Raw genomic sequence first — 56773 nt, forward strand, 5'->3', positions numbered from 1 at the left:
TTGAAATCGCCGATTTCTGCGTCGGTAATACCCAGCTCATCGATCCCCCATTCTCCCCAACCCTCCACATTGAGCCACACGGTCTGGCATCCGATCGCTTTGGAGGGGAGGATATCGCGGTTGTATGAATCGCCCACGGCCACACACTCTTCGGCGGCGTAGCCCAGCCGTTGCACACCCCGCTCGTAGATTGCCGTATCGGAAAGCGACGATTGAGGGGCTGGCTCAACGACGTCGGCGAAATAATTCCGGATGCCGAACTCCGTCAGCATGGCATTGAGGTTACCATAGAAGTTTGACACGAGGACGATCGGAAACGCATTGGAAAGGCTCTCCAAAATGGTTTTGGCTTTACGTAGTGTGCGTTGGGCCAGTTGGTCACATTCTTCGGCAATCTGGGCAACTAGCGTGTAATCCAGTTGGTGGCCGGCCTTGGTGAGAAAGTCGAATTGCTGCGTAATCTGGTGAACCAGTACATCCAAAAAGGTATCATCCGATTGGATGATGTTGCCCGTGGCCAATGCGGCCTCCGCGTGGGCATAGGCTTTGTTGAATGCCGATTTATCCAGGGCAATATGATGTTTACGGAATTTATTCCAGAGGATAGCTCCCCAATGCTGTCCGTTGGTGTCAATGGTTCCTTCGTAGTTCAATAAAATACCTTTTGCTTGCATAGCGATCAGCCTTAAAATCTAAAATAATGGACGATTTGACTATTACATACGATTGGTCAAATGTATAATTTAATTTCGATGATTCACATACCCTTTCGGTTAGACGAGAATAATGACCCATAAATTACAATCGATGCAACATATTTACAACGCTACTGTGCGTTAATCCGTTTTGCGGTAATTCCAAATTGCCCACGCATTCAGCACGACGGCGAAACCCAGTATCGCGCCAAGGTGTGGAAGGATGGCCCGCCAACCGCTTCCTTTAAGTATAATCATCCGCATCACTTCCACCAGGTAACTCACGGGGTTCAAGGCTGATATTACCTGTGCCCACCCGGGCATGCTATCAATGGAAGTGAACAGTCCACCCATAAGGATGAACACCATCATAAAGAAAAACATGATAAACATGGCCTGCTGCTGGGTGTCGGTATAGGTAGAAATCAAGAGGCCAAACCCCAGCACCGCCAATAGGTATACCCAAACGAATCCGTACATGGCCAAAATATTACCTTGTGGAAATATGCCGTAGATAAACCACGAAACCAGCAGGCCGAGGGTAAAGACCACATTGCCCAGTATCCAAAAGGGGATGAGCTTACCTAGGATGAAATGGTGTTTTTTGATCGGCGTAACGTTGATCTGCTCAATGGTTCCCACTTCTTTTTCCTTCACGATGTTCAATGCGGATAGAAAGCCCCCCACCATGGTTAACAGGATGGCAAGGATACCCGGCACCATGAAGAACTGGTAGTTGAGCAGCGGGTTGAAACGGTTGGTGGGCACCACTTCAATGGTGGGTGCGTTGCTGAAGCGTGTGGGTGCTGCGTGCGCTATCCGGATATCGTGGTTATAATCGCGGATAATGCTTCGTAGGTAAGCTCCGCCCAAGCCAGCTTTGGTGCCATTGATGGCGTTGATGGCAATGAATAGCGGTTGTTCACCTTCACGGATCAGGTTTCGTTCGAACCCGGATGGTATTTCCAGCACGAGGTCGGCCCGGCCCTGCTCTACAAATTCGTAAGCCGATTTGAACGATGGATGGTATCCCTGTAGCCTGAAGTAGCCCGAAGCCGTGACTTTCGAAATGAGCTGCCTCGAATAAGGCGAATGGTCGTGGTCCACCACAGAGAGGTTGATGTTTTTGATCTCATAGTCTGCCGCCAACGGCAGGATAATCAGCTGCATAACCGGCATCACCAAAATGAGCATCAGGATGGCTCGGTTCCGGAAAATCTGCCGGAATTCTTTTTGCAAAAGGAATTTGATTGTTCTCATTCCAACCGTATTTTAAAACTTCTTAAACTCACCACGAAAAGAAACACGGTAATGCCGCATAAAACGAGCGTTTCCTTCCATACGCCTTCCAAGCCCACCCCTTTGATCATGATGGATTTGACGATACTGTAAAACCATTTGGCTGGCACCAGGTTTGATAGCCACTGCAGGATCACCGGCATGTTTTCGATGGGAAACATAAAGCCGCTGAACATCACCGTAGGCAGGAGCATCCCCATCAGTGAAACCAGCATCGCCACCTGTTGTGTATTCGTTTTGATGGAAATGAAGATACCCAGTGCCAAACAGGTAACGATGAAAAGGGCACTTTCGGCGAATAGCAGTAGCCAGCTACCCTCCACAGGGATTTTCAGCACGAGTACGCTCATCAGCACAATGGAGAGCACGTTGATCAACGAAAGGAGCAAGTAGGGAATGGCTTTCGACAGGATAACCCATATCGGTTTGAACGGCGACACCAACAGCACTTCCATAGTGCCTGTTTCTTTTTCCCGAACAATAGATATTGCCGTCATCATCACCGATACCAACATCAGCACTAAGGCGATTACGCCCGGCACGAAGTTCGGTGCACCTTTGAGCTGTGGGTTATAAAGCATCCGGATTTGGGGGGTAATCTGGTAGGGAAGGGGTTGCTGTTCGGTGAGTTCCGTTTGGTAATCGCGGACAATGGAAGACACATAGTTGGTGAGGGTGGTAGCGCTGTTCGGATCGGACGCATCGGCAATCACCTGTACCTGTGCATGATTCAAGTGGGCAAGGTCACTTTCGAAGTGAGTTGGGAAAACCAACCCCAGTTTGACTTTGCCCGCTCGGAATGCCGTCTCCATGCGATCCATATCCATTGTGCATTCTTGGACCTTAAAGTAACTGCTTGCCGCTATCCGGTTGATGATGTGCCGGGAAGCGTTATCTTTCGCGTAGTCTACCACGATGATGCGGGCATTTTTTACTTCATTGGTCAGCGCAAAACCGAATATGAGGATTTGGGCGATCGGCATACCGATCAGGATCAGCAACGTACGGCGGTCGCGCAGTACGTGGAAGAATTCCTTTTTTACAAAACTGAAAAACTGCCTCATGTTAATCTCCCCTTTTAGCGCCCCGCGCCAGTTGGTAGAACACCCCGTCCATAGACGGTTCCTTTAATTGCGTTTTCAGCTCCTTGGGCGTGCCTAGAGCCTCGATGTGGCCATCCACCATGATGGAAATGCGGTTGCAGTATTCGGCCTCGTCCATGTAGTGGGTCGTAACGAATATGGTGATGCCGCGGCTCGCCGCCTCATAGATCAGGGCCCAGAATTGCCGACGGGTTACAGGGTCCACGCCTCCGGTGGGTTCATCGAGGAACACGATTTCCGGCTCGTGCAGGATGGAAACCGAAAACGCCAGTTTTTGCTTCCACCCCAATGGCAGCTCGGCGACCAGCTTTTTGGCTTCCGATTGCAACCCCAGCCGGTCAACAAGCGCATTACTTTTGGCACGGAGCTGTTGGTTGTCCAGCCCATATATCCCGCCGAAAAACCGTATATTTTCCAGTACGGTAAGGTCTTCGTACAAGGAGAATTTCTGACTCATATAGCCGATGTGCCGTTTGATTTGCTCGGTTTGGCGGTATACATCGAATCCGGCGACCGTGGCGTTGCCCGACGATGGCCTCGATAAGCCACACAACATCCGCATGGCCGTGGTTTTGCCCGCGCCATTGGCGCCCAAGAAGCCGAATATCTCTCCTTTATCCACCTCAAAAGTAATTTCGTTGGTAGCGACAAAGTCGCCGAACCGTTTGGTCAGTTTATCGGTTTTGATGACGGGGGATGTTGGTGTCATGTCGTCAGCATTTTAATGAAACAATCTTCAATCGTGGGTGTGGTCGGCTTCACTTCGATACCATGTAAACCGGCATCTTTCAGGAAGCCCGTTAGGTCTTCCGTCAGGTCTCGGCTACCCATACCCTCGGTGTCGACGTGGATATACTCACCGAAGATATAGCCCTTAAGTGGTGGGGCATAACTGGACAAGACCTGAATAATACGTGGTAAATCTATGCCTTTTATGGCATACAGTGGAGTAGGGTAGGCGCCTATGAGTCCTCGCGGCGAATCAATGGCTAAGATCTTTCCCTGTTCAATCAGCGCAATGCGGTCGCACAATGCAGCCTCGTCCATATAAGGTGTAGATACCACCACGGTGATGCCCTGCTTTTTCAGTCGCCCCAGCATCTCCCAAAACTCCCTGCGCGATACCGGATCCACGCCAGTCGTCGGTTCGTCGAGGAAAAGAACGGTGGGCTTATGGATGAGCGCGCAGCACAGCGCGAGTTTTTGTTTCATCCCGCCCGAGAGCTTGCCCGCCCGGCGCTTTTTGAAAGGTTCTAGTTGAATATATATGTCTTTGATAAGGTGGTAGTTCTCGTCTACCGAGGTATGGAACACCGTCGCGAAAAACTGGATGTTCTCCTCCACGGTCAGGTCCTGGTATAGCGAGAAGCGACCCGGCATGTAACCGACCTGATTACGGATGTCGCGGTAGTTGGTAACCACGTCGTGGCCGGCAACAGTAGCCGTTCCGCTATTTGGGAGTAAGAGCGTGGTTAATATACGGAAGATCGTGCTTTTGCCGGCACCATCCGGACCGATTAGACCGAATAGCTCCCCTTCAGCAACGGTAAAGGAAACATCGGTCACCGCTTTTACAGACCCCTTATTATAGGTCTTTGTGATATTATTTAGCGTAACCATGATCAATTGTCCATCGTTCCCTCTCAATTAAAACGGACTTCCCCATACATGCCGATTTTCAACAAGCCATCGTTCTGCACCCTGATCTTGGTGGCATAAACGAGGTGCTCGCGCTCGTCCTTGGTCTGGATGGTTTTCGGCGTAAATTCAGCTTTGTCGTTTATCCAGGTGAGGGTTCCCGGGTACTCGCGATAACTACCGTCGGCCCCGTCCACCAGCACCGTTACCTGCTGGTTGAGTTGGAGTCGGGCGAATTGCGGGCCGGTAACATAAGTCCTCAAGACGAGGGAAGAGAGGTCGGCTACCTTGTATAGCGGTTTTCCCACAGTGGTGCTTTCATTGGTCTCCGCGTATTTCACCAACACCGTGCCTCCCACAGGGTTCACAACCCGGCATTTGGCCAATTGGTCTTCCACTTGAGCGATCTGCATTTCCAAAGGCGATGTTTCCAGCGAGAGGCTTGCTGCCGTGGTTCCCAAGGCCGACCGTTGGGCGGTGATTTGTTTCCTGATGACCGCGATGTGGGCGTTCGCGTCATCCAGCTGTTTGGGGGTGGCAGCATCTGCCTCCACCATGTTGGCAATCCGCTTTTGTTCGCGTATGGCCTGGGTCAATTGCTCCTGCAATGCGGCCACCTGCACCGCGATATCTGGTTTTTTGCTTAGTACCGCATCGATCTGTGCCTCCAATTGCCGTTTCTTCAGGTGGAGCTGTGTACTGTCTATATAGCCTACGGTTTGCCCGGCCTTGAGCAACTGCCCCTCTTCGATATCCAGCGCGCGGATGATGCCGTTGGCCTCCGCGGATATGATGGTTTCTACCGCTTCGAAAGTACCTGAAGCATCGTATGGCTGCTCTTGGTTGGTGCATGAGGCCATGAAGAGGCCTGCCAGCAGTACGCGTATCTTTGTATTGTCCATGGTGTTAGTTTTGTGGATTTTTTATATTGCCGAGTGTATGTCGGATATCGTATTGCGCTTTCAGCAATTGGATCTCGTGTTGTATTTTTGATAGACGTGCACTGCTCACCGCATGGGTTTCCCGTACGTAATCGGCCGTGTTGATGACGCCGTTCGCCAGTTGCGCAAGCGCCGCATCCTTCACCGATGTGCGCAGTGCGATGATCGCATCATCGGTAAGCAGCAGTTGCTTGTATTTGGCCGCTTTCGTTTGTTGCTGGTGGCGGGTAAGGTTGGTGTTAAAAACGAACGTTTCCTGTTGCACATCGATGCCAGCTTCTTTTACATCCAGTTGCGCCCTTTCTTTTTTCAATGTATAGAAGCCGCTGAGGGAGATGGATAGGCGTATACCACCGTAGTAGTACGCTTCGAAATCGCTGCTGAGCATGTTCAATGCGGGCCTACCCATGCCGGCTTGCAAAAACAGGCCCAGCTTGGGGCGGGTCTTTGCCCCGAGTAGCCTCCGTTCCACGGCGAGGCTGTTTTTTTGTAGACTATACCAATCCAATTCCGGTCGGGTTATGGCCGAGAGGCTACCCGGGTACACCGGCCTCTCGAACGAGGTGTGTTCGTCAAGTTCGCGACCGATAAATAAACCCAGCATATGCAGGTAGGCCTGGCGACTGGCTTGTAGCTCGGTAGCTTGCTGTTGAGTCGTCAGTTGTTCGGCTTCCAATAGGCTACCTTCGCTTTTCAATGCGGCACCATTGGCAATCGCGGCATTGATTTTTTCCAGGCCGGCTTGGATGTCTTTTTGCAGCAGATCGTTTTGTGCCAATTGTGCATCCAGCAGTAGGATGCCGAAGTACAGTTGGTTGACACGTGCTTTGATCTGGTACAGCTCCACTTCCAGTGCCTGGTGTTTCACATCGGCTTCGGCCTCGATGGCCTCCTTGCCCAGTCGGGTCAGTCCACCGTCATATAGGTTTTGGTTTATCTCGCCATACAATTTGTATTGGTCTTTATTCATTGTAGGGATGTCCATTCCCGGAACATGTATCGGTATTTCCGTTACGGCCGACTGGTAAGTAGCCTGCCCATTAATGTTGATTTGAGGAAGGGAGCGTGTACCGTGCTGATCAACTGCATAAGAGGCGCTTTTCGCAATGAGGTCGCGCTGTTTCACCATGGGGTAGTTTTGGGTGGCCCGCGCCTGGCATTGCGGCAGCGTAAGAGTCGCGGCCTGTGCTCGGGCATTTCCCACCGGGAGGGCCAACGTGCAGATGAGTAGCACGGTTGCAAATGGATTAATCATTTTGTTTATTGTTTTGAATTAATCATTTGATTAATATGTGTCCAAAAAAAATCACGATGCATCCAGCATCGCAACAAACCATGTTCTGATCAGTGTTTTACGGTCATTCATCAGGGCAACCGCTTTGCTCGGTTCGAGTCCGGTGATCAGTTGGATGAGCGGTTTGCCGATGAACGGAAAAATAACGAGCCCCAGCATATTGAAAATGAAATGGAGTGGGTCGATGTCCGGGCGCCGCTCCGCGAGCTGTTTAAAAAATGCCGAATCGGTGATGTTTGTTTTTGTTTTCACCAAGTTGGCGAACTTATCTGGATTATTCCTGATTTCACCCAACACAAACAGGGGGATATCCGGGTTGGCTAGGAGGGTGTCGATGTAATGTTCGGCCACATGCTCCACCTTCTCTTCGATGGAAGTTTTTGCGTCCATCAAGATGGGGCCTACTTTGCCGAATAAGACCTGCATTTTTTCCATGATGACAATCTCGAATAACTTCTCCTTACTCCGGAAATAGTAATTGAGTAGTGCCAGGTTAATGCCTGCTTCCTCGGCGATATCGCGTGTACGCGTAGCAGCGTAACCCTTTTGGGTAAAAACCTTCCGGGCAGCTTCCTTGATTTTCTCCTCCGTACTGAGGTCTGTTTTTTTCTTGGGTTTTGCCATATCTGCTGTCGCTACGCCGCAAATATAGCCGGTCGTTTTGGTTTAACCAAACATTTTAATCAAATGATTAAAATATAATATTGTCCACTTGCATGAGCGTGATCTTATAATTTTTTAATCTTGATGTTACGGAACCAGATTGGGCTCGCATGATCCTGTAGGGCAATGTATCCACTTTTGAATTTGCCATAATCCGGACTGTTCTTCCACTTGTCCGAGTTTTTCTTTTCATACCATGCTTCATCCCAGGGAACAAAAGATAAAATCAGTTTTCCATTCAGCCAGTGTTCCACGCGTTCGGGGGTAAAAACAATTTTCGAGCTGTTCCATTCGCCTGCCGGATGTAACGTCCTGTCGGGGTTGGGCGGATGCATGGCATAATCGGCACCCGTTTGCTGCAAGGGTTTCAGCTCCTCGGGTTTTTCCGTATAACCCAGGCTGGTGTTGTATGCGGTAAGGTCATGTATGTGGGCATAGTTTTCGTCATCAATGAGCTGGTACTCGGGCGCTACGACAGAGGGCGCCCGATATCCTTCTTTTACATGGTAAAAAATGCCGCTGTTTCCCCCTTCAGGGAGCTTCCATTCCAGGTATAGTTCAAAATTATCGAACGCTTCGGCGCCGTAAAGGATGTCTTTCCCTCCTTTGTAATCCTGTTCCAGGCCGAGTTCAGTATCAAATGTCAGTGTGCTGTCTTTGATGGTCCATCCCGGTGGCAGTACCTCTGCATTGTATCCCCGCCAGCCCTCGGTACTGGTACCGTCAAAAAGATAAATCCATCCCGAATCCGGATCGGCCTTCTGCGCATGGGTATTAAAAGAAAAAGCGAGGGTAATAAGCAGCAATAAAGCACCCTTCCTCATCAAGGTTGTCTGATTATTCTTCATTTCTATAGCTATTCATTAGGGTGTAAAGATGGATATTCCAACTAATTAAAACAATTGGATTGTAAAAAAAGTAGGTTAAGTTTTGAAGGAGCCTGTTGGCAGCATGATTTATTTATTATCTTTAGCCAAAACCGTACGAACATGCCCCTGATAAAGGCCACCAGAGAAGACGTACAAGCCAATAGCAAAGCTCGGGACTTCTGCACCGGCAGACAAAAAAAACGATTCTCTGTAAATCCCATTTTCGACCCAGTCCGACTCATTAGCGTCTAATCATAATAGCACTAGCGGGCGTTTAGGCCGCGAGATCGTAAGAAAGTCAAGCTTCTTATAGTCTCATTTGCTATATGACGCTTTCATTTTTTCAAGGTCGATAATAATTCGTCCAATTGCTGGAAGTCTACGGTCATACCTTCTTTAAAGCCCATCGCTATCTCTTTTTCGAGGTCCGCGAGCGAATCGTAGGTTAGTAACATGTCTACCCGGACCTTGTCAGCCACGGGTATAAAGTTGTTCTCCCATACGTTTTGCGGAAAGGCGGGGTTTATCGTGCCGTTTTCGTCGCTGAAACCGCCTTTTGAGGCAAATGATTTTTCCTTTACGATCGAAATGAAATCGGTTCTGGCATAGTGCCTTTCACCTTCGGGACTGACCATGGCGTAGAGCCAATATCCGCCCTCACGGAAATCCATCGTCTTCGTTTCGGCCCTCCAGGGTTGCGGTCCCCACCATTGGTCGAGTAATTCCGGGGCTGTCCACGCTTGCCAGACCAATTCAAGGTTGCCGGCAAATTCACGTGTGATGCGGATGGTTTGGCTATCCTTATCTACGGAAAAATCGAATAGGAGCTGATCGTTCATGGTTGCTGTTTTTTAATCGTTGATAATAACTCGTCCAATTGGTTAAAGCGACTTTCCCAGATTTTCCGGAATTGTTCCAACCAGTGGTCTATTTCTTTCATTTTGTCGATTTCCAGCTGGTAGTAAATTTCACGCCCTTGCTGTTCTGCCTTTACTACTTCGCACTCCTGCAAAATCCGAAGGTGTTTTGATATCGCCTGCCGGGTGGTATCAAAATGCGCGGCAATGGCATTGGGTGTCATTGCCTGAAGGGCAATTAACGCTATAATTCCCCGTCTTGTCGGGTCAGCTATGGCCTGGAATATATCCCGCCTCATGTTGTCTGTTGTTTTATTTTTAGAAACCATTTGGTTGCAAAAATATGCGCAACTTTTCGGTTTCGCAAATTTGTCCAAAAATTTTTTCCAGCCGATGAAATTTTTCTAGCCGTTTCGCTTTGAGAACCGTGGAGCAACTCCTGTTTTATGGAAATGGGTGATCACCTCACCGCTATTTTGTATTTTAGTCCAAAATATCCGGCGATGAGAGTTTCCTATTTAGTGGCTATTGGTGTGGTGGTGTTATTTGCGCTGTTTTTCGTGCTGGACTACGTACATACTTCTGCACCGGAAGGCGAAAAGGCCGATTCCCTGCAAACCCCAGTTTCAATCCAGCCCGACTCACTGGCGCCTATTCACAAAGGCGATATCATCAAGAACGGAAATTCTACACGCGATGTCTTCAAAGCACTAGCGGACGACGATAAGACTGCCCCTGATGATAGGAAACCCTAATTGACAAATTGACAAATGATCGATTCTGAAAAGAGTTTATATATTTGTTTCGTAGGATTACTGCTCCGGCGATTGATTTTCGGACAAAAGGAGTACATGCATGATAACAAAGTTATTGATAGCATTCGCATTGTTTGGTTCCATGCTGACCGGGTTTTGGGGGTATAGCGACCCCGGTTTGGCCAATAAAGAAGACAAAACCTCGATAACAGGTTATTTTGAAGGCACTGAGCCATTTTGGAATATGACGGTCGAAGAAAACCGCATCGTACTGCATTGTGTCAACGACATCGTAAGGGATACCCTGCTGTTATCCCGAAAGCAGACCCATACGGAAACCTACGCGTTTCATGGGCGTGCCATCCATGGCATCGTCAGGAGGTCGGAAACAGGCGGCTGTACGTTGGACATAACCGGAGAGGATAACCCCACACACGATATCTATTTTGCTTATCGAAATGTAACCTATATGGGCTGCGGTAAGCTGTCTATTCGGAGCAAATAGTATATGGCTTATCTTGATTCCCATGAAAAAAATAGTGGTACTTTCCGGAGCGGGCATAAGTGCTGAAAGCGGATTGAAGACCTTTCGCGATTTGGACGGTTTGTGGGAAAACTACAAGATTGAAGAGGTCGCAACGATTGATGCTTGGCATCAAAATCCAACTTTGGTACTTCAATTTTATGATGAGCGCCGTGCAGGGGTGATGGAAGCTCAGCCTAATCTTGCTCACCAGCTTTTAGCTGATTTGCAAGCGCATTTCGATGTACAGATCATCACACAGAATGTCGATGATTTACATGAACGGGCAGGTAGTAAAAAGGTTCTGCATCTGCACGGAGAAATCACCAAAATGCGAAGCGTAAAAAACGAGATGCTTCTTTTTCCGGCCAGCCAACGGATCAAATTAGGTGACCTGGCCGAAGACGGTGGGCAGCTAAGGCCACATATAGTCTGGTTTGGAGAAGATGTCCCGATGATCGCGCACGCCATTCCGCTTATGGCACAGGCAGACTACCTCCTGGTGATTGGCACGTCGTTACAGGTCTATCCAGCCGCAGGGCTCATCGACGAAGCGCCGCAAGATTGCAGGCGCTTTTTGATCGACAGGCAGTTACTTGCACCGTCCAAATCCCTAAATTATGAGATCATTCAAGACGTCGCGACTGCGGGAATGAAAATCTTGTATGAGCGACTCTTTGATCAAGAAAACATCGTTTCGATGGATTAATGTTCAAGCTGTCGTGATTACCCCGTTAAAATGTCGTTTACCTATCCCATCCCGTGCTCCAGCCCACCTTCCCTTACTCTTCCTTCGGGGGCCTATCCCCATATGTCCCGCATATATCTCGGTAAAAAGCCCAAAACGCGGCACTTTAGCGAAGGGTAAGCGGATGCATAGTGGGAGAACCCCACTTTCGGATAGGGAAAGGAGCCATTCCGAAGGCGATCCCGAAGTGGTTCGAATATTGCGGTAATCCAACTACTTGAGGCATTCAAATGTGATAGACGAGAAGTGTCAGCAAGAACAAACTTTAAAGACCATACGACCACGGCTGGGGTCCTCATGACGTTCGGTAATTGCTATGGTGCCTTTTTCACCCAGACAGTTTAATCGATGAAATAGAAAAACATCACCGATTCCAGATAAACCATAAGTATTCCAGATAGTTGTTAATGCTTGGGCAACGATCAATGCCGAGCTTTTAGGTTCACGGGTACATTTTTCCAAAAGAAATGTATCGAAAAACCGATGGTTACCGGTTAAGATATTGTTCGATTTGTCAAAAATGTGAATGGTGGCATGGTCAGCTAGCAACCGTTCCCACAAAGACTCCCAATAAGCCCGATGCTGTGTGTTAAGTTCGTAAAAGTGCTTGGCTACATCGGGTAAGTCGGCGGGGTTCATTAAATATAATGTAGTTGGATTGATTGCCTCTCCGCGGATATTTCTTACATGGACATTATGAAAGTCGGGTTTGAAAATGGATATTTGGATGTTCCGTAGGTAATGAAGCAACCGTGCTGTTGCGATTTTCTCGTTGCCATCTTCGCCAAACCAAAGATAGATCGCCTCATATCGCGGTATATCGATAGATAACTTTTTAATACGGTTGCGGTCTTCCTCTAAAAAATCGATGTGGCTTTCGCTCCCATGTGGCCCGTACACGTTTTTAATCCACCACAACCGCCTGTTTTCGGTCCCCCGGTCGTCATCAACATCGAAAAGTGGTCCTAAGCACAGCGAATCATTCAATACCAGTACATCTTCTGCCTCGGGATTTATCAGTCCACTCTGCAATAAAATGGTGTTGCTGGTGTGCCCAAACACAAGATGAATATTTCTTTTATCCATAACTACGCTAATATAATACCTTTCTATCTAGATTGACGCTCCGTATTGATAATTGTAGCTTGACATAAAGAGGGGATTTCTTCGCCCTTTGTTCGCCCGTTATGCGTGCGGGATGTAAGCTGTATACGTGCTGTATGTTACCTTTTCGCGCATACGCCCCGCATACCGCTTACATCCCGCAGGCATTATGTTGGGAGATAAGACGAAGTTGGTCTTATCCTGAGACGGCGTTCTTAACTGGGTTAAGGGAATGCTGCTACAAAAGTCCGACATTAGCGGTATGACCATGGCATAAGCGAAATGAGTTGCCACCTCTACCCTGTAGAAATGAGGGGATCATAGCCACTAATGTAGGTAATGTAGTCTGGTTCGCTATCCGTCAAACAGACTAAATGGTATTTCGAAGGAACCTGGGACGAAAAGATTCGGCGATAGCGTATAGAGACGGCATCTGCACACCTCTTTTTACAAAGTAAGTTCCCGTTGGATATGGCCGGGGACGGTGATGGAGGGTTGTATCGGCTCCCGCGGCGAATATTCCGCTCAGCGAATCGCTACGCGCCAGCTGCCGCCGTATGAAACGGTTTACCACGAGAGATATGCTGCTCCGGCTGATGATGATTGGGTTGGTTTCGTTTTTCACCTACGGGATAACCTTTACGGCGGCGAAATACGGGCTGTTCAGCGTGATTTGCGCGGGGTACCTAATTCAGTTGATTGTGCACAGAGAAGCGTGTGGGGCTGCCGGTTGCGGCGATTGCATCTAACCATCCGCGCACTGGGTGAAACCAGGTGAAGGTTTTTTTGCCTATTTTAAGCGGTGCTCATGAGTGCACTACATTCGGTTTTCAGTACTTTTGCTTCAGTAAAGCAAAAAAGCATGAGGGACTTCAAAGCTTATTTCATTATTCCCGCCGAACCCGAGGAAGTGTACCTGGCGCTGACCACAGAAATAACCATCAACCTGTGGACCGGCGAGGAAGCCACCATGGTTGCGGAACCGGATACGGAATTCTCCTTGTGGAGTGGTGCCATCGTAGGGAAGAACCTATCTTTCGTAAAGGATAAGGAAATCGTACAGCAGTGGTACTTCGGTGAAGACACGGAATCTATTGCCACCATCCGGCTGCATCCGCATAAGCGCGGTACGTCCATGGAGGTGCGGCAATCGGGTATCCCCGATGAGGCGTATGACGACATTGCCGACGGCTGGAACAACACTTACGCCGCGGCGCTGATTGATTTCTACCGCGAATAAACCGCTTGGCTCGCCAACATGCCCAACCATACGAGTGCGATACCCAGCACTACACTCAACACTGTATAGCCGATGGCCATAATTAGCTGCTGGTTTTCAATGAGCACCATGTTTTCGCTCGCAAAGGTGGAAAAGGTAGTATAACCGCCGCAAAAACCGGTAATGAGCAGAAATCGCATGGTGTTGTCGCTGTACGGTGGCTGTGCGAAGATACCGGCCAAGATACCGATCAGGAAACAGCCCGAAAGGTTAACCACCAGGGTAGGCAAGGGGAAGCCACCTTGTACGAATCTACTCGTAGCCACCGATACCAGAAACCGGAGCATACTGCCGATGCCGCCACCGATACCTACCAATAAAAGTTGTTTAATCATCACTGTTTTTTATAACCATCTGCCCAAGGGATCGGCTGCCATCTGCTAGCAACGCAAAGGTAATTAAAATAGTGGGCTTCAAAATGCAATTGGCAAAATACACTATTTTAGGTATTGTGTATCAGTGGGATACGTGCTAGCTTTGGATAAGCAAAACCAAAAGACGACCGCGTTGTTTGTACTAACGATAAGGAATAGGTAAGTTTGTCTAAGAGACTGAATGATATGGACACCAAGACCAAAGAAATATTGGAAGATGTGAAATACCGGCTCCAAGAAGCCAACGACAATGCGAATATTGCCAATTCGGAGCGGTTGTTGTCCGTGGCAGCGGGCGCTTTTGTGTTATACACGGGCATTACGCGCATGTTCAGGACACCACTTTCCTCGTTGGCAGAAGTAGCTGTTGGCGGCGCATTGATACTACGTGGCGCCACGGGCTATTGCCCGGTGAAGGATTCGGTGTGTTGCAATCGGCGCGCCGAGGGGGTGGAGCATATTGTAGCAGAGTAACTGCTCGTTTTGGCCGGCCGGCATTTTTTTCGATATTGGTTGGCTGAATATGGACTCCAATAGCTCAGCACTGCCTGAAGGCACAACGGACCAATTGAGCGGTACTAAGCGTGTGTTTTCTGGATCCCTGTGGGGGGTGTTGGCCAAAATAGTCGACGCGCTCGCCAAATTCGTTACCATTCCGCTGCTGGTCGGTTTTTATGGGAAAGCCGACTACGGATTAATTGCACTCGCTTTTTCGCTTAATGCTTACCTGCGCTTGATGGACTTGGGGTTCAACGTGGGAGCCGTGCGGTTTTTTTCGATGTGGACGGCGGACAGCAATTGGGAAAAAATAAGCCGGGTATCCCGTTCCAGTATTGTTTTTTATGGTGCCATAGGACTTATCAACGCCGTTATATTTCTGGTGATGTCTGTTCACGGGCAGCAGCTGTTCAACCTTGCCGATACGCAGTTGCCATTGTACCGGCAGATGATGTACGTGTTGGCACTTTCAACGGTGCTGAGCTGGCTTTCGGGCGTGGCGGTCCAGTTGTTGAGCGCCAAGGAAGAACTGGGTTTCGTAAACCGGATTACCGCTGTTAGCAGCGTCGTGAATTTCGTGGTCGCTTTGTTAGCCATCCAGTTGCACGTTACCTTGATTACCTATTTTATCGGCTATACGCTCGCTACCCTCATGCCCATCCCGTTTTATTTCTGGCGGTTAAAGGTCTTTCCAGTACCGCGGAATTCGCTATTGGCCCCCCGCTGGGATGGGGCTGCATTCCGAGAAATATTGATGTATAGCCTAGCGATTTTCGCGATGGGATTGTTTCAGCTGACGGCAAATAACCTCCGGCCGCTGCTGCTCGGCAAGTTTGCCGGCGGCATCGAAGTGCTTACCGATTACCGTGTTATCCAAACCATTGCGATGTTGATTGTGGCGTTCGGGGGTGTTTTTATGCAGGTGCTGCTACCGTCGGCATCAAAAGCCTACGCCACCGGCGACCATCAACGGATGGAACGTATGGTATTTAAAGCGACCGCGTACATCTCCATTTTTTTAAGCTTCATGGTATTCGTGTTGATCTTGAATGCAGATGAAATTTTGCTACTGTATATGGGTAACGCGTATAGCGGCCTGACGTTTTGGTTGTCCATATGGTTGCTCACGGTGTTGCTTTCCATGCACAACACCCCGGTGGCCAGCCTTGTCCTTTCCACGGGTAAAACACGTGCCCTTGTTTATTCGTCGGCCGTGGCCTGTATCGTTTCACTGCCCATCACGGTCATCTTTGCACCCCGCCTCCAGGTAGGTGCGGCGGTGTTGGGGTACTTGGTTTATATGGTGCTCCAAATAGGCTTCTTTTACCTCTATTACATCCCTAAGGTGCTCCATTTGGATGGGTTCCGTTTATTTAGCCGAGCCTTCCTACCGGCGGCAATTGGGGGTGTGGTCGCACTGGCGGCTGGGCATTATGCATCGGGGTGGCTACCCCAACGCGGCGTATATGGCACGGTTATCGTCAGTACGGCTATCTTTGGGTTGGTTTATGGTACGTATCTACGGTTATTTGTGCTCAAATCCGTAGCGATTCGTGAACTGAAGGAAACACTCATCGGGAAAGGAAAAAGGGATGCCTGAATTTTCGATTTGTATACCGGCATACAAAAGCCGTTTTCTAGCGGAGTGCATAGCGAGCATTCTGCGACAGTCGTATGTAGATTTCGAGGTGATTGTACTCAACGATTGTTCACCCGAGCCGGTGGAAGAAATTGTGCGCTCCTTTTCAGATACCCGTATCCGGTACTATGAGAATGAAAGCAACGTGGGGCCATTGCGCCTCACGGACAACTGGAATAGGTGCGTGGCACTCGCAGAGGGAGCGTATGTGGTAATCATGGGCGACGACGACCGGTTGGAGCGCGATTATCTCGAAGAGTTTATGACCTTGATGACTCATTATCCCGGCCTAGACGTGTATCATTGCCGGAGCCTCATTATCGACGACAGCGGTGATGCCATCCGGCTAACGCCTGCCGGTCCGTCATTCGAGCGGGTTTGCGACCATATTTGGCACCGATTGAACCAATGGCGGTCGCAGTACATTTCCGATTTCGTTTACCGAAGGGAAGCGCTTAGCAGGGAAGGGGGGTGCTATGCATTGCCCCTGGCGTGGGGGTCTGACGACATCACGGCCTACAAGGCATGCGCCGGAAAAGGCATGGCCCATACCAACAGGCCGGTATTCAATTATCGCCACCATAACCTTTCAATCACGTCGACCGGCAATGATCTCGAAAAGATGCGAGCCAATGTGTTATATGCGGTGTGGTTGCGTGGCTTTTTGGCAGACCACATCCCCCACGAAGCCGAAGAGGTGGTTTACCGTAATTTGCTTGAACAACAAGATAGGCTTATGCAGCAACGGAAGCAATTTACCATGGCCCTTTCCATGCGCCGCCACCGTGCGCGTCGGTTTTGGATGTGGTACAAACACCGGAAAGAATTTGGTCTCCGGCTCCATGACATTATCCTAGCGGCTGTAAAAGCACAGGGGCTTGCGAAACGAATGTAGCACTGAAGGATCATGGATATTATTTTCAATCCCCCCGCTAATGAAGAAAACCGGTACATCCAGCTATTGGTAAACGAACTGCGGGCCAAGGGGTACCGCATACATCCCCTAGATACCATTTTTTCCAGTCGGAAGCATTTCCGGTCCATCAAATTGGTACACCTCAACTGGTTTGAAAACATCGATGATCGTGGTTTTTTCGTTGCGTTGCGCAGTTTCCTGCGGAAGCTGACCGTGCTTGCCGTCATCCGGTTGAGTGGGAAACCCTTGATTTGGACCCTCCACAACCGCGTGTCGCACGAAAAAGGCGCTGCGTTTTTCAGCCATACCCTTATCCGCCTGCTGGTACGCTGGTCGGACCGCATCATCATCCATTCGGGCCAGTCGGAGGCCGTGCTGGCAACGTATGGGGCACAAGTATCTGAACGGGTAATCCATCTGCCACACCCACATTTCATTGGTGCATATGGGGATACCGTTTCGGCCACCACACGCCAAGGCGATAACTTGGACCTCCTGTTTATCGGCATGGTGAAGCCCTATAAAAACCTGGAGCTGCTTATCGATGTGGTACGCAAATTCGGCCCGCACGTACGGCTTACCATCGCCGGCAAAGCCATCGACGAAAGCTACCAGCAAACGCTTGCGAGCCGAGCAGAAAATACCGGGAATGTGACGTTATTGCCCTACTTTATACCCGATGGTGAAATAGCCGGAATGCTTGGTGAGGCGGATGCGGTTGTATCGCCATATGATTTGGCGAGCAGCCTCAATTCGGGCACCGTTATCTTGGCGTTTTCGTATAAGAAAACGGTCATATGCCCGGAAATCGGCACGATTTCGGGTCTAGGTAGCCGTATGGTGGATACCTTTTGTTATCGGTACGGTACCGATGAAGAACACCGAATGGCATTGACACAGCAAATTGAACAGGCGTTGGTGCGAAAGCGGGATGATCCGGCGGCGTTGGACCAAATGGGCGAGCGTCTATATAAACACGTGGCGGCGGCACACGATCCGCACCGCATCGGGGATGAGTTGGATCGGATATATCATTATTTCGTCGATAAGGATAATCCCAAAAGAGTGGACGGATGAAGATTTTATATATCCATGCGCTTTATGCGCCATACATAGCGGGGGGGGCGGAAATCTCACTGAAACTGTTGGTGGAGGGCATGCAGGCTATAGGGCATGAGGTTTCTGTATTGAGCCTGGTACCCAGTAAGGGACTGGGCAGCGATGTGGTGGACGGCGTAAAGGTATATCGCGCGGGGCTCAAAAACAACTATTGGCCGTTTACCAAAGAGCGCCCCGGCAAATTCCGCAGGTTGCGTTGGCACTTTCGCGATCGATACAACCGGGCCATGACCACCTACGTGCGCGAAGTGCTTGCTGCCGAGCAGCCTACGGTCGTGTCGTGCCACAACCTCGTGGGGTGGTCCATTGCCGTATGGGATGAGGTGCACCGTGCCGGTATCCCCATCGTGCAGGTGTTGCACGATATGTATCTACTCAGCCCGAACAGCACCCTTTTCAAGCAGGGATATACCCATGCCCGCCAAGATACAATCAGCCGGTTGCTGCGGCGAAGACACCGTTGGGCGTCTGCCCGATTGTCTGCCGTGGTGGGTATCAGCCGCAGTATAATGGACCGGTTTACCGAATACGGTTATTTTGAAAATGTACCCTGCTACGTGGTGCATAATGCACGCGACATCCCAGCGGCCGGACCGCCGCGCCATCGTAGCTCCGGCGACGGACTGACGGTTGGCTACATCGGTACGATATCTGCTACGAAGGGTGTGGAGTGGCTTATCAGCCAGTTTAAGGCAGCCCGTATCGACGGTCAGTTGCGTATTGCCGGAAAGGGGAAAGCGGAAGATATGCAGCGCGTTAAACAGCTGGCGGGTGCCGACAGCCGCATTGATTTCGTAGGCTACGTAGCTTCGGCAGATTTTTGCAAAACCGTCGACGTACTGGTTGTCCCTTCGCTTTGGGAAGAACCGCTGGGCATGGTGGCGGTAGAGGGCTTGGCAAACCATTTGCCGGTTGTGGTGAGCAACCGGGGCGGATTGAGGGAGACGGTTGTCGACGGCGAAAATGGTATGCATTGTGACCCCGATAAACCCGAGTCGCTCGGCCAAGCGCTGGTTACGCTATGGAAAGAAGTAGACGTCTATAACCGGATGGCCGCTGTGGCGCGGGACTCCGTCAGCGAATACCTCAGCGTGGAGCGTATGGTAAATGAATATGAACATATACTAGGTACAGCGCTAGCAGATCATGCAGGTACTTAAGAAAATAGCGAGGGGGCGGCCCATGCTGTGCGAGCTTTTGTTTTGTGTCGCGCTGCTGTCCGTTTTCCTACCGGTGAAGATCTATCCGCTGGTGTTTCTGGTGGCCACCCTCTTTTTTGCGCTTGCTACGCAGGTTTGGCTGCAGCATCGATGGTCGATGGCCCTTGCGGTATTTGCGGGGTACGCCATTGCGGTATTCCTCATGGGCCTGCCCGCCGAGCGGTGGCAGTTAACCAATTTCGCTAAATTGGTGGTCAACTTCACGTTTATGTATGTGGCCGTGGCATGGTTGGCACAACGGCAGAACGAACGCTTAGTGGGATGGGTAGATATCACCCTGCACATCGCGCTGGCACTGACGCTGTTGCAATTGCTGGCCTATCACCAGGCAGTCGATTTCCGATGGGTGGGTGGCGCCGCCACTTCGGCACAGGGCAGTGCATTATATCAGTCGGGATATTATTTTTGGGGATTGGACGACAAGAATATGTTCGGTGCCCGCATTGCCCTGCTGGGTTTTGTTTATGTGCTGCTGCCAACGGTGAGACAGCATGCCATCATATGGTGGCGCATTGTCTTGGTATTGCTGTTGGCCTGGCTGTCGCTATCGCGCACACCCGTAGTCGCACTCTTCATGGGCATCGGCTGCTTGGTATGGCTGGCGGCGACCGTACGGTGGCGTGTAGTGCTCGGGGTTATCGTGGCGTTGGCATTTCCGGTAGTCGCACAGCGGGTCATCCGGGTGGAGAACATCACTGCTTCCAACGATGGAATGGGGGTGCGGCTAACCTACTGGAAGGCATTTCTCGAACATTTTTCCACCATTTCGCCGTTGGGGAATGGGTTTCTGAGCGGGGGCGATTTCCTCGGGAGGTATGCGGATTTTTACCACGGCGAGCCCCATATCCACAATACGTTCTTGAGCGCTTATCTCGACTTCGGTGTGGTCGGCATTGTTTCTTACGTGTTGTTTCTCTATTATTATTTCCGGTTTTGTATGCGGATGCATGCCGACCGGTTATTCTGGTGGGTGGCCTTTATACCGCTGCTGGCCATCATGATGATCCTGTATTCAGGATACGACAATGATATCGTGCTTTATCTGGTGTTGATCTTTCTCCTCGGGAGCGCGGGACCGGTACCGGTGAAGCAATTAAAAGGGAGGGTCGCCTGATGCGTTTATTGATAGACCACAGGTGGGACGCCGATACAGGGATCGGTAAGCTATACCGCGAGGTGATGGCGCGCATACCTGCCCATATTTCACCTGCGTTTGTTGAGAGCAGTATGCGATTGGGCAACCTGTTGACGCCACTGATGCTTGCGCGCCAGATTCGTCAGCATGATGCCGATGTGTTCTACAGTCCGTCGTTTATGCCGCCGCTTTATAGTCACATTCCCGTGGTATTTACCATCCATGACCTGATGCACCTGTTTTATTACACCAAGTGGCACCGCCTGTATTACCAGCAGGTCATTGCACGCTTGGCGGCGAAGGCCGATCAGGTCATCACGGTCTCGCACTTCAGCAAGGGGCAACTGGTCGATTTGCTGGGCATCGATGAAGGGCTGATTACTGTGGTGTATAACGGCGTGGACGACCGTTACCGGACGAATAAAGAGGCCTACGAAAGTGATGTGCCTTATTTCCTGTATGTGGGCAACCGGCGGGCGAACAAAAATATTCGAGCTATGCTGGAAGCTTTCGCCCACGCAGCTATTCCACAGGATTTCCAATTTTTCCTTACCGGGGCCAGAGATCGGGAAACGTTGGCCATCATTGAACGGCTTGGTATCGGTAAGCGGGTCCGGTTTTTGGGGCATGTGTCCGAAGAAAGGCTCCCTGCACTGTATCGCGGAGCACAGGCGACGCTATTCGTGTCGCTGATGGAAGGGTTTGGCCTGCCGGTTATCGAATCCATGGCGGCGGGTACACCGGTGCTCACGTCTACGGCCGGTCCGCTGCCCGAGGTAGCCGGTGATGCCGCTTTGTGTGTGGACCCCGGCGATGTGGCAGCCATCACCGGCGGTATAGAAGTGCTGGCCAACGATAGCAGCCGGCACCGGCTGCTTACCGAGGCCGGACTAAGCCGGGCAGCCCAATTTACGTGGGATAATACCGCAACCCGTACGTGGGAAGCGATAACGAATACAAAACGAAGATGAAGGAACGGATGGATAGGCTATGTTTTGTTTGGCTGCTCGTGGTATCGATCACAGCATGTGGCGGAGAAACGCGTTCGCAAGCCGATTTACCGACGCTCGGTACCGGTAAACGTATCAATGTAATGGACTATGGTGCTGTGGGCGACGGGAACAGGGATGACAGTGAGGCGATACAGCGTGCTGTGGATAGCGCCGGGGTGGGTGATACGGTGTATCTGCCCAAAGGGACCTATCTGGTCCGCTCCATCCGGCTGGTGTCTAATGTGCACGTCGTCGCCGACGGCCTATTGAAGCAATCGGCAGCACTGTCGGCGCCGTTCGCGGTCGAACAACAACATTCGCCGGCACCACTCTTCAGGGCACATCGCATATCAAATGTGTACCTCTCGGTACGCGCCGAAACGGTGAACGAAGCCATCTATGCGTCTCAATGCAGCAATATTACCGTGGCGGATAGCCACTTTGGAGGCGATTCGACCAATCGTCGGTCGTTCCCAGCGGTGCTGTGGTACGATTGCTCGGCATCGCGGGTGGTGGGAACTACCATCAGCCACTACGGCAGTGCAAGGCAATCCACCGAAACCTATCATCCCGGCACTGCCATCCGCGTGCTGTCTAGCAGTGGGATAACGATTGCTAACAACCATCTCCATCACAACGGCGAAAATGGCGTTTTCATCCACGATAGCGAAGATGTGGAAATTGACGGCAACCATATACACCACAACGGGATGAGCGGTATTCAAGTAGCCTTCAATGCGGCCGAACGGGTGGCCAATTACCGCATCACCAACAACCGCCTGGAACACAATGCGGCTGATGCCGTAGACATCAACAACCGGGCGCACGGCCAAGTGGTGGCTATCAACGCGCTCATTGCGGGCAATTACAGCTACCAAAACGGCTCCGTAAATGGGAAATCCACACCCGACGGATCGGGTATAGGCACGTTGATCGGGGTGTCGGGGGTAACCCTGAGCGGCAACCGGGCATTTGGCAATAATCGACCGGCCCTTTACATAGAGGGATGCGGGGACATCACGGCCAACCGGAACGTGACGGATGGGGCGTTTGAACTTGTTGGCCGGTGGGAGCATATACGGATGGAAGGGAACACATTCCGTACCCTACGCCTACTAGCGAATGCCAGCGGAGCGCTATTGGATATCCGGCATGGCCAAATAGACCGTGTAATGCTACCAAATGGTATTCAAATCGATTCCCTGCGCCTCATGGAAAACGAAATTGCCAGCGGGCCCATCAATGTCAACATGGATGGGTACTTCAAGTTTGAAGGTAACCGCCTCACAAGCGGCCATGAATCAGGCGCATTGCTCCTTGTGAAAGTAGCGGGCGCCTCGCTGCTCGGTAATCACATTTTCAACACAAAGAACGCCGCCATCACGGTTCGGAAAACTGCTTTGGGTGTACGCATAGATAGCAATTTCGTGACCTCCGGCGGTACATGGATACATGATTTCCGGCCACCCGACATCAAAATCAACAAAAATAAGGTCCGTGAAAACGTCAACATGGCGGAGCAGCGATGAAGGTGAACCTGTATATACCGACGTTAAATGGCGGCCCGAGGTTTGTGGAGTTGCTGGGCATGCTAGCCCAACAGACCCATCCGGTACAGCGTTGTGTGGTGATCGATTCGGGTTCGACGGACGGTACTGTGGAAACTGCCCTTGCCCACGGTCATACGGTGATTGGCCTCGGTGGCAAGGCGTTCGACCATGGCGGCACGCGCCAACGGGCCATCGACGCCTACCCCGATGCCGATATCTATGGCTTGTTGACACAGGATGCTATTCCTGCCGATGCATCAGCGCTCGCCACTTTGATGCATGCATTTGATCACCCCGAAGTAGGGGTGGCCTACGGCAGGCAGCTGCCACGTAGCGGAGCTACGCTGCTGGAACGCCACGCCCGTTTGTTCAATTATCCGGCATATAGCCAACTGCGTACCCGCGCCGATGCACCGACCTATGGTATCAAAACCATCTCCTGCTCCAATTCATTCGCGGCCTATCGTCGCGATGCACTCCAACAAGTAGGTGGTTTCCCACAGGGTACCATTATGGGCGAAGACGTAATTGTCGCCGGCCGGCTGCTACTGCGCCATTGGAAAATGGCCTATGTGGCGGACGCGCGCGTTTATCACTCGCATCACTACACCATCCGCGAGGAGTTTGAGCGGTACTTCGATATCGGTGTGTTCCATAGCGACAACCCCTGGATATTCGACACGTTTGGAAGGGCAGGTGGCGAAGGGTTACGCTACGTAAAATCAGAAGTAAGCTACATAGGTCGCCGGAATCCGTTGTTGCTCCCAACCGTTGGCTGTTCCATTCTGGCGAAAGGGTTGGGGTACCGATTGGGTCTTTCCTATCGTAATCTACCCCTTAAATTCCGCAAAGCGTTCTCCATGTATAAAGGGTATTGGTCGTAATTCCGTGGCCAGCTTATACCCTATTGTGTGGAATTTTTCTACACGCGCCAGGGGCCCTCTCGACGCCTAAACCCGCTATATTATCCGCATGGAGCATAAATGGTGATTTTCACAGACTGGCACTTAATTCGTGTTAAACTACAAGTTATTAAGTGAAGAAGATCCATGGGTAGAGAAAATCAAATACAGCAATTGACCTATAAAGTCGATAACCCGATATACGAGCTCATCAGCTATCCGGCCGTATTCCGTGTCGACCTTAACGCGATAAAAAGGAAGCTTTTGGTTTACCAAGAGACCATCGTGATTAAACGGATAGTCGACGTCGTATTCTCGTCGTTTGTGTTAACGCTTGGGTTGCCCATATACATGCTCTTGATGTTGATTACGAAGATTACATCACGAGGTCCTATATTTTTCAAGCAAGAGCGGGTCGGTCAAGGCGAGCAGCCCTTTTTTATCTATAAATTCCGCAGCATGCAGGTAGACGCTGAAAAGGCGGGGCCGCAATTGGCGTCGGACGATGATCCCCGGATCACCAAGTGGGGTAAATTCATGCGGAAAACGCATCTCGATGAACTGCCTCAATTCTGGAACGTACTGAAGGGCGATATGGCCATTGTTGGTCCACGTCCCGAGCGTCGGCATTTCATCGAAGAGATCAAGGCGCACAAACGCGAATACATGCAGCTCTTCCGGCTCAAGCCCGGTATCACTTCCATTGGGCAGGTGTATTATGGCTATGCGGAAAACGTATATCAGATGTGCGAACGGGTTGATTACGACCTGGATTACCTATCGAGTATGAGCCTGAGAACCGATGTCGGCATCATTATGCAAACCGTGAAGGCGATGATCCAAGGGAAGGGGAAATAGCGGGGTTTGAAAAAATAATTAGTAGCCTAAGTAACAATCGGCGTATTTGGACGTCTTGATAGAATGAACCAAACGTCCGCGAGTGCACCATCGCTTACCCGCTACCAAGTCTTGGTAATCGTTATTTTAGCCGTCACTCAGTTTACGGTTGTCCTCGATTTCATGATCATGTCGCCGCTGGGCGATATCTTGATGAAGTCCATGCACCTCATTCCGTCTGAATTCGGACTAGCGGTATCTGCCTATGCTTTTAGCGCTGGCTTTTCGGGATTCCTTACCGCCGGCTTTTCCGACAAATTCGACCGCAAGAAACTTTTGCTTTTCTTTTACGTGGGTTTCGTGTTCGGTACCGTGTTGTGCGGCATTGCACATACTTATTGGTTTTTAGTCGCAGCTCGGGTCATTACCGGGCTGTTCGGTGGGGTTATCGGATCCATCTCCATGGCCATCGTTGCCGACCTGTTTGTGCTGCAGCAGCGTGGCCGTGTGCTGGGGTTCGTGCAGATGGCATTTGGCGCCAGCCAGGTGCTGGGCATTCCCATCGGTCTGTATATTGCTACCAGCTGGGGCTGGGAAATGCCGTTCCTCATGGTCGCCGCACTGGGCGTGGCGATGATTGCCGTTATCGGTATCTACCTTCAGCCTATTAACGAGCACCTGCGTGTTAAAAGTGAAAAATCTGCCTTTACCCACCTTTGGCATACGCTAGCCCGCCGGGACTACCGGATTGGCTTCGCAGCGACCGCGCTGCTTTCGGTGGGCGGCTTTATGATGATGCCTTTCGGCAGCGCCTTTGCCATTAATAATCTCCACGTCACAGAGCATCAGTTGCCACTTCTGTTTATGGTGGCGGGGCTCGGCACCTTGGTCATCATGCCGTTTATCGGTCGCCTGAGCGATCGCGCAGATAAGTACAAGTTGTTTGTCATCGCTTCACTGTGGTTGATGGCGATGTGCATCTGGTACACGAACCTGTCGGTGGTGCCGCTGTGGGTGGCCATCGCACTGAATGTCTTGCTGATGGCGGGCGTCACTAGCCGGATGATCCCTTCGTCGGCGTTGACAAGTGCTGTGCCCGAGCTGAAAGACCGGGGTGCATTCATGAGTGTCAATGCTTCGTTACAGCAGCTCGCCGGCGGTATAGCCGCCTTCCTGGCCGGAAAGATCGTCGTGCAGGAAACGAACTTTAGCCCCCTTGAACATTACGACACCGTGGGTTATGTGGTGGTGGCTTTTTCTATACTCGGTCTGTTTTTCATGTACCGGGTGGATCAGTTGGTGAAAAGACAGCGTGTATCCCGCTAGCAATCCCGCTTGACTCGTATGAAGTAAATGTTACCTTTGCTTATCAAGGCAAGCGTAAGTTAATCCTAGCCAATTGCCAATTTTATGAGTGAGCAAACAGATACATCAATGAAAAAATTAAGGAGCTCGGATTGGTTCGGCCGTTCGGGTAAAGACGGGTTCATCTACCGCGCGTGGATGAAGAACCAAGGCATCCCTGCCGACATGTTCCGCGGTAAACCGGTCATCGGTATATGTAACACCTGGTCGGAGCTGACGCCATGCAACGCGCATTTCCGTGAGCTGGCCGAGTCGGTGAAGCGCGGCGTGTTGGAGGCCGGTGGTTTGCCGGTAGAGTTTCCGGTGATGTCGCTCGGCGAGACGCTGATGAAACCTACGGCGATGCTTTTCCGCAACCTGGCCAGCATGGATGTCGAGGAATCTATCCGGGCCAACCCGGTGGATGGCGTTATTCTGCTATGCGGATGCGACAAGACTACCCCATCGCTGGTCATGGGTGCGTGTAGCGTTGACCTGCCCACCATCGTGGTGTCGGGTGGGCCCATGCTGACGGGGAAGTACCGCGGCAAAAGTATCGGTACGAGCGACGTGTGGCGTTTTTCGGAGGATGCCCGGAAAGGGGCGATGAGTGAAGAAGAGCTGAACCTGGCAGAGGGGGGCATGTGCCGGAGTCGCGGGCATTGCGCGGTAATGGGCACCGCCTCTTCCATGGCGAGCATGGTGGAAGCATTGGGTATCAGCCTGCCGGGCAATGCGGCCATACCCGCGGCGGATGCGAACCGTAAAGTGCTGGCGCAGCTCTCGGGCCGCCGCATCGTGGAAATGGTTTGGGAGGGAATGAAGCTGTCGGATATCCTCACCCGTCCGGCATTCGAAAACGCCATCCGAACGAACGCAGCTATCGGCGGGTCGACGAACTTTGCCATCCACCTGATGGCCATCGCCGGCCGGATAGGCGCGGAGCTGGAGCTTGAAGATTTCGACCGGTTCTCGCGCGATGTGCCCCTGGTGGCCAACCTGCAACCTTCTGGACAATATTTCATGGAAGACCTGTATTATGCGGGCGGACTGCCGGCCGTGATGCACGCCATCGAACGGTACCTCCATACCGATGCATTGACCGTGAACGGCAAGACCATGGGAGAGAACATTGTGGGCTGCGAAAGCTTGAATGCGACCGTTATCGCTACGGTCGACGAGCCCATCAACCCGATATCAGGCATGGTCGTGCTTCGGGGTAACTTATGCGAAAATGGCGCTATCTTGAAGCCATCGGCGGCATCACCGGAACTGATGCAGCATACCGGTAAAGCGGTGGTGTTTGAGGATATCGAAGATTACAAACGCAAGATAGACGACCCCGAACTTGACGTGGATGCGACCTCGGTACTGGTGTTGAAAAACGTCGGACCGAAGGGATACCCCGGTATGCCCGAAGTGGGCAATATGGGTGTCCCGATGAAACTCTTGGAAAAGGGTGTTACGGACATGGTTCGCATCTCCGATGGCCGGATGAGCGGTACGGGTTTCGGTACGGTCGTATTGCATGTTTCGCCGGAGGCCGCTGCCGGAGGTACGTTGGCGCTGGTGGTAGATGGCGACCTGATCAGGCTGGATGTGGCCGGCAGGCGACTGGAACTGCTGGTCGACGAAGCGGAACTGGCCAAACGGCGGGAGCAGATGCAAATGGTTGCCAACCCGTTTCCGCGGGGCTATGCCAAATTGTATGTAGACCACGTGGAGCAGGCGCACCTCGGTGCCGACTTCGATTTCCTGAAGGGGGGCTCGGGGAGTGAGGTATCGCGCGATTCGCATTGATAAAAATAACAGAGACATTAAATGGATAAAACGACGATGGGTAGATTTGCTGGCAAAACAGCCGTCATAACGGGGGCCGGACAAGGTATCGGGTTTGAAATAGCGCGCCAGCTGGTATCGGAAGGGGCCAATGTGCTGCTGAATGACATCGATGAAGCCTTGGCGGAATCGGCGGTAGCACAGATCGGTAAGGAAGGGAAATGCCTGGCATGCCCGGGCGATTCGGGTGATCTCGCGTTCATCGACGGGATGGTGAAATGTGCGGTCGCTGAGACAGGCACATTGGATATCGTCATCGCCAACGCAGGGATTACGCTGTTCGGAGATTTCCTGCAGTACACGCCGGAGGCATTCCAGAAGGTAATGGCCGTGAATCTCGGGGGTACGTTTTTCCTTGCCCAAGCGGCGGCAAAAGAGCTGATCCGGCAGGGGCGTGGCGGCTCCATGCTGTTTACCTCATCGGTAACGGGGCACCAGGCCCATAAAAACCTGGCCGCTTACGGGATGTCAAAGGCGGCGTTGGAGATGCTTGCCAAGCACCTGGTACTCGAACTTTCGCCCCACGGTATCAACGTGAATGCAGTCGCTCCGGGCGCCACGCTTACGGAACGGACAGCGGAAGATGCCGAATATGCAGCAACCTGGTCGTCGATCACGCCGATGGGCAGGGCCGCCACACCGCGCGATATCGCATCGACAGCACTGTTTCTGGTCAGCGACACGGCACGGCACATTACGGGGCAAACGGTGGTGGTAGATGGGGGATGGTCAACGGTCAGTCCTTCGCCGTATTGAAATTAGGTGTCTCGCTGCACCGACAACGAGCTGCTAGCACTATGATGTCGTCAAATAGTTTCATTCTTCCATTTCTGATATTTTTCTTTCAAGCAATGTCCGCAAGGACGGAAACCGTTTTTCATTGCTTCCTTTTCCGATAAAAAGAAAACTCTGTTTTCTCTTTTCATTTTCTTGCCCGAAGCACAAGACAAAGTTCCGTAAATTTTAAGTTTGCAATTTCCACCAAAACAAATTTCTTTTTGTTTGAGTTTGTAGTGCAAATCGCTGTCGGATATTTCGCTGTGTCTTATCATTACTAACTTATGGCATCGTGAAAAATAATGCCCAAAGTATAGCGTTCTCCGCTGTGGATTTCGCTTACACCGTGCTTCATATTTATCCGGTAATAACCTTTTGTGCCTTTTTCGGGTTTGAAATTGGTTGTAAAAATCAGCATATCGCCTTTTTTCGGTTTTAATACAATGGCTTTGGATTGTGCTCTTGGGATTTGTTGTGTCAATACAAATTCGCCACCTGTAAAATCTTGGTCGGGTTCGTTCAAAAACAAAACGGTCTGTATCGGAAAATAAACATCGCCATACAAATCCTGATGTAACGTATTGAAACCGCCTTTGCCGTATTTCAAAATCAGAACAGTAGCTTTTTGCTGTCCTTTTTGGTGGCATTGGTGCAACAATTGGTTGTGTTCTAACGGAAATTGCTTATCAATATTCAATGCCATAAACCAAGCGTTTGCAATGGGTGCAAGGTGCGGATAAATGTTTGCTCTGATTTGCTGAATAATGTCGGGCAACGGATAATTGAAATACTTGTATTCGCCCAAACCAAAACGGTAGTGTTCCATTACTACCGTTTTTCTGTAAGCGTTTGGGTTATTGTATTCCGATTTCAGTATTTCGCATCGTTTGTCTGATAACAGGTTTGGAATAATGGCATAACCGTTTGTGTGCATTGTTTCGGTTATGTTTTGCCAATCTGTATTTTGTAACTTCTGCTTTATCATTTTATAACTAAAATTCCTGCGTCCACCGTTAATTCCGTTCCGTGTATGTATGAGGCTTCCTGCGAAGCAAGAAATAATACGGCATTGGCAATTTCCGCAGGTTCGCCAAATCTTTTGAAAGGAATAGTAGGAATAATGCTTTGAATAGCTCCCTCAATTTGTTCAGAACTTAAACCTGTATTATTAAATCCGTTTGTTTTGATGTAACCCGGACTGATACCGTTTACACGAATGCCTTTTTCGGTAAGCTCCGAAGCAAAAGTTTTAATGAACGATTGAACGGCTGATTTTGCCGAAGAATAAACAGAAAAATTTTGCATACCCATTCCTGTAACTACCGATGTATTGAGTATGATTGCACTTCCTTTATTCATCAATGGTACTATTTGCTGAACGGTAAAAAAGGTTCCCTTTACCAACATATTGAACAACTCGTCAAAATGGGCTTCATCGGCAAACTCAACAGGTGCAAACTTTCCGTAACCTGCATTGACAAAGAGCAAATCAATGTGGTCTGTGTATTGTTTTACTTGTTCCTGCAAAAGCATTATATCTTCCATACTGCTTGCATTGGACACAATACCAAACGCATTTTTTCCTAACCGCCCTACGGCTTTGTTTACGGTTTCGGCACTTCGTCCTGTAATGATTACTTTACCGCTTTCATTGATGAATTGTTGGGCTGTGGCAAATCCCATTCCGTTTGTTCCGCCTGTGATAAGAGCGATTTTGTCTTCAAATCTTTGCATTGTTTTTCGTTTTAAAATTCTGTTGCAAAGATTGGATTGTGTATTGTGTCAGAAAACCCGAAACTTGCTATATTTCCAAAGTGTCTGTTTTTGCACTTTCCCAACCGATGATAGCGGTCTTTCTTGTGTTGCCCCACATATAACCGCCAATGTTCCCCGAAGATTGAATAACACGATGACAAGGAATGAGAAAAGCGACAGGATTGCTTCCGATAGCCGTGCCAACGGCTCTGAAAGCATTTGCGTTGCCAATTTGTTCAGCAATGTTGCCGTATGTGGAAAGTTGTCCCATTGGAATTTTCAAAAGCGTTTCCCAAACTTTTAGTTGAAAATCTGTGCCTTTCAAATGCAATTTTATTTCAGGTAGTTTGCCCCAGTCGTTTTGAAAAATAAACAACGCATTTTGTTGTGTCAAATCCAATTTTCTTTGAAAAGTTGCATTGGGAAATTTTTGTTTCAAATCGTTTAATGCGTTGCTTTCGTCATTGTCAAACGCTATATAGCAAACGCCTTTTTGCGTAGAAGCAACAATCAGATTTCCAAAAGGGCTTTCGGCAAAACTGTAATTGATGAAAAGGTTTTTGCCACCGTTTTTATATTCAGACGGTGTCATTCCCTCAATGTTGATGAAAAGGTCGTGTAGTCGTCCTGTACCTGAAAGTCCTGTTTCAAAAGCGGTGTCAAAAAGCGTAGCTTTTTTGTCGGTCAATAATTTTTTAGCGTGTTCAATGCTGATGTATTGCAAAAATTTTTTGGGTGTTGTTCCTGCCCAATCGCTGAACAAACGCTGAAAATGAAACGAACTTAAATGCACTTTTGAAGCAACTTCGTCAAGATTGGGTTGCTCTTTGAAGTTGGTTTTTATGTATTCAATTGCTTCTGCAATTCGATTATAATTGAGTTGCTGTTGCTCATTCATCGCTATAAATTTTATGTTGCAAATGTCCAAATTATATTGCAGTCATAAAATCCGAAACTTGCTGAATTTTGTCTGTCGGTTGGATGCTGGGATCGGCCAATACGCATTTTTACCCATTGGGTTATCGGTTCAGTCCCGCATTTTTTCATCTTGTTGTTTCCTGATATTTTTCGGGTTCTTGGGTTCGGCACTGAATTCGGGGAGCCGGATTCCTCCGATGTAAGCTTAATACCTGAGCTGCCTGTTTTCCTGCAGCGTATCGGCGAGCTCCAAAAAATACTTACATTAATTGTTGTGAGACTTTTGAGTTTGACGGCATCAAAACAGACAAACCTTACGCCTTTCTGATTAGATTTGCATGCTAGTAACTTATAAGTTACCTTTGTGTCGTGAAAGTCAGGGAGGTCATTGCATTCAGGAACTACTTTGAGGATTTCCTCAACGGCCAGCCCCAAAAGGTACAGGACAAGATTTTCAAGATTATCGAAGCCATTGAAACGCTAGAGCGTGTGCCGTCAAATTACCTGAAAGCCATGACCGAACAAATGGCCTATACGAGGCACGGATACAACTGGGCACAAACATTTGGCGGGTCTTCTGTTTCTTTGATGGTGACCGATTGGTGATACTACTGAACGGTTTCCAAAAGAAAACGCAGAAGACACCGAAGAAAGAAATTGACAGGGCTTGAGACTAATGGCTGAATATTACGAACAGAAAGGAGCGAATGATGGAAACTACAAGCTGGAAGGATATTAAGGATAGCGTATACGGTGCCAAAGGTGCCGAACGGAGGGATGCACTGGAGAGGGATTTTGAAGGGTTCAAAGTCGGCTTGCTGCTTAGAAAGGCCCGGGAAGACAAACAACTTACCCAGGCAGAGCTGGGTGAACTTGTGAATCGGAAGCGGGAATATATCTCAAGAATAGAAAACAACGGCAGCAACCTTACATTGAAGACCCTGTACGACATCGTGGAAAAAGGACTAGGTGGTAAGGTTAAGATTTCGATAGAGGTGTAGCTTCATATTCCATCTAACGCCTTTTTATTGTTTCCGAAGGGATGTGCTGCGTCCCTCAGCCCCATATACATTGTCCACAGCGACAAAGTTCGAACCCCGGCCATCGCTTCGGTTCTCATCCCTTGAAAACACAAAAAGCACCTATAGCGGTGCTTTTATTGTGTTCCCGAAGGGATTCGAACCCCTATCTTCAGAACCGGAATCTGAAATTCTATCCATTGAACTACGGGAACAGGAGTGCAAAGATATTAATTATTTGTTTCTCCCCAATCAAGAAAAACAAGAATTGACCATTTATTATACGTTGAAACGGAAATGCATGATGTCGCCGTCCTGAACGAGGTACGTCTTGCCTTCCACAGCTAATTTACCAGCTTCCTTCACGGCCGCTTCCGAGCCGTACTGGATGAAATCATCGTATTTGATCACTTCCGTACGGATGAATCCTTTTTCGAAATCGGTATGGATAACGCCGGCAGCCTGCGGTGCGGTGAACCCGTTTTCGATGGTCCATGCGCGCACTTCCTGCACACCGGCGGTAAAGTAGGTGGCTAAATTCAGGAGTTTATAGGCCACTCGGATCAGCTTGTTTACACCCGACTCGTCCAACCCGAGGTCCTCGAGGAAAAGCTGACGCTCTTCATAACTTTCCAGCTGCGTAATTTCCGACTCAATCTGCGCCGAAATAATCAACAACTCAGCGTCCTCTTCTTTGATCGCTTCGCGAACACGATCTACATAAGCATTGCCCGAAGTTACCGCCGCCTCATCCACGTTGCACACATACAGGATAGGTTTTACGGTGAGCAGCGATAAGTCGCTGATAAACTCGAAATCTTCCGTGGTAATCGCTGCGGTGCGTGCGGATTTGCCGGACTCGAGGTGGGTTTTCACCACCGACAGGATTTCGTAGCTCCGCTTCGCCTCCTTGTCATTTCCGGTCTTGGCTTGCTTTTCTACCTTTTGCAGGCGCTTGGTAACCGTATCCAGATCTTTCAACTGCAATTCGGTATCGATGATTTCCTTGTCGCGCACGGGGTCGACCGATCCGTCTACATGCACCACATTTCCATCGTCAAAACAGCGCAACACGTGGATGATTGCATCGGTGTTGCGGATATTGCCGAGGAACTGGTTGCCCAGCCCTTCACCTTTGCTGGCGCCTTTCACCAGGCCGGCGATATCAACGATTTCGATCGTGTTGGGTAACACCCGTTGGGGCTTTACCAATTCGGCGAGCTTATTTAAGCGCGCATCGGGTACGGTAATGACGCCCACATTTGGTTCAATGGTGCAAAAAGGGAAATTGGCTGCCTGTGCTTTCGCGTTGGAAAGGCAGTTGAATAAGGTGGATTTGCCTACGTTCGGTAGGCCAACGATGCCGCACTGTAATGCCATGAATATCGAGTTTTTTGAAAACGGGGCAAAGATAGCAATTAGTATTATCTTTAAGTACTATCTTTGAAGAAGCATGAAGTGGATTAAAGTAGCCAAGGAGGCCATTCCTAAAACAGACGGTATCCGTAAAGTAAAAATAGCTGGTAAGGGTGTTTGCATCATACGAGATGGTGGTGCATTGCATGCTACTTCCGCACGTTGCCCGCATGCCGGGGCCGACCTCTCCGGAGGATGGTGCGAAAAGGAGCGCCTGATCTGTCCGTACCACCGGCACGCCTTCAGTCTGGAGACGGGTAGGGGCGACCCTGGGCAAGGGGATTACATCACGATATATCCGCTGGAAGAACGGGAGGGAGAGTGGTTCATCGGCATGAAGGAAAGCTGGTTGGGTAAATTGTTCAATAAATAATGCCGGTTCATACCTGTAACGATTTTACAAGTTTGTTGTCTTATCATTAAAGACTTATTGTAACACCTTAATCGATAGCAATGTATAAATATTTATTAGTCCTTTCCGTTTGTATGGTAGGCGCATCCCTTGTTTGGGCGCAACCGGCCCCAGCCGATGCCCGCCTCCAAGGCATTGACTCGTTGTTGGAAAAATTGCTTGCTGATTACCAAGTGGCGGGCTTTTCCGTAGCCGTGGTGCACAAAGACAGAGTGGTTTACGCCAAGGGCTTTGGTTACCGCGACTATGAAAAGCAGCTGCCCGCTACACCGCATACTCTGTACGCCATCGGCTCATCCTCTAAAGCGTTTACAGCCGCGCTAGTCGGCAAGCTGTTCGGCGATAGCCTTTCATTGGACGACAAGGTGATCCAACATTTGCCGCAGCTCCATTTTAAAGACGGGCGTGAAGCCGATGTGACGGTACGCGACCTGATGACCCACCGGACGGGATTATCGCGCTACGATTTTTCGTGGTACGTGTTTAACTCCGACTCCCGAGACAGTCTGTTGCAGCGGGTGCGATATATGGAATCCAGTGCCGATCTACGGGCCAAATGGCAATACAACAATTTCATGTACCTTGCCCAGGGGATGATTGCCGAGCGGATGTCCGGAAAAACGTGGGAGGAAAATATAAAGGAACGATTCTTCACGCCACTGGGGATGACCCGATCCAATTTCGATGTAAACGATATGGCGGCGGACGCCGATGCGGCGCGAGGCTATACGGTTGCTAAAAACGATGGCATCACCCGGTTGCCTTATTTTGAAATCCGCGGTATGGGTCCGGCAGGGAGTATCAACAGTAGTGTGCTGGAGATGGCCAACTGGCTCAAACTTTGGATTGCAGGAGGCGAGTATGAGGGCGAGCGATTGCTCCCGGTGGATTTTGTCAAAGAAGCAGCAAGCTCACAAATGGTGATGGCTGGTGGGCTGCCAACCAAGTACAAGGATGTTTATACGGCCAATTATGGCCTGGGCTGGATGGTCAGTTCCTACCGCGGCCACTACCAGGTGGAGCATGGTGGAAACATCGATGGGTTTACGGCAAGTACCTGTTTTTTTCCAACGGATCAGCTGGGTATTGTGGTGCTATCCAATCAGAATCAGTCGGCGGTCCCTACAGTCGTACGTAACTTAATTGCCGACCGCTGGTTGGAGCTTCCGTTTGTCGATTGGAACGTAAATAACATCAGGCAAGATACCACAGGGGTGGATACTAGCAAATCCGAGGGTCTGGCCAGGATTAAGGGCACGCGGTCTACGCATGGGCTGCCCGACTATACCGGTACCTATTCGCATCCGGCGTATGGGACCTTTGTTATCCATGCCGCTAACGACACGCTCAAAATAGCGTTGGGCAACGACCGGGTATGGCTAAGCCATTACCATTACGATGTGTTCGAAATGAAGGAAATCGGTGAAGACGGTAGGGCCGATACCGCGGCGGGCGGAATGAAAATCAACTTCCGCACCGGTCTGGATGGGCAGGTCGAGAGCGCCTCGATGACGATGGATGATCCGTCGGGCAATTTAAACGGCAGCCCGTGGCCATTGAGGTTTCTCAAGCCCTCTTGCAAGCATATGTGGGTAAGTACGCCGTTGGAGGGATGACCATTACGATCACGGTAAAAGATGGCGTGCTTTTCATGGATGTGCCGGGTCAGACCAACTATGAAACCATTGCACAGGGCGATCATTATTTTAAATTGAAGGCATTAAATGGGTTTGCCCTCCGCTTTGAAATGGATGAACAATTGGATAAGGCGCCGGTAATGTATTCCATCCAGCCTAACGGTACGTTTAAAGCGACGCGGGTGACAGAATGAATGGATGCATTCCACCCTCGGAAACTACTTCCGTGGCCGGGGGCCGCGTTTATAAATAATCAGTCCGTTTAGGAAATTGCGGAGCAATTGGTCGCCGCAAGGTTTGAAATTCGGGTGATCCTCTTTGCGGAAGATGGCACCCAGCTCCGTTTTCGTTACCCTGAAATCCGCCAGGGCCAATACTTCGATAATATCATCGTCGGTGAACTTTAAAGCCACCCGGAGTTTTTTCATGATGTCATTGTTGCTCATGGTATATGTGCTGTTACCTGGAAATTTCTATTTTGACTTTTTTGCCTTTTATCTTCTCGTTTCTAACCCGCTGGACGACCTCCACAATCCGGTCGCGTTTTACCGCGGCATACGCCGAATGGTCCCATACTTCGATGAGTCCGAGGTCTTCTTTGGCCAGTTCCCCTTTTTTAAGCAATAACCCCACAATGTCCACCTTATTTATTTTTTCTTTTTTGCCTGCAGCCAGATAGAGCGTCGCCCAATCCGTTGGCGGGGGCAGCGCGGGATTTTCCGGTATGACTTCTTCTTCCGGCATTTCCGTTAAATAGGCCGGCTTTTCATCGAGTGTCAGCAGCAGGTAGGAGGTTCCCGTGGCGTGCATCCGTGCCGTACGTCCATTGCGGTGTACGAACGCATCCTCGTTATGCGGTAGCTGGTAATGGATGATATGTTCAATTTCGGGGATGTCCAATCCGCGCGAGGCCAGGTCGGTGGTAATCAATATCCGGTGGCTGCCATTACGGAACTTAAGTAATGCGCGCTCCCGGTCGTCCTGTTCCATCCCTCCGTGGAAGATGCTATGGGTAAGCTCCCTATCCCACAACAGGTCGCTAATGCGTTCCACTGCTTCGCGGTGATTGCAGAAAACCAACATGGGCTCCGCACTGATGCTGCATATTAGCGCAAACAAGGTGTCCAGCTTGTCGGCAGCGTCGGTGATGACCACTTTTTGTTTCAGGTTGGGCACTGATGCTTGGTTTGACAAATAATTCAGCGTTGCCGGTTTAGTGATCGCTGTAAATGCGGGGATGTCATCCATCGGCGTCGCCGACGTAAGTACCCTTTTTTTGAGGAACGGCAACTGCTTGATGATGTAGGCCATATCCTCCTGGAAGCCGAATTCGAGTGCTTTGTCAAATTCGTCAAGTATCAGGGTAGACACCGTGCGCGTATCGAACGTCTTGCGGCGCAAGTGATGGGCCAGTCGGCCTGGTGTGCCGATCAGTACAGCCGGCGGTTGCGACAAGTTGTTGATTTCAACCCGCACGGAGTGGCCACCATAGCAGCAGTTGACCTTGAATCCGCTGCCCATCCCTTTGAAAACCTGTTCGATCTGCAGGGCAAGCTCCCGCGAAGGAACGACAATGAGCGCCTGAACGGTAGGTACATCTATTTTTAGTGTGCGGAGCAAGGGCAGTAGAAAACCCAATGTTTTTCCCGAGCCGGTAGGGGAGAGCAGGATAAGGTCCTGTTTCTCTGCTACATCGAGTGCAGCCTGCTGCATTTCGTTGAGTGCGTTTATTTTTAGATTACGGAGTGCCTGCTTGACCATGTGTGTGGATGCGTAGGTTGCAAAGATAGGGAAAAACAAAAGGAAGAAATCGTTAGGATGACATTAAGGCCTAATAAATACCGGCGATCCGGTCAGCGATACCGTGCCGGTTACAGTGGACTGCTTATTTTCCCAGTTGAACTGCGTAGCGGTTTTGATGGCGAACGATTCGGGGAAGCTGTATTGAGCCATTGCGGCTTCGGTGGCTCCGCTGGTTTTGGCCCACAATACGTAGATATGATCTTCCGCTTCGGCGTTGTAAAATGCGCCACCCCCGATATTGGCCGGCAACTGTAATGCGGCCGTTGCTGCCGGATCATATTGCCGGGTGCTTAATAGCGTGCTCACAGTGCGCCATGCGATGCCACCGGGTGTGATAGTGGCGGTGTACGGACCTGCGGTGATGTTTTGGTAGAAGCCCATTGCCTGATACGGGTCGGCAACCTCGGCTAAGGGGCGGCTTTCAGTCGGTCCGTAAATATAGATTCCGCTGATGCCTGCTTTTTGGGCGACCACGGCGGCTTTGATCAAGAAGTTACGCTGCACTTCCTCGCCACCCACATAATCGGCTATGGCTTTACGGGGGATATTGCTTTCCGTAACGATGAAAGCCTTTTCCGAATGGGTCGTTCCATTGTAAGCATACTTGTCCAGCACCGCCTCAAACGCGCCCTTATGATCCACCACGGCTGCAGCGGCCGCATCCGAATTTCGGTTGCTGCCCAGATAGTACATCGGATACACGTGGTAGCTTAGGCAATCGAACCACTCGCCGCCTTTTTTGGGGTAGTCGGTGCTGACGCCGCCGCCGTTCGGGTTATCCGTATTGCGCAATATCGCATCCAGGAAGCTGGGGTAGCCCAGTCCGCCCACGCAAACGAGTCCATCGTTGTCCAGTTGCCTGACGATTTCATACGTAATCCGGAGCATGCGCACATACGATTGAATAGGTGCAGCGAAGTTGGTCAGGTCGCAGGGGTTGGGATCCGTCTGGCCCCAGGTCTGGGTGGCCGGCCAGTTGTTGGTATAGTCCGGTTCGTTCCACACTTCCCAGTATTTTACGTAAGGGCCATAGGTTTTCACCACATGGTAAACGTAGTTGGCGTAGTAGTTATCCGGGTTCACCTTATCGGACGATGCCCATATCGGTTCATAAAGATTGGCAAAGGTTTGCGATTGGGCGCCGTTGCAGTACCGGGTCTGGTCCCGATGCGCGTCGGAAGGTCCGTTGAGAAAGATGGTGTGGTCTTTTCCGCCCAATTGCTCGTAAAACGCAAACGCATTTACTCGGATATCGTAGCCCCATTGCTGCACGAAGCGGTCATACATCGCCGGGCGTAGGCTGTTTACACCCGCACCGGCGATACCTTTGTCCGGATTGCCGATTAAGATTTCGGCCAGTTGCTCGTCGGACCAGTCCGCGTACGCGCCCATATTGGAACCATAGCGGAATAATGATCCGTTTCCAGTTGGGGGTGCCGTTGTTGGGGGCGGGATGGAATCCGTATCCGTATCCGTTCTGTCGGGCGCATCGACACCGGTTTTTCCCTTTTCGCATGCACCAACAAGCGAGATAAGGAGTACTACAAGGAGGGGATAGATTCCGCGAAACATCATCGTTCTAACTACCGGAACGTTAACTTATACGTTGCCTTTGTAGGAGGTGTAAAAAATAAACCTTAACTAAATATCGTTAACCTAATCAAAATTTATACCAATCGTTAAGGTCGCTGTTTCGGAACATTTCCTGGTCGAAACGATTAGTGAAAGAAATTAGAAAAACAAGAAAAAGTGTGCCATATTTTGGGGTACCCCGGAAATCTTTTTGGCTCACTTTTTTTTGCGAATGTGGACTGGTTGTGTCAAAAACATCGATTTTTGCGTTTTTCGCAAACATCTGCACGCGTGCAAAAGTAAATTGCAACCGTGTAAAAGCAATTTGCATGCGTGCTAATCTGAATTTCATCCGTGCAAAACCAACCTGCAATCGCGTAAAAATGATCTTCACGTTTGCAAAAGTAAAGCGCACGTATGCTCATTGGAATTGCAACCGTGTAAAAGCAATTTGCACGCCCGCTAATCTGAATTTCATCCGTGCAAAACCAACCTGCAATCGTATGAAAATGATTTGCACGTTTGCAAAAGTAAAGCGCACGCGTGCTAATCTGAATTTCATCCGTGGAAAACAAACCTGCAATCGTATGAAAATGATTTACACGCTTGCAAAAGTGGATAGCACGCGGGCTAACCGGAGTTACAGACGTTAAAAAGCAAATGACACACGCGTGAAACCAAATTGCACTGGTGAAAAGATGACGTGCAAGCGTAGAAAAATAAATAGCGCGCACGCTCATTGGAATTGCATCCCTGCAAAAGCATATGGCAATAGTGAAAAACCAGATTTCAGTAGTCACTACCTCATTTCAGTAGTCACTACCTCATTTCAGCACCTTCTCCATAAAATGCTTTTTAAACGCTCGTCCAATCGGGATGACCTGATTTAGGGATAGGTGGATTTTGTTGTGCGATATCTTTTTTAGATGGGTCGTGTTGACGATGTACGACTTATGGGCCTGCTCAAACGCATCGTCCAATTTCACTAACCATTCTTTCAGTGGCTCTGCCGTTAGGTAGTTGATTGAAGTAGTAACCACTTCCGTGTAATCACTGTCCGATTTAATGAAAATGATGTCGTCTCTGTTGAGCTTTACCAGCTCATGGTTTGTGTCTTGATGTATACGCATTTATCGGCGGGTACGGCGTGCTCCTGTCCCGCTTGTTGTATCGAGCGCTTCATCGCTGTTACTTTGTCGATCGCCTGGGAAAAGCGCTCGAACGAAAATGGTTTAAGCAGGTAATCGACCACATTGAATTGATAGCTTTCCAATGCAAATTCAGAATAAGCCGTCGTCAGGATGGTCAATGGATGATTTTGTGCCGATCGGAGAAAATCCAATCCCGAAAAACGCGGTAGGTTAATATCTAAAAAAATCAAATCGATGGCATGATGGCTAAGATATGCGCTTGCCTCAAGGGCGTCACAAAACGTCATTTCCAACGTAAGGACATCCGTGTTGTGGATATACTTCTGCAAGATATGCCGTGCCGGCGCTTGGTCTTCAATAATAATACACCTCATCCTAGTCCGTTTTCTTTAGTTGCATCGTCAACCTGGTAACGAAAATACGTCCGTTGTCCTGTATGTCTAGCGTATGTTCATCGGGGTATTGCAGGTCCAGGCGCTTCCTCACATTTTCCAATCCAATACCTTTAGCTAAACCTTCCGAGCGGTAATTCCGGGAATAATTGTTTGTGCACAAAAACGTCAGCTTTCCATTTGCTGAGACCGTTACGTGGATTTCAATGGTAATGTCTGCCGCTTGACTTCCTGCGCTGTGCTTGAAGGCATTTTCAACGAAAACAATCAGGATAAGGGGCGGGATTGAAAAATCCAGGTTAGCGATGTCTTTGGAAAATCGGATTCCCCCCCTGTTCTCGATCTGCAGTTGATTCAGTGCTACGTAGTTTTCAAGCTGCTGTATCTCCCGGGGTAGGGGCACGAAATCGGATTGGCAGTCATACAACATATACCGCAGTACGGCCGACAGTTCCAGGATAATGGATGGGGTTTTCGGCGAATTGTCGATAGCGTACGCGTACAGGCTATTCAAGTTATTGAATAGGAAATGCGGATTAATCTGTGATTTCAGAAACTGGATTTCACTTTCTTTCATTAAGCCGGCTAGGCGCTCCAGCTCGCGTTGCCTGAGGTTGGAATCCCATGCCAGCTTAAAAGCGACAATGATAATGATGATGGGCAGCGTTTCGACCAGCGTGAACATCAACCCGGGAAAATGGGTTCCGCGGGTATCGGGGAAGAAAATCTGCTCCAGGACAAATTCATCGACGAGAATGACCACGGCCAGCAGCACCGAAAATGTGGCAATGAACCAAATCCACCGCTTCCGGTAATAGAAAGCGGGCAGCAATATATAATTGATCACCATAGCCGCAGCCAGGTAATTGGCAAAAAATGCCAGTTCAGAGGGTTTGAATAGCGTATGCAACGATTGGTGCTGATCCTCGTTAAGCTCAAAACAGAAAAACACCAACAATAGTAAAACGATGGTGAGTTGGTAAACGAACTCTTTGAACCGGTTCGTTAACAGTCCACGTCGCAACCAACTAAGCTTATTCTCGGTCCTCGGAGCCCTTTCGTTAGCAAACGATGTGTCGTTGATGGGGTAAAATGCGTCGTTCACAGATTCGTATCCTTTTGTCTTTACAATATTATACATTTGCATTTTATAATTAATCTAAATAGCGATTTATTTTTCACAAAGAGTTGATTTGCAATTTACCGATGTTTAAGCTATCCCTGCCAAGTATGTTGTTTTTCTGTCTCCTGGCCTTTGCCGGCCACGCGTGGCCGCAGGAACAAGTTACGGTACGGGGTATGGTGGTTTCTCCATCGGGCAATCCGATCGCTCGTGCGTCGGTTAGGTTGGGAGGAACGGACTTCGGGGCCCTTACAGATGCCCAAGGGCAGTTTGGTTTTAAAGCCCCGGTGGGCGACTATATGCTGCAGGTTGCGTGCGTAGGTTATTCGGCGGTTGAGGTCGCGCTGCAACTTAAAAAGGATGGGGGTAAGCCCCTGAAAGTCGTATTGCAGGAAAATAAGGTCAGCCTGGATGAGGTCGATGTGGTTGGCAAAACCCAAGTGCAAGCCCTCAGAGAGACCGGCTTTAGTGTGGAATCCGTGGAAACCGCTGATTTTCAAAACCAAAGTATTCAGTTAAACCGGGTGCTGGATTGGACCCCGGGGGTACGGGTGCGCCAGGAGGGCGGTATGGGCTCTAATTATAAGTACTCGTTGCATGGCATGTCCGGAAACGCGGTTACGTTTTTTATCGACGGGATACCGATGGAATATTTCGGCTCGTCCTATACCATCAATAACCTTCCGGTGTCGCTCATCAAACGCATCGATGTCTATAAAGGGGTTGTGCCGGTCGATCTGGGGTCGGATGCACTGGGCGGTGCAATCAACGTGGTTTCGGATGCCGGGCGTAAAAATTTTCTCGAAACGAGCTACGGTTACGGTTCTTTCAACACCCATCAGGCCGTCGTTCACGGTCAATATACCCACCCGGCAAGTAAGCTAACCGCCCGCATATCAACGTTTTATACGCATTCGGATAACAATTACAACGTGTGGGGGCAGGGAGTCAATTATGCCGATGCGTCGACAGGTTTCAAGGCGGTCGACTTCACGAAGGAAAATCCGGCAACACGGTTCAACGACCAGTTCCGAACCGGCAACGGAAAGTTGGATATCGGTTTTGTGGATACGAAATGGGCCGACCGGTTCTTTGTCAGCCTGTTGGCATCCACGCAACGGAAACGGATACAGACGGGGCAGACCATGGCTACCGTATTGGGCAAAAGTTCCAAAGCCAGTATCGCATCCAGGTCGCCATCGTTGTCTATATCAGCCAACACCACGCCTAAGGTATGCGCTTCTTTATCCGTGGGAACATGGGTTGCGGTAACGTCTATGAAGTATGGGGTTTCATTTTGCGAGAAAACATGATGAATACTGCCTAAGCCCAGGGATAAGGTAATCGTTGCAAGTTTCCAGAAAAAATTCAGTTGCATCATAAGGATATATGGTTTGATTATTCAATGGCAAAGTGGAATAAATGTATTTGGATGATTTTCCGATTTGGGAACTTATTCCTAACTTCGTTAGCGGCATGGTTTCGAAAAGCCAAACGGAGCCACTGGCATACACCGAATGAGATAAAAGAGGTTGAAAAAGGTAATCTTTAATGACGACGTTCGGTGTCCGAATAATTGAGTGCACTACCTCACCAGAAAAAGGTGCGGGTTTTTGCGCTTGATCCGGTTTAAACCTAATGACTGGCAAGAAGAAAATATGAGAAAAGTAATTGGGGCATTCAATACGACTATTGACGGAAACTGCGACCACACTGCGGGAATCGCTGACGAAGAAATACATCAACACTACACTAAGCTTTTGAACAATGCAGGTGTTATCCTTTATGGACGAACAACCTATCAACTTATGGGATTTTGGCGAACGATTTTGGAGAAGCCTTCGGAAGAAAAATCAATGAATGACTTTGCTATGGCTATTGACAAGATCCAAAAAATTGTTTTTTCTCATACGCTTAAAGAGGTGGATTGGAAAAGCGCTAAATTAGCAAATCGAAGCCTTGAAGAAGAAGTTTTGGAACTCAAACAGCAATCGGGAAAAGACATTTTTGTTGGAAGTCGCAGTTTAATTATACAGTTAATGAACTTGAATTTAATTGACGAATTACAACTTTGTATTCAGCCAGTTATCGCAGGAAAGGGATTGTCGTTATTTGAGGATATTAAAGATAGGACAATTTTCAAGCTCAAAAAGACTAAAACCTTTATTAACGGAGCAATTTTACTTTATTATGAACCGGGAATATGAAAAAACAATTGCAATTTTCGGCTTGACACTTTTCACTTTGACCGTGTGCAACGAAAACAAGACAGAAACTAAAACAATGACAACAGAGCTGCAGACAAACTGACTTTTGACAGCGGTTAAAATCCGACACAAAAGAAAGTGAATTTGTTGTGCCGATGATTGAGAAATTTTTGAACAAACACACTGAAAATAAAAAAGACCTGAAGATCGACTGATCAACAGGTCTTTTTAGTACCCAGGGCCGGGATCGAACCGGCATGGGTCGCCCCACTGGTGTTTGAGACCAGCGCGTCTACCAATTCCGCCACCTGGGCTTATGTTAATGTACTACTCCCCAATCGGGGATGCAAATGTATTTATTAATCCGTATTCCGCAAAATGTTTTTCGAAAAACCGTCTTTCGGGGGGAAGGAGTGTTAACTTGTCGCAATTCCCCCTGTAGATTGGCATATTTACCCTGTTGATGTGTAGCCAAACACACTACCTTTGTGTTGTTGCTGGTATAGAGCTGCGAACATTGAAATAACAATTTCACACTTAAATAATCATACGATGGTATTCAATCCTTATTTAAATTTTGCGGGTAATGCGGAAGAGGCGTTCCGTTTTTACCAAACGGTTTTGGGTGGCGAGTTATTCATCCAACGGATGAGCGATACGCCCGGCTCGGAAAATTTGCCGGAAAAAGAGCGCGATTACGCCATGCACGTATCCATCCCGGTAGGCAATGGACAGTCCCTGATGGCATCTGATTGCCTAGATTCTGCTGGGCATGTGTTGAACGTGGGCAACAATAACTACGTCTCCATTACGCCTGATAGCCGCGAAGAGGCCGACCGGTTGTTCAACGGCCTATCGGCCGGAGGAAAGGTGGAAATGCCCATGGAAGACCAGTTCTGGGGCGATTATTTCGGTTCGTTCGAAGACAAATTCGGTGTGCGTTGGATGATCAATTTCCCCATCAACGCCAAATAGATCGTTGAACCTAACCCATCGACACGAAACGATGGGTTAGGTTCATTGTTCGATCAATTATTACCTAGGCCAAAGAAGTAGCGGACCGCCCGATAGTCGGTCAAATCTAAGTTGCTGGCCGCCGAAGCTTGTACGCCTCCGGGGATAAGGACATAACGAAATGTGGAGAAACTGTGGTTTGTATTGGATTTCACCGTGATTTCACCCACGCTCAGCTCCACCCTCACCCAATTGGAACCCTGCGAGTAGGGGACCTTGTTGTAGGTTGTTGATGCCGTAGGGAAGATGATAGAAAACTTTTCGTAAACGGCAACGTCTCCTTTATTCAATACATCTGCCGTCAGTTTTGGTGCTTCTATGGTTCCCGAGTAAACCCCGCCGCTGTTGGTGAACGTAACCGATGCCCAGTCCGAATAGATTACATTGGCGGTACCGGTGTCGCCCTTATCACCCTTATCGCCTTTATCTCCCGTGTCGCCTTTGTCCCCCGGGACCCCCTGTTCCCCTTGTGGACCAATATCTCCTTTTTTACAACCATTCAGGCTCATAATACCAACGCTTAGGGAGATCAGGTAGATCAGATAACGGTTTTTCATAACTTTCCTTTTTTTAAAATTTTGATTTACAATATGTTCGCACACCCATTGCAATGGGTAGCAACAAAAATCGAGATGATTTATCAGACGTGATTGTAAAAAAGCGACAATCTGCGATTGCGTAATGTCGGCATGCCCTAACGCATCACTTCGTTGGCGATGGGTGGGCTGATTTTTGATTGGGTCAGTCGTTGAACAACAAATACACTAGCAAAGCATATCCCCGTTACCACGGCCATGCAGCCGGCGATGGATGCATTGAGCCAATAGGCCATCCAGTAACCGGTGAACGCGATAAACACACCCAATACGACGGTGATGGCCAGCATGCGTTTCAGGTCGTGCGTAAGCAGATAAGCCGTGGCGGGTGGACCGATAAGGAACGCGATGACCAATATAGCCCCTACCGACTCAAAAGAACTGACCGTGGTGATCGACACCGCAGCCATCAATAAATAATGCCATAAGGCGGTGGAGATGCCCAGCGCGGATGCAAACGCCGGATCGAATGAGGTGAGCTTAAGCTCTTTATACCCCAACCGGATAAACGCGGCCACCAACAGCAGTACGCCCGAGAGGATGTAGATGGGGCGTGGGCCCATGATGGTGCCGTCGCCGGTTACCCACAGGTCGATCGGCACATACGCGATTTCACCATACAGTACACAGTCCTGGTCGATATCTACCTGGCCCGCAAAAGCGCTGATGAGGATAATGCCCACAGCAAACAGAAAGGTAAATACCACGCCGATGGCGGCATCGGTTTGCAGACCTGCCCGCCGGTGGAAATATTCGATGAGGAACGTGGCGAGCAAGCCGGTAGCCCCGGCGCCCAACAACATGGGCAGTGTTTCGCGGCTCCCGCTAAGCAGGAATGCAATGACAATACCCGGTAGTACCGCGTGGCTGATGGCATCGCCCACCATGCTCATCTTGCGTAGCACCAGAAAACAGCCCAGCAGCCCGCAGGTAACAGCGACTAATGATCCCGTTAATATAATCCAAAAGGCTATCATCAATTTTAAATTTTCGGTATTTCCGTATTGTGCGGATCCTTCTCCGGGTACCCCAGCTGGTGCTCCAGCTCACGCTCCAGTTCCGGCGTGAGAATATGTTCAATCGTTTCGGCGTCGTCATGCACATGGTCCGCCGCAATATGCATATACTTCGTCAAATACAATTCCCACAGCCGGTGCAGCCGCACCACCCGCGCCGCTTGCTGTCGCCCGTCTTCCGTAAGCCGCCATTGATGGCCTTCCGATACCACGGATTTCTTGGCGGCAAGCCGTTGCAAAGCTACTTTAAATGCCGGTCCGTTCACATCGCTGGCATCCACCAGTTCATCCATCCCGCGTAGTCCAAGGAGGTGGCTGTTCCGCTCTCCCAGGTGATAGAATCGTTTCAACGCATTTTCTTCAGCGATGATCCGTCGGTTTTTGTACTGCGTGTACATTTTGGGCACGATGCCTTTGGTGGGGGCGAAGAAAAAGGAAAAGAAGGCGATTGCCGAGGACACCACGACCATCCATGGGCCGGTGGGCATGGCGGGGGCCGTGTACGAAATGTAGGCACCTGCCAGCCCGGCAAACGCACCGAAAGCTACCGCTATCCACACCATCCGGCGGATGTTATTCGTCCAGTACCGTGCCGCCGCGGCGGGCGTAATCAGCATAGCCGCCATCAGCACCACGCCTACGGCGGTAATGCCCGTTACCACCGCCAGCACGGTTAGGCTGGTGAGCAACAGATCGAGCTTGCGCACGGGGTAGCCCAGCGCCTCGGCGTAGGGCCGGTCGAAAGCGACCAGTGCAAAGGCCTTGAAAAAGAGTCCCACCACAACGAGAAGAACGATAGCCAGGATGCTGAAGATCAACAGGTCGGAGCCGATGAGGGTTGCCGCCTTGCCGAACAGGAAATGGTCGAGCCCACTTTGGGCGGCATTGCCCGATTGCTGGATGTAGGTCATCATCACCATACCCGTACCGAAAAATACCGATAGCACCAATCCGATGGCCGCATCCTTCTTGATTTTAGACTTCGCCACGATGTAATCGATGGCTACCAGCGCCAGCCACCCCGTGATGAAGGCACCGGCCAGCATGAAGCCGATGTTTTTACTCCCCGAAAACAAAAATGCAGCACAGATGCCCGGTAGGACGGCGTGCGACACGGCATCGCCGATGAGCGCTTTTTTCTGCAAAAGGATAAACGCACCGACCATGGCGGCACTGCTGGCCAACAACACATTGCCAAGCACCACGTAGCGGACGTTAGGATCTGAAAAGGTGAAAAAGTCGAAAAAACTTTCCATTCGCTCGTTTAATTAGCGCTCCCTGCTGGGGAACGCGCGTTTCTCCATCACGTCGCCCACCTGCGACAACAGGTTGAGGCGACCGCCATATGCTTGCTGGACTGTTTCTTCCGTAAACGCCTGGTCGGTCGGCCCGGCGGCAATGAGATGCATATTGAGCAGTACGATCCAATCAAAATAGCTGCGTGCCGACTGCAGATCGTGGTGCACCACGACGATGGTTTTCCCATTGGACGCCATTTCCCGCAGCAGCTCGATGATGGCTTGTTCGGTAGCGGCATCCACCCCTGCAAAAGGCTCGTCCATGAAATACACGTCTGCTTCCTGGGCCAGCGCCCGCGCAAGGAAAACGCGCTGCTGCTGTCCGCCGGATAGTTGTGAAATCTGCCTTTTGGCGAAAGCGGACATCCCCACCTTATCCAAACATTCGCTGGCAATGGCGCGATCATGCGCACCGGTGTTGCGCAGCAATCCAACCTTGCCATAACGCCCCATCAACACCACATCCAATACGGAAACGGGGAAATCCCAATCGACCGACTCGCGTTGCGGCACATAGCTAATACGTGATCGTACCTCATCCAGTGAGCGGTCGAATAGCTTCACATACCCGCTGGATGGTGGAATTAGCCCCATGATGGTTTTCAGTAGGGTGGATTTACCGGCGCCGTTTGGTCCCACGATGCCCGCAATGCAGCCGGCGGGTAGCGTGAAATCCACCCCCCAAAGCACGGGTTTGCGCCCATAAGTAACCATCAGATCATGCACTTCCAATATCGGTTCTTGTGTATGTATAATCATAGGCTCTATTTTTCCGTTAGCGCTTCTACTATTGTATTCACATTGTATTTCACCATGCCGATATACGTTCCCTCCGCGGTGCCTTCGGCCCCCATGGCATCCGAAAAGAGGTTGCCACCGATGCGCACGGTGCCCCCACGTTGCCGCACACCCGTCAGTACGGCCTTCAGCGATCGGTCGGATACGGAGCTTTCCACAAATACCGCCGGTATCCCTTGCGTGATGATATAGTCGACCAAACCCGATACATCCCGAAGGCCGAATTCAGATACGGTAGAAATGCCTTGCAACCCGCGTACTTCCATGCCATACGCCCGTCCGAAATAGCTAAAGGCATCGTGAGCGGTGATCAAAACCCGTTTGGTGGGAGGGATGGTGTGTATGCGGGCTGTGACCCATGTATCTAACGAATCGAGTGCCTGCATATAACGTCGCCCATTTGCTTCATAGTAAGCGGCGTTGGCACGGTCGAGTTCGGCCATCTGCCGCACCGCATGGGCCGTGGCTGCTTTCCAAAGTGACACATCAAACCAGATATGCGGGTCGTATGTTGTTTCATTCACTTTAATCAGCCCTTTAAGATCATCACCCACAGCAACAACCGGTTTCACCCGCGCTTGCTTCTCCAGGATACTAGCCAGTTTGCCTTCTAGGTGCAGCCCGTTGTAGAACAAATAATCCGCATCCAGGATTTTCCGGAGGTCGCCCTGGCTGGCTTTGTATAGATGGGGGTCTACGCCGGGCCGCATCAGTGCTTCCACCGTGGCAGAGTCGCCGACAATGTGCTGCACCATATCGGCCACCATTCCAGTGGTGGCGAGGATGTATGGTTTTCCCGATTCGGTGCGCTCGCTTACCGTCTGTCGGCACGAAAGGCAACTCATCAACCAGCAAACCGCGAATAAAAAGCTGTAAACTTTTCCCATATTTAATACAAAAATATAAAATTTAGATTAATCTAACATTTTTTGTAAGTTATTTTTAACTAGTTGCCTGAATCGGTGTCCGCGCCGGATTTCAACCTGGATTTCATACCTTTGCATGATAATCAATTACTAGTTATGCAAGAAGTTTATATCGTTTCCGCTGTGCGTACCCCCATCGGTAGTTTCGGCGGTAGCTTATCCAGTTTGTCCGCTACGCAATTGGGTGGCATCGCCATCCGGGAGGCAATAGGTCGCGCCAATGTGGCGCCCGATGATGTAGAGGAAGTGTTTTTCGGCAACGTACTGTCGGCCAATCTAGGCCAAGCGCCCGCCACGCAGGCTGCCAAATTCGCGGGGCTTCCCGATATTCCGGCCACCACGATCAATAAGGTGTGTGCTTCCGGCGCAAAGGCCATCATGCTGGCGGCCCAAAGCATCGCCTTGGGTACAAAAGACATCATCGTAGCCGGAGGCATGGAGAGCATGAGCAATGTACCCTATTACCTCGATAAGGCCCGCACCGGCTACCGGCTGGGCCATGGACAGATGACAGATGGCTTGGTGAAGGACGGACTGTGGGACGTATACAACGATTACCACATGGGGTCCGCCGCCGAGCTTTGTGCCGAAACATGCGGTATAGATCGCGGGGCACAAGATGCTTATGCGGAGGAATCCTATAGACGGTCGCAGGCGGCGCAGCAAGCGGACCGGTTCAAGGCGGAAATCGTTCCGGTCGAAATCACCGGCCGGAAAGGGGAGGTAACCGTTGTCGATGCCGATGAGGAAATCCATGCCGTGAAGTTCGACAAGATATCATCATTGCGGCCCGTATTCAAGAAAGACGGTACGGTAACCGCTGCCAATGCGTCTACGCTCAACGATGGTGCGGCGGCGCTGGTCTTGGTTAGCGGAGCCAAGCTGAAGGAATTGGGTTTGCAGCCGTTGGCCCGCATCCGGGGCTACGCCGATGCCCAGCAAGCTCCCGAGTGGTTTACCACGGCACCGGCCCAGGCAATCCCGCGGGCATTGCAGCACGCCGGCATCGGCGCGGATGAGGTGGATTTCTATGAGATCAACGAGGCCTTCGCTGTCGTCGCCATCGCCAATAACCAAGAATTGGGACTGTCGGCCGACCTGGTGAACGTCAATGGCGGTGCGGTTTCGATGGGCCATCCATTGGGCGCTTCGGGCGCACGTATCGTGGTTACCCTCCTGTCGGTATTGGCACAACACGATGGTCGTATCGGCGTGGCCGGCATCTGCAACGGCGGGGGCGGGGCGAGTGCGTTGGTGATCGAGCGGATGCGGCCGTCTTAGTACTTGGAAAGGAAGCGATACGTGAGCGCGAAATCGTGCATGGCGGCCGATAAGTTGCCCGGACGGTTGGCGTTGATGTTGTAGCCATAGCTCATCCGCAGGTTCCCCGATTTGAGGATGTTGATATCTAGCATCGGCCGGATGATGTTCTGTGCGTAGCGTTTCTGGTTATCGTTGATGCTCGACATGGCCTGTGAGTGGTACCGGAAGGCAACGCCCAGGGAAAAATTCCGACTGATGTCTAGAAAGGTACCGCCCTCAATGGTAGTAGCCCCTCCGAAGGTCTTCAAGATGAGCAACGAGGGGCGTAGCATCAGTCCCTGGTCATATGCAACGCGTGCGCCGGCATTGAAATAAAGGTTGAGCCGCCTGAATTCTAATGGAAGATAATGTTCGTAATCGGCCCGGTTGACATACACAGACGTTAAATTATCAAAAGAAAGCCCCACATAAAACTTCTCTAAATAGCTGGCATAGATACCCGCGCGCAGGTCGACCTTTGAGCTATACAGGTTTCCCTCACCAGCAGCGGGGTCGCCGGGTGATACCACCGAAAGCTGCGATAGGTCGATGTCGAATTGCTGGAACCCGGCAGCGATGCCCGAGGCGATGATCAATTCATCAGACGCGTGTAGGTGATACGCTGCATTGAGATAAACGGTTGTATAGCTGTCGTTCCCAAACCGGCTGCGGATCAGATTGAGGCCGAGGCCCAGCTGTTTGCCCGGCAACATGGCGTCGGCAGCCAACGATACGGTGGACGAGTTTTTGGCATTGCCGACGCCATCTTTCATCATGAAATGCATGTTTGCCGAGAAATCGCCGAGCGATCCGGTATAAGCGGGGTTGATATATGTTTTATGAAATAGGTATTGGCTACCCTGTAATTCGGCTTGACCGAAGGCCATCGGGCCGCAACAGGTGATGGCGACGATACCACATAGGATGGAAATTGGATAGTTCATGTTTTCTCGCTTAATACGTGATGGTGACGAAACCTTTATAGACCTTTTCTTCGCCTGTCGCTGTCTTTACCGTCAGGATGTAACCGTATGACCCCATCGGTAGGTTGTCTCCACCCCAATCATTCCGGTAGTTGGTCTTCTGGTATATCGTGTTGTAGCTTTTGTTGTAAATGACGAGCTCGTTCTCGGGGAAATATTCGGGCAGGCCTACGATTTCGAACACGTCATTGATGCCGTCGCCATTCGGTGTGAATAAGCCGGGAATAAACAGCCTTTCGGCATCTGCACGGGCATCGGACACGTTTACAACAATGGGTTGGCCGGTATCATTGCTAGCATCACGATCGTTATTGGCCGTGATGAGGCCACGGCTGACCTGGTGTGTACCGACCTGCGAGGCTTGCAGTTGCAGCACGATTTCCCGTTCCTCGCCGGGTTGCAACGCGACAAAGGTTTGTTTAACGGTGCGGTTGCCGCTGTCGAACTGGGCGCCGCCCGAAACCGAAACGACCTCGAACGCCGCCGCTACCGTATCGCTTAGCGCTACGTTAATGGCCACTTCAGCACTTGGGTTCGACACCCGGATTACGTAATTGAACGTGCCATTGAGCATGACTTCCGTTTGCTCGACCGAATGCGAAAGGGAAAGGTCGGACGCGCCTTCCAATACGATGGCCATGGGCTGCTGCACCGTTCCCGATACCGCGTCGGCTTCGAACCGCAGGTCAACGGCCTGGCTGGGTGAGTAAGGTATGTCCGCGTTGTTCGATGGGATGACGTACGCTTCATAAGCTTGGCCCCTCGCTTTGTCGTGTACCACGAGTTCGATTTCTTGGCCGGTTTCCGTGTCGTCGCCGAACACGGGGATAAAGCTGCTGACCGTCTCGTCGGGTCCCGATATGGGGGCTACGATATTGACCAGTTCGCCGTTTACCCGGACCCACACTTCGTAGTTTTCGGGGTCGGTAACGGGCACGCCGTCTTGCAAGATGGTCGACGTAAGCGTACTGTGGTAAGGCCTTTCAATGGTGTTTGCCGTTACCGTAGGGTCTACGCTGCTGGTCACCACCGCAAAGGGGTTGATGTTTATTTGGGGCGTTTGTGCCAACGCCCGTGCCGTCCCTGCGACCATCATCCGCATGCCCATGAAGCGTATGGGCGCGGGTGCCGCGTCGGGCACGCCGACCTCGAACGTGAGGCCCTGCTGACTGTAATACCGGTATCCGTGGTTCGGCTGTAGGTAGCGCAGGCTTCCAAACCATTGGCCCGCTGCGGCGTCGTATTCGGCAAAGCCGTCCTGCCCTACAATTTTATCCTTGTCGTCCGGTGTGGCACCGCCGAAGTAGGCGTTGATATCGGTGTTGTAGTACCGCGGATAGCCAAGCCAGTTCCAGCCTTGGTTGAGGGTAAGCATCACGGCGGTCTCCGGTAGTTGTCCGAACACCTTTAACGTGTCTGCCTGCGATAGGTACATCATGTAGCTTTGGTACACGTTCAGCGTGTCTAATGTCCCGACCCAACCGTCAGTAGCTGTGAACTGGCTATACGAGCTGTTCCCGAACAAGGTCTTGATGATCGTCTGGTCGTCCGCTTCGATGTGTTTGAGCACGTTGTCGGTAGACATGTCGCCGCCCTCCACATATAGCGATAGCCAGTTCCACCCCGCGCGGAGCGGAATCGACTGGTAGATGCCGGCAGCGTGGGCGATATATGGGGTGCTTACGTTGCCCACATGGCCATTGGTGGCAAAGTCGAGGCGCTCGGTGCTCTCGTATTCCAATCCGGGTATGGCATCCCACAGCCGGAAGGAAAGGCGTTCGCCCGTGGGGTTGTTTGAGTAGGCGGTGACGTAGGCCACATACGTGTCGTACGTAGGTTCATAGGTGATGCTGGCCACCCCGCGTGGCTCGTCACCTACGAACACGGCGATTTTATCCAAGATATCGCGCGATAGCAATAGGTCGGATTCGTCACGGCTGAACTGGGCCACGATGTTCATCTGGTGGGTAAAATCGGCGGGGTTGACCTGCCAGTTTGGCGACGCCTTGATTACGTTCACCGTGACGATAAGGTACTGGTTTTTATCGTTGATGAGTGCTACCACGGTATCCTGGTAGGTGCCCGGATTTAGCCGGTTGTCGATGGCGAAATCGATGTTTACGCTGCCGAAAGGTACCACGTTGCCCGAGGTGATGGTGGGCGTGAGCCACTGCGGGTATTCCGTGATGGTAAAGGAATGGTTGGCTGCCGTCTTGTTGCTCAGCATCGCCGCGAAAGCGGTGTCGGTGTTGGCTTCGGCAACAATGGCCACGCTGGCAGGATTCCAATATACCGGGCTCCGGTTCACGATGAACGACCATTGGATGGTATCTTGCTGCTCATTGGCATTGTCGGCGATAGCGCCACTGAGAAAGGCGTTAATCTGCTTGGTTTCCAATAGATCGAAGGCTCCGTCGCCCGCAACCGGCGTGATACTGATTTCGTTGCGTTGTGCGTTCATCACATAGGTTACCGGGATGGTTTCACCGGTGCCGTCTTCCTCCAGCCAAACGGAGAGGGTGGGCTGGCTCGCCGCCAGGGTGGTGTTGAACGCTACGCGGATGCCCGACCCAATCCCGTATATGCCGTTGGCGGGTTCAGGTAGCCCATATATATTCACGTTTGTACGGTCTATCGTACCCGCGTAAACATCCGAATAATAATACCCGTCGGTGCAAACGGAGGTGGCCCGCAGTTCAAAGTCGCCGTCGGGCAGCCCCGAGACGTCCATGAGGTAGTCGTAGAATGCATCCATAAGCTGGCTTGGGGCGAGGCTGACAACGTCTACCCAGTCTTCCATCACCGTTCCAGCCTGCTGCCCCGTTTTCCGCCGGTATTGCAGCCTGATTTCACGGAGGTTGGGGTTGTTGGGGTCGTATTCGTTGAAGGTCACCTGCAACCGATCGTGGTTGAGGGAACTGACGAGCCAGTTGTCGCCCGGTTTGAACAGGTCGACCGTTCCGCAGGAAGGCGTGAAATGCACCGATAGGTACGTGGATGCTTTGGATAGGGAATCATCCACATCCCGTGTGCCAATCCAGGAGCACGCCGGTGCGATGACCAGTTCGAGGTCGTCGTATTGGTAGGCGATGGGCCCGCGGTATACTTCAAGCGTGATGCGGGCGGAATCCTGTGGCTGGACGAAGAAAGATGCAGGCGTATTGTTGATGATCGTGCCACCCAGGTAAACACGGGCCCCGTTGGGGTTGCTCCTGGGGTTCACGAAAACGATGTACTCGCGGGCTTCTTCCGTTACACTTTCGTTGCCGATGCTTATCGTAAACGTGGCGGGCTCTTCGGCGGGGACATTTACCAGTTTCGAATTGCCAGATACAGCGATGACGGGTAGGTCGCGTTGCAACGTGCCGATTTCGTAGGGGCATGACGACGACCCACCGTATACGCCGAAGATGGGGGTTTTATAGGTCGGATCGACGTATGTATTCAGGCTGAAACTGTCGCCGATGTCGTCATCGCTGAGGAAAATCTCGATCTCATTGTTTATTTCTCCTTCGCGGGTCAAAATGGTGCCGTCTACAATGGTATGTACGGTGGCGGATGCGCCGACTTCGTTCCGCATCAGGTCACTTTCGCCCACCTGGATACCGCCGGTTGCGGTGAGGTCCCAGTCGATATAAACTTCATATTCAAAATTGTCGATGTAGGTCATGTTGTTTTGCAGCGTAAACCGGTAATCAACGCCATTGGAAAACGTAATGTTTTTCTGCATGGCATACAGGTCGCCCGTGCTATTTTTCAGCTTATCGACGATTTCGCTGCTGGCATCTGCCGAATCGAGCTTGTTTTGCATCGCTTCCTGGACCATTTCCTCATAGAAGGGGGCCAATTCACCGTTATGTCCATTGGCCAAGGCCTGTATGCTGTCCACGTTATGCAACACCTTGTTGTACACCCGGATCTGTTCCCGGTACCGGTTAATCTCGTTGCGTAGTCGATTGGTTTCCGAAGTATCCTGCTGGGCTGTTGGCTTGTTCTTTTCGATGCCGATTTGGGTGTTGTTATGCCCGATGAGGTTTTCCAACCGTGGAATTTCCGAATACTGCACTTGGTTGTAGGTATACATCACGATGCTTTCCATCCCTTGGTCGGCCAGGTCGGCCGCTTGGAAGTGGCTCAGTTTTCCGGGTCCGCCGTTTACTTGGGGTTCGTATACCAGGTGGTTATAGATGCCGTAAGAGAATACGTTGGTATTGAAGAAGAGGATATCGCCGCCCTTGCCGGCATTGAATTCGCCGTCCTGACTGGTGGTGATTTCTTCCTCCACGGTGAATACGTGCTGGAAACCACGATCGCCTTCGTTATTCCGACCGGCAACCAAGCTGGTTTCTACCCGGCCGAATAGGTTTACACCAAAGATGTTGGAATTGAAGCCCAGCGAAGCGTTGATCCCTGCACTGCCGCTGGTGCCGTATTTTTTGGTTTCGCGCCAGGTGAATTGCGAGCCTTTCTTGATGCGCGCGTACGACTGGTCGCCAGGTGGGCGATGCAGAATCAGGTAGGGGAT

At 50.6% G+C, this 56773-nt stretch carries 60 protein-coding genes and 2 tRNA genes (2 of these 62 only partly in view); 28 read left to right on the forward strand and 34 right to left on the reverse strand.

All coding sequences use genetic code 11. The features are described 5' to 3' along the window. From U9S71_RS16330 to U9S71_RS16380, 11 genes are all read right to left on the reverse strand, one after another. Positions 1-674, reverse strand: partial view of an HAD family hydrolase gene (locus U9S71_RS16330; protein ID WP_326328685.1) — the 5' portion only. 58 nt of this gene lie to the left of the window's left edge; the window shows 674 of its 732 coding nt (coding positions 1-674); it begins with the start codon at positions 672-674; the stop codon falls past the left edge of the window. 162 nt (positions 675-836) lie between these two features. Beyond that, a complete protein-coding gene (locus U9S71_RS16335) occupies positions 837-1955 on the reverse strand; it encodes an ABC transporter permease (protein ID WP_326328687.1) in 1119 nt (372 codons plus the stop codon). After that, complete coding sequence (locus U9S71_RS16340) at positions 1952-3058, reverse strand: ABC transporter permease (protein WP_326328689.1); 1107 nt, start codon at positions 3056-3058, stop codon at positions 1952-1954. The genes U9S71_RS16335 and U9S71_RS16340 overlap by 4 nt, the downstream gene beginning before the upstream one ends. A gap of 1 nt (position 3059) precedes the next feature. Beyond that, a complete protein-coding gene (locus U9S71_RS16345; protein WP_326328691.1) occupies positions 3060-3806 on the reverse strand; it encodes an ABC transporter ATP-binding protein in 747 nt (248 codons plus the stop codon). Beyond that, complete coding sequence (locus U9S71_RS16350) at positions 3803-4717, reverse strand: ABC transporter ATP-binding protein (protein WP_326328693.1); 915 nt, start codon at positions 4715-4717, stop codon at positions 3803-3805. Before U9S71_RS16350 ends, U9S71_RS16345 begins: the two co-directional genes overlap by 4 nt. Before the next feature lie 23 nt (positions 4718-4740). After that, positions 4741-5637, reverse strand: coding sequence for an HlyD family secretion protein (locus tag U9S71_RS16355; protein WP_326328695.1), 897 nt, complete (start codon positions 5635-5637; stop codon positions 4741-4743). Between the two features lie 4 nt (positions 5638-5641). Next, positions 5642-6931 carry a TolC family protein gene (locus U9S71_RS16360; protein ID WP_326328697.1) on the reverse strand — a complete coding sequence of 430 codons (1290 nt, stop codon included), beginning with the start codon at positions 6929-6931 and terminating at the stop codon, positions 5642-5644. A gap of 51 nt (positions 6932-6982) precedes the next feature. Then, positions 6983-7594 carry a TetR/AcrR family transcriptional regulator gene (locus U9S71_RS16365; RefSeq protein WP_326328698.1) on the reverse strand — a complete coding sequence of 204 codons (612 nt, stop codon included), beginning with the start codon at positions 7592-7594 and terminating at the stop codon, positions 6983-6985. A 104-nt stretch (positions 7595-7698) separates the two neighbouring features. Beyond that, positions 7699-8457: a 3-keto-disaccharide hydrolase gene (locus U9S71_RS16370; RefSeq protein ID WP_326328763.1), complete on the reverse strand. Its 759-nt coding sequence runs from the start codon at positions 8455-8457 to the stop codon at positions 7699-7701. A gap of 380 nt (positions 8458-8837) precedes the next feature. Then, complete coding sequence (locus tag U9S71_RS16375; protein ID WP_326328699.1) at positions 8838-9341, reverse strand: SRPBCC family protein; 504 nt, start codon at positions 9339-9341, stop codon at positions 8838-8840. Further along, on the reverse strand, positions 9338-9658 hold the full coding sequence (locus tag U9S71_RS16380; protein WP_326328700.1) for an ArsR/SmtB family transcription factor: 321 nt from the start codon (positions 9656-9658) through the stop codon (positions 9338-9340). The genes U9S71_RS16375 and U9S71_RS16380 overlap by 4 nt, the downstream gene beginning before the upstream one ends. A 204-nt stretch (positions 9659-9862) precedes the next feature. Here U9S71_RS16380 and U9S71_RS16385 point away from each other — a divergent pair, with 204 nt between their 5' ends. The 3 genes from U9S71_RS16385 to U9S71_RS16395 all read left to right on the forward strand — a co-directional run bounded on the left by U9S71_RS16385 (position 9863) and on the right by U9S71_RS16395 (position 11346). Continuing rightward, positions 9863-10114 carry a hypothetical protein gene (locus tag U9S71_RS16385; RefSeq protein WP_326328701.1) on the forward strand — a complete coding sequence of 84 codons (252 nt, stop codon included), beginning with the start codon at positions 9863-9865 and terminating at the stop codon, positions 10112-10114. A gap of 100 nt (positions 10115-10214) precedes the next feature. After that, positions 10215-10619, forward strand: a complete 405-nt coding sequence (locus U9S71_RS16390; RefSeq protein WP_326328702.1) for a hypothetical protein — start codon at positions 10215-10217, stop codon at positions 10617-10619. 22 nt (positions 10620-10641) lie between these two features. Beyond that, positions 10642-11346 carry a Sir2 family NAD-dependent protein deacetylase gene (locus U9S71_RS16395; protein ID WP_326328703.1) on the forward strand — a complete coding sequence of 235 codons (705 nt, stop codon included), beginning with the start codon at positions 10642-10644 and terminating at the stop codon, positions 11344-11346. A 288-nt stretch (positions 11347-11634) separates the two neighbouring features. Here the strand turns inward: U9S71_RS16395 and U9S71_RS16400 are convergent, their stop codons facing one another. Then, the gene (locus U9S71_RS16400; RefSeq protein WP_326328704.1) at positions 11635-12471 is read right to left on the reverse strand and encodes a DUF1835 domain-containing protein; all 837 of its coding nucleotides are present in this window, start codon (positions 12469-12471) and stop codon (positions 11635-11637) included. 575 nt (positions 12472-13046) lie between these two features. Between U9S71_RS16400 and U9S71_RS16405 the strand changes: the two genes are divergently transcribed. Beyond that, positions 13047-13238 carry a hypothetical protein gene (locus U9S71_RS16405; RefSeq protein WP_326328705.1) on the forward strand — a complete coding sequence of 64 codons (192 nt, stop codon included), beginning with the start codon at positions 13047-13049 and terminating at the stop codon, positions 13236-13238. Between the two features lie 113 nt (positions 13239-13351). Next, on the forward strand, positions 13352-13729 hold the full coding sequence (locus tag U9S71_RS16410; RefSeq protein ID WP_326328706.1) for an SRPBCC domain-containing protein: 378 nt from the start codon (positions 13352-13354) through the stop codon (positions 13727-13729). Here the strand turns inward: U9S71_RS16410 and crcB are convergent. Beyond that, positions 13717-14103, reverse strand: a complete 387-nt coding sequence (crcB, locus tag U9S71_RS16415; RefSeq protein ID WP_326328707.1) for a fluoride efflux transporter CrcB — start codon at positions 14101-14103, stop codon at positions 13717-13719. The genes U9S71_RS16410 and crcB overlap by 13 nt on opposite strands. A gap of 225 nt (positions 14104-14328) precedes the next feature. Here crcB and U9S71_RS16420 point away from each other — a divergent pair, with 225 nt between their 5' ends. The 13 genes from U9S71_RS16420 to U9S71_RS16480 all read left to right on the forward strand — a co-directional run bounded on the left by U9S71_RS16420 (position 14329) and on the right by U9S71_RS16480 (position 28889). Next, positions 14329-14616: a YgaP family membrane protein gene (locus U9S71_RS16420; protein WP_326328708.1), complete on the forward strand. Its 288-nt coding sequence runs from the start codon at positions 14329-14331 to the stop codon at positions 14614-14616. Between the two features lie 49 nt (positions 14617-14665). Then, positions 14666-16240, forward strand: a complete 1575-nt coding sequence (locus U9S71_RS16425) for a lipopolysaccharide biosynthesis protein (protein WP_326328709.1) — start codon at positions 14666-14668, stop codon at positions 16238-16240. Continuing rightward, complete coding sequence (locus U9S71_RS16430) at positions 16233-17174, forward strand: glycosyltransferase family 2 protein (RefSeq protein WP_326328710.1); 942 nt, start codon at positions 16233-16235, stop codon at positions 17172-17174. Before U9S71_RS16425 ends, U9S71_RS16430 begins: the two co-directional genes overlap by 8 nt. A gap of 12 nt (positions 17175-17186) precedes the next feature. Next, complete coding sequence (locus U9S71_RS16435; protein ID WP_326328711.1) at positions 17187-18272, forward strand: glycosyltransferase family 4 protein; 1086 nt, start codon at positions 17187-17189, stop codon at positions 18270-18272. Continuing rightward, positions 18269-19474, forward strand: coding sequence for a glycosyltransferase family 4 protein (locus tag U9S71_RS16440; protein ID WP_326328712.1), 1206 nt, complete (start codon positions 18269-18271; stop codon positions 19472-19474). The genes U9S71_RS16435 and U9S71_RS16440 overlap by 4 nt, the downstream gene beginning before the upstream one ends. Then, positions 19461-20648, forward strand: a complete 1188-nt coding sequence (locus U9S71_RS16445) for an O-antigen ligase family protein (protein WP_326328713.1) — start codon at positions 19461-19463, stop codon at positions 20646-20648. Before U9S71_RS16440 ends, U9S71_RS16445 begins: the two co-directional genes overlap by 14 nt. After that, positions 20648-21640, forward strand: a complete 993-nt coding sequence (locus tag U9S71_RS16450; RefSeq protein ID WP_326328714.1) for a glycosyltransferase family 4 protein — start codon at positions 20648-20650, stop codon at positions 21638-21640. The genes U9S71_RS16445 and U9S71_RS16450 overlap by 1 nt, the downstream gene beginning before the upstream one ends. Then, on the forward strand, positions 21607-23190 hold the full coding sequence (locus U9S71_RS16455; RefSeq protein WP_326328715.1) for a right-handed parallel beta-helix repeat-containing protein: 1584 nt from the start codon (positions 21607-21609) through the stop codon (positions 23188-23190). Before U9S71_RS16450 ends, U9S71_RS16455 begins: the two co-directional genes overlap by 34 nt. Next, positions 23187-24095, forward strand: coding sequence for a glycosyltransferase family 2 protein (locus tag U9S71_RS16460; RefSeq protein ID WP_326328716.1), 909 nt, complete (start codon positions 23187-23189; stop codon positions 24093-24095). The genes U9S71_RS16455 and U9S71_RS16460 overlap by 4 nt, the downstream gene beginning before the upstream one ends. 165 nt (positions 24096-24260) lie before the next feature. Next, positions 24261-24971 (forward strand): sugar transferase, encoded by a 711-nt coding sequence (locus tag U9S71_RS16465; RefSeq protein ID WP_326328717.1) that lies wholly within the window; start codon positions 24261-24263, stop codon positions 24969-24971. Between the two features lie 63 nt (positions 24972-25034). Then, positions 25035-26276: an MFS transporter gene (locus tag U9S71_RS16470; protein WP_326328718.1), complete on the forward strand. Its 1242-nt coding sequence runs from the start codon at positions 25035-25037 to the stop codon at positions 26274-26276. Between the two features lie 108 nt (positions 26277-26384). Next, the gene (locus tag U9S71_RS16475; protein WP_326328719.1) at positions 26385-28094 is read left to right on the forward strand and encodes an IlvD/Edd family dehydratase; all 1710 of its coding nucleotides are present in this window, start codon (positions 26385-26387) and stop codon (positions 28092-28094) included. Between the two features lie 21 nt (positions 28095-28115). Then, positions 28116-28889 carry an SDR family NAD(P)-dependent oxidoreductase gene (locus U9S71_RS16480; RefSeq protein WP_326328720.1) on the forward strand — a complete coding sequence of 258 codons (774 nt, stop codon included), beginning with the start codon at positions 28116-28118 and terminating at the stop codon, positions 28887-28889. Between the two features lie 50 nt (positions 28890-28939). On the opposite strand, the gene U9S71_RS16485 is transcribed toward U9S71_RS16480, so the two are convergent. From U9S71_RS16485 to U9S71_RS16500, 4 genes are all read right to left on the reverse strand, one after another. Further along, positions 28940-29185: an Ada metal-binding domain-containing protein gene (locus U9S71_RS16485; RefSeq protein WP_326328721.1), complete on the reverse strand. Its 246-nt coding sequence runs from the start codon at positions 29183-29185 to the stop codon at positions 28940-28942. Between the two features lie 2 nt (positions 29186-29187). Beyond that, entirely contained in the window at positions 29188-29895 is a 708-nt protein-coding gene (locus U9S71_RS16490; RefSeq protein ID WP_326328722.1) for a 2OG-Fe(II) oxygenase, read from the reverse strand. After that, positions 29892-30644, reverse strand: a complete 753-nt coding sequence (locus U9S71_RS16495) for an SDR family oxidoreductase (RefSeq protein ID WP_326328723.1) — start codon at positions 30642-30644, stop codon at positions 29892-29894. The genes U9S71_RS16490 and U9S71_RS16495 overlap by 4 nt, the downstream gene beginning before the upstream one ends. A 67-nt stretch (positions 30645-30711) precedes the next feature. Beyond that, positions 30712-31563, reverse strand: coding sequence for a bifunctional helix-turn-helix domain-containing protein/methylated-DNA--[protein]-cysteine S-methyltransferase (locus U9S71_RS16500; protein WP_326328724.1), 852 nt, complete (start codon positions 31561-31563; stop codon positions 30712-30714). A 389-nt stretch (positions 31564-31952) separates the two neighbouring features. On the opposite strand from U9S71_RS16500, the gene U9S71_RS16505 reads away from it, so the two are divergent. The 3 genes from U9S71_RS16505 to U9S71_RS16515 are packed head-to-tail and all read left to right on the forward strand — an operon-like array spanning position 31953 to position 32584. Next, entirely contained in the window at positions 31953-32189 is a 237-nt protein-coding gene (locus U9S71_RS16505; RefSeq protein ID WP_326328725.1) for a hypothetical protein, read from the forward strand. Then, entirely contained in the window at positions 32147-32254 is a 108-nt protein-coding gene (locus tag U9S71_RS16510; protein WP_326328764.1) for a type II toxin-antitoxin system RelE/ParE family toxin, read from the forward strand. Before U9S71_RS16505 ends, U9S71_RS16510 begins: the two co-directional genes overlap by 43 nt. Positions 32255-32290: 36 nt before the next feature. Then, positions 32291-32584, forward strand: a complete 294-nt coding sequence (locus U9S71_RS16515) for a helix-turn-helix domain-containing protein (protein WP_326328726.1) — start codon at positions 32291-32293, stop codon at positions 32582-32584. A 161-nt stretch (positions 32585-32745) separates the two neighbouring features. Here the strand turns inward: U9S71_RS16515 and U9S71_RS16520 are convergent. Together U9S71_RS16520 and ychF are read right to left on the reverse strand one after the other, a co-directional pair. Then, positions 32746-32817 (reverse strand) — tRNA-Arg (locus U9S71_RS16520). A 64-nt stretch (positions 32818-32881) separates the two neighbouring features. Then, entirely contained in the window at positions 32882-33982 is a 1101-nt protein-coding gene (gene ychF / locus U9S71_RS16525; protein ID WP_326328727.1) for a redox-regulated ATPase YchF, read from the reverse strand. A gap of 73 nt (positions 33983-34055) precedes the next feature. On the opposite strand from ychF, the gene U9S71_RS16530 reads away from it, so the two are divergent. From U9S71_RS16530 to U9S71_RS16540, 3 genes are all read left to right on the forward strand, one after another. Further along, positions 34056-34391, forward strand: coding sequence for a Rieske (2Fe-2S) protein (locus tag U9S71_RS16530; RefSeq protein WP_326328728.1), 336 nt, complete (start codon positions 34056-34058; stop codon positions 34389-34391). A gap of 80 nt (positions 34392-34471) precedes the next feature. Then, on the forward strand, positions 34472-36046 hold the full coding sequence (locus tag U9S71_RS16535; RefSeq protein WP_326328729.1) for a serine hydrolase: 1575 nt from the start codon (positions 34472-34474) through the stop codon (positions 36044-36046). Then, positions 36019-36261, forward strand: a complete 243-nt coding sequence (locus tag U9S71_RS16540; RefSeq protein WP_436410336.1) for a hypothetical protein — start codon at positions 36019-36021, stop codon at positions 36259-36261. The genes U9S71_RS16535 and U9S71_RS16540 overlap by 28 nt, the downstream gene beginning before the upstream one ends. A 24-nt stretch (positions 36262-36285) precedes the next feature. Here U9S71_RS16540 and U9S71_RS16545 read toward each other — a convergent pair whose 3' ends face one another. The 7 genes from U9S71_RS16545 to U9S71_RS16575 form a co-directional block, all read right to left on the reverse strand. After that, positions 36286-36513 (reverse strand): DUF1456 family protein, encoded by a 228-nt coding sequence (locus U9S71_RS16545; RefSeq protein WP_325641356.1) that lies wholly within the window; start codon positions 36511-36513, stop codon positions 36286-36288. Positions 36514-36526: 13 nt separating this feature from the next. Beyond that, on the reverse strand, positions 36527-37828 hold the full coding sequence (locus U9S71_RS16550) for a DEAD/DEAH box helicase (protein WP_326328731.1): 1302 nt from the start codon (positions 37826-37828) through the stop codon (positions 36527-36529). Positions 37829-37891: 63 nt separating this feature from the next. After that, complete coding sequence (locus U9S71_RS16555) at positions 37892-39445, reverse strand: glycoside hydrolase 5 family protein (RefSeq protein ID WP_326328732.1); 1554 nt, start codon at positions 39443-39445, stop codon at positions 37892-37894. A gap of 85 nt (positions 39446-39530) precedes the next feature. After that, positions 39531-39836, reverse strand: a complete 306-nt coding sequence (locus tag U9S71_RS16560) for a hypothetical protein (RefSeq protein WP_326328733.1) — start codon at positions 39834-39836, stop codon at positions 39531-39533. A 430-nt stretch (positions 39837-40266) separates the two neighbouring features. Then, complete coding sequence (locus U9S71_RS16565) at positions 40267-40572, reverse strand: LytR/AlgR family response regulator transcription factor (RefSeq protein ID WP_326328734.1); 306 nt, start codon at positions 40570-40572, stop codon at positions 40267-40269. Next, positions 40536-40967, reverse strand: coding sequence for a LytR/AlgR family response regulator transcription factor (locus tag U9S71_RS16570; protein ID WP_326328735.1), 432 nt, complete (start codon positions 40965-40967; stop codon positions 40536-40538). The genes U9S71_RS16565 and U9S71_RS16570 overlap by 37 nt, the downstream gene beginning before the upstream one ends. A gap of 1 nt (position 40968) precedes the next feature. Continuing rightward, on the reverse strand, positions 40969-42126 hold the full coding sequence (locus U9S71_RS16575; protein ID WP_326328736.1) for a sensor histidine kinase: 1158 nt from the start codon (positions 42124-42126) through the stop codon (positions 40969-40971). 65 nt (positions 42127-42191) lie between these two features. Here U9S71_RS16575 and U9S71_RS16580 point away from each other — a divergent pair, with 65 nt between their 5' ends. Together U9S71_RS16580 and U9S71_RS16585 are read left to right on the forward strand one after the other, a co-directional pair. Then, entirely contained in the window at positions 42192-43421 is a 1230-nt protein-coding gene (locus U9S71_RS16580; RefSeq protein WP_326328737.1) for a TonB-dependent receptor plug domain-containing protein, read from the forward strand. Positions 43422-43766: 345 nt separating this feature from the next. Then, the gene (locus U9S71_RS16585; RefSeq protein ID WP_326328738.1) at positions 43767-44315 is read left to right on the forward strand and encodes a dihydrofolate reductase family protein; all 549 of its coding nucleotides are present in this window, start codon (positions 43767-43769) and stop codon (positions 44313-44315) included. Between the two features lie 232 nt (positions 44316-44547). Here U9S71_RS16585 and U9S71_RS16590 read toward each other — a convergent pair. Next, positions 44548-44629, reverse strand: a tRNA-Leu gene (locus U9S71_RS16590). Between the two features lie 238 nt (positions 44630-44867). Here U9S71_RS16590 and U9S71_RS16595 point away from each other — a divergent pair. Continuing rightward, positions 44868-45290, forward strand: coding sequence for a VOC family protein (locus tag U9S71_RS16595; RefSeq protein WP_326328739.1), 423 nt, complete (start codon positions 44868-44870; stop codon positions 45288-45290). A 53-nt stretch (positions 45291-45343) separates the two neighbouring features. Here the strand turns inward: U9S71_RS16595 and U9S71_RS16600 are convergent, their stop codons facing one another. The 5 genes from U9S71_RS16600 to U9S71_RS16620 all read right to left on the reverse strand — a co-directional run bounded on the left by U9S71_RS16600 (position 45344) and on the right by U9S71_RS16620 (position 49882). Further along, positions 45344-45886: a hypothetical protein gene (locus tag U9S71_RS16600; protein ID WP_326328740.1), complete on the reverse strand. Its 543-nt coding sequence runs from the start codon at positions 45884-45886 to the stop codon at positions 45344-45346. A gap of 137 nt (positions 45887-46023) precedes the next feature. Beyond that, a complete protein-coding gene (locus tag U9S71_RS16605) occupies positions 46024-46902 on the reverse strand; it encodes a metal ABC transporter permease (RefSeq protein WP_326328741.1) in 879 nt (292 codons plus the stop codon). A 5-nt stretch (positions 46903-46907) separates the two neighbouring features. Beyond that, positions 46908-48197: a metal ABC transporter permease gene (locus U9S71_RS16610; protein ID WP_326328742.1), complete on the reverse strand. Its 1290-nt coding sequence runs from the start codon at positions 48195-48197 to the stop codon at positions 46908-46910. Positions 48198-48209: 12 nt separating this feature from the next. Next, positions 48210-48998 (reverse strand): metal ABC transporter ATP-binding protein, encoded by a 789-nt coding sequence (locus U9S71_RS16615; RefSeq protein ID WP_326328743.1) that lies wholly within the window; start codon positions 48996-48998, stop codon positions 48210-48212. A 5-nt stretch (positions 48999-49003) separates the two neighbouring features. Next, entirely contained in the window at positions 49004-49882 is an 879-nt protein-coding gene (locus tag U9S71_RS16620) for a metal ABC transporter solute-binding protein, Zn/Mn family (RefSeq protein WP_326328744.1), read from the reverse strand. 177 nt (positions 49883-50059) lie between these two features. Between U9S71_RS16620 and U9S71_RS16625 the strand changes: the two genes are divergently transcribed. Next, the gene (locus U9S71_RS16625; RefSeq protein WP_326328745.1) at positions 50060-51244 is read left to right on the forward strand and encodes an acetyl-CoA C-acyltransferase; all 1185 of its coding nucleotides are present in this window, start codon (positions 50060-50062) and stop codon (positions 51242-51244) included. Here the strand turns inward: U9S71_RS16625 and U9S71_RS16630 are convergent. Both U9S71_RS16630 and U9S71_RS16635 read right to left on the reverse strand, forming a co-directional pair. Then, positions 51241-52209, reverse strand: a complete 969-nt coding sequence (locus U9S71_RS16630; protein ID WP_326328746.1) for a PorP/SprF family type IX secretion system membrane protein — start codon at positions 52207-52209, stop codon at positions 51241-51243. The genes U9S71_RS16625 and U9S71_RS16630 overlap by 4 nt on opposite strands. A 10-nt stretch (positions 52210-52219) precedes the next feature. Beyond that, positions 52220-56773: the 3' portion of a T9SS type B sorting domain-containing protein gene (locus tag U9S71_RS16635; RefSeq protein ID WP_326328747.1), read on the reverse strand. Its footprint extends 2835 nt past the window's final position; the window shows 4554 of its 7389 coding nt (coding positions 2836-7389); its start codon lies off the right edge, out of view; the stop codon is at positions 52220-52222.

This window comes from Parapedobacter flavus (assembly GCF_035818675.1).
GTDB lineage: Bacteria > Bacteroidota > Bacteroidia > Sphingobacteriales > Sphingobacteriaceae > Parapedobacter > Parapedobacter flavus.

Bases quoted from the DNA above. Each gene is read 5' to 3' on its own strand.
- U9S71_RS16545 (WP_325641356.1), bottom strand. From the start codon at position 36,513: ATGAGCAACAATGACATCATGAAAAAACTCCGGGTGGCTTTAAAGTTC.
- U9S71_RS16495 (WP_326328723.1), bottom strand. From the start codon at position 30,644: ATGCAAAGATTTGAAGACAAAATCGCTCTTATCACAGGCGGAACAAAC.
- U9S71_RS16470 (WP_326328718.1), top strand. From the start codon at position 25,035: ATGAACCAAACGTCCGCGAGTGCACCATCGCTTACCCGCTACCAAGTC.
- U9S71_RS16610 (WP_326328742.1), bottom strand. From the start codon at position 48,197: ATGGAAAGTTTTTTCGACTTTTTCACCTTTTCAGATCCTAACGTCCGC.
- U9S71_RS16585 (WP_326328738.1), top strand. From the start codon at position 43,767: ATGAGAAAAGTAATTGGGGCATTCAATACGACTATTGACGGAAACTGC.
- U9S71_RS16430 (WP_326328710.1), top strand. From the start codon at position 16,233: ATGCCTGAATTTTCGATTTGTATACCGGCATACAAAAGCCGTTTTCTA.
- U9S71_RS16345 (WP_326328691.1), bottom strand. From the start codon at position 3,806: ATGACACCAACATCCCCCGTCATCAAAACCGATAAACTGACCAAACGG.
- U9S71_RS16425 (WP_326328709.1), top strand. From the start codon at position 14,666: ATGGACTCCAATAGCTCAGCACTGCCTGAAGGCACAACGGACCAATTG.
- U9S71_RS16630 (WP_326328746.1), bottom strand. From the start codon at position 52,209: ATGAACTATCCAATTTCCATCCTATGTGGTATCGTCGCCATCACCTGT.
- U9S71_RS16400 (WP_326328704.1), bottom strand. From the start codon at position 12,471: ATGGATAAAAGAAATATTCATCTTGTGTTTGGGCACACCAGCAACACC.
- U9S71_RS16420 (WP_326328708.1), top strand. From the start codon at position 14,329: ATGGACACCAAGACCAAAGAAATATTGGAAGATGTGAAATACCGGCTC.
- U9S71_RS16365 (WP_326328698.1), bottom strand. From the start codon at position 7,594: ATGGCAAAACCCAAGAAAAAAACAGACCTCAGTACGGAGGAGAAAATC.
- U9S71_RS16605 (WP_326328741.1), bottom strand. From the start codon at position 46,902: ATGATAGCCTTTTGGATTATATTAACGGGATCATTAGTCGCTGTTACC.
- U9S71_RS16580 (WP_326328737.1), top strand. From the start codon at position 42,192: ATGTTTAAGCTATCCCTGCCAAGTATGTTGTTTTTCTGTCTCCTGGCC.
- U9S71_RS16555 (WP_326328732.1), bottom strand. From the start codon at position 39,445: ATGATGTTTCGCGGAATCTATCCCCTCCTTGTAGTACTCCTTATCTCG.
- U9S71_RS16490 (WP_326328722.1), bottom strand. From the start codon at position 29,895: ATGATAAAGCAGAAGTTACAAAATACAGATTGGCAAAACATAACCGAA.
- U9S71_RS16440 (WP_326328712.1), top strand. From the start codon at position 18,269: ATGAAGATTTTATATATCCATGCGCTTTATGCGCCATACATAGCGGGG.
- U9S71_RS16595 (WP_326328739.1), top strand. From the start codon at position 44,868: ATGGTATTCAATCCTTATTTAAATTTTGCGGGTAATGCGGAAGAGGCG.
- U9S71_RS16530 (WP_326328728.1), top strand. From the start codon at position 34,056: ATGAAGTGGATTAAAGTAGCCAAGGAGGCCATTCCTAAAACAGACGGT.
- U9S71_RS16575 (WP_326328736.1), bottom strand. From the start codon at position 42,126: ATGTATAATATTGTAAAGACAAAAGGATACGAATCTGTGAACGACGCA.
- U9S71_RS16375 (WP_326328699.1), bottom strand. From the start codon at position 9,341: ATGAACGATCAGCTCCTATTCGATTTTTCCGTAGATAAGGATAGCCAA.
- U9S71_RS16465 (WP_326328717.1), top strand. From the start codon at position 24,261: ATGGGTAGAGAAAATCAAATACAGCAATTGACCTATAAAGTCGATAAC.
- crcB (WP_326328707.1), bottom strand. From the start codon at position 14,103: ATGATTAAACAACTTTTATTGGTAGGTATCGGTGGCGGCATCGGCAGT.
- U9S71_RS16380 (WP_326328700.1), bottom strand. From the start codon at position 9,658: ATGAGGCGGGATATATTCCAGGCCATAGCTGACCCGACAAGACGGGGA.
- U9S71_RS16480 (WP_326328720.1), top strand. From the start codon at position 28,116: ATGGATAAAACGACGATGGGTAGATTTGCTGGCAAAACAGCCGTCATA.
- U9S71_RS16450 (WP_326328714.1), top strand. From the start codon at position 20,648: ATGCGTTTATTGATAGACCACAGGTGGGACGCCGATACAGGGATCGGT.
- U9S71_RS16395 (WP_326328703.1), top strand. From the start codon at position 10,642: ATGAAAAAAATAGTGGTACTTTCCGGAGCGGGCATAAGTGCTGAAAGC.
- U9S71_RS16340 (WP_326328689.1), bottom strand. From the start codon at position 3,058: ATGAGGCAGTTTTTCAGTTTTGTAAAAAAGGAATTCTTCCACGTACTG.
- U9S71_RS16410 (WP_326328706.1), top strand. From the start codon at position 13,352: ATGAGGGACTTCAAAGCTTATTTCATTATTCCCGCCGAACCCGAGGAA.
- U9S71_RS16335 (WP_326328687.1), bottom strand. From the start codon at position 1,955: ATGAGAACAATCAAATTCCTTTTGCAAAAAGAATTCCGGCAGATTTTC.
- U9S71_RS16485 (WP_326328721.1), bottom strand. From the start codon at position 29,185: ATGATAAGACACAGCGAAATATCCGACAGCGATTTGCACTACAAACTC.
- U9S71_RS16355 (WP_326328695.1), bottom strand. From the start codon at position 5,637: ATGGACAATACAAAGATACGCGTACTGCTGGCAGGCCTCTTCATGGCC.
- U9S71_RS16475 (WP_326328719.1), top strand. From the start codon at position 26,385: ATGAAAAAATTAAGGAGCTCGGATTGGTTCGGCCGTTCGGGTAAAGAC.
- U9S71_RS16550 (WP_326328731.1), bottom strand. From the start codon at position 37,828: ATGGTCAAGCAGGCACTCCGTAATCTAAAAATAAACGCACTCAACGAA.
- U9S71_RS16390 (WP_326328702.1), top strand. From the start codon at position 10,215: ATGATAACAAAGTTATTGATAGCATTCGCATTGTTTGGTTCCATGCTG.
- U9S71_RS16600 (WP_326328740.1), bottom strand. From the start codon at position 45,886: ATGAAAAACCGTTATCTGATCTACCTGATCTCCCTAAGCGTTGGTATT.
- U9S71_RS16435 (WP_326328711.1), top strand. From the start codon at position 17,187: ATGGATATTATTTTCAATCCCCCCGCTAATGAAGAAAACCGGTACATC.
- U9S71_RS16445 (WP_326328713.1), top strand. From the start codon at position 19,461: ATGCAGGTACTTAAGAAAATAGCGAGGGGGCGGCCCATGCTGTGCGAG.
- U9S71_RS16350 (WP_326328693.1), bottom strand. From the start codon at position 4,717: ATGGTTACGCTAAATAATATCACAAAGACCTATAATAAGGGGTCTGTA.
- U9S71_RS16460 (WP_326328716.1), top strand. From the start codon at position 23,187: ATGAAGGTGAACCTGTATATACCGACGTTAAATGGCGGCCCGAGGTTT.
- U9S71_RS16360 (WP_326328697.1), bottom strand. From the start codon at position 6,931: ATGATTAATCCATTTGCAACCGTGCTACTCATCTGCACGTTGGCCCTC.
- U9S71_RS16615 (WP_326328743.1), bottom strand. From the start codon at position 48,998: ATGATTATACATACACAAGAACCGATATTGGAAGTGCATGATCTGATG.
- U9S71_RS16515 (WP_326328726.1), top strand. From the start codon at position 32,291: ATGATGGAAACTACAAGCTGGAAGGATATTAAGGATAGCGTATACGGT.
- U9S71_RS16625 (WP_326328745.1), top strand. From the start codon at position 50,060: ATGCAAGAAGTTTATATCGTTTCCGCTGTGCGTACCCCCATCGGTAGT.
- U9S71_RS16620 (WP_326328744.1), bottom strand. From the start codon at position 49,882: ATGAGTTGCCTTTCGTGCCGACAGACGGTAAGCGAGCGCACCGAATCG.
- U9S71_RS16405 (WP_326328705.1), top strand. From the start codon at position 13,047: ATGAAACGGTTTACCACGAGAGATATGCTGCTCCGGCTGATGATGATT.
- U9S71_RS16535 (WP_326328729.1), top strand. From the start codon at position 34,472: ATGTATAAATATTTATTAGTCCTTTCCGTTTGTATGGTAGGCGCATCC.
- U9S71_RS16570 (WP_326328735.1), bottom strand. From the start codon at position 40,967: ATGAGGTGTATTATTATTGAAGACCAAGCGCCGGCACGGCATATCTTG.
- U9S71_RS16500 (WP_326328724.1), bottom strand. From the start codon at position 31,563: ATGAATGAGCAACAGCAACTCAATTATAATCGAATTGCAGAAGCAATT.
- U9S71_RS16565 (WP_326328734.1), bottom strand. From the start codon at position 40,572: ATGCGTATACATCAAGACACAAACCATGAGCTGGTAAAGCTCAACAGA.
- ychF (WP_326328727.1), bottom strand. From the start codon at position 33,982: ATGGCATTACAGTGCGGCATCGTTGGCCTACCGAACGTAGGCAAATCC.
- U9S71_RS16370 (WP_326328763.1), bottom strand. From the start codon at position 8,457: ATGAGGAAGGGTGCTTTATTGCTGCTTATTACCCTCGCTTTTTCTTTT.
- U9S71_RS16385 (WP_326328701.1), top strand. From the start codon at position 9,863: ATGAGAGTTTCCTATTTAGTGGCTATTGGTGTGGTGGTGTTATTTGCG.